The organism is Ancylobacter mangrovi, from assembly GCF_024752335.1.
Classification (GTDB): domain Bacteria; phylum Pseudomonadota; class Alphaproteobacteria; order Rhizobiales; family Xanthobacteraceae; genus Ancylobacter; species Ancylobacter mangrovi.
Window position 1 is genome coordinate 335,140 of the sequence record NZ_JANTHY010000006.1, and the last position, 50,369, is coordinate 385,508.

A 50,369-nucleotide genomic window follows, 5' to 3' on the forward strand; every position below is an offset into this window, starting at 1 on the left:
CCGGGCCGGCCCGTCAGCGACATTCCTGCGCGGCGCGGTCGATCGCCGCGGTGACGCCGCTCAGCGAGTAGCGGTCGGTGGTCACGTTGCCGCGCGACGAGGTGCTCTTGAAGGTGAGGTCGCTGCCGCGCTTCATGGCATCGACGAGCTTGGCCTCCTCCGCGACGTTGCGCACCCAGGCGCCGGAGCCGCGGGTGTAGAGATCGAAGGCGGTGCCGCCGATGTCGATATTGGCGTCCGTGCCTTCCCTCAGCGGGAAGCCGACCACCACGCTGACCTCGTTCTTCACGTTCTCCGCGGTGCGGGTGCTGATGAAGAAGTAGGCCGGGTCGCGGTTCAGACCGGCCGGGAGCCGGGCCTTGGGCTGCGAAAGCGCATAGCAGATCTTGCCCTTGCCGCTGGTGTCCACATAGACACCCCAGTCGCCGAACTGGCCGACGAGTTTCGGCGCACCTTGAGCGCTGGCGCCGGTTGCGCCTACGAGTGCCAGAACCAAGCCGGCGAGTGCCGCGCGCACGATGCGTCGTGCCATGGTCTCTTCTCCCAAGTTGAGTTTTCGCCCCATGCGGGCGCAATCGATTCCCCAGACAAGCCGCTACAGGGATATCCGCCCGGTCGGCGGCTGTGAACCCTTCGAGCCGCAAACGAAGCGCTTTGCCGATCAAATGGCGGCGTGTTGGCGGCAAATCAACGATATGGTGAACGCCCTGTTAACGCTGGGGAATCGACGCTGAGCCCTTAGCGGGCGCGGATCCGGTCGAGCGCGGCGCGTGCCGCTTCCCGGTGGGCGGGGGTGACGTGGCCCGCCAGCATGTTCAGCGTCGCCGCGATCACGGCCGCGTCATCGGTGAATCCGAGGACGGGAAACAGGTCCGGAACGGCGTCGGTGGGCAGCAGGAAATAGGCGAGCGCGCCGAACAGAAGCACCCGCACACGGGTCGGCGTGGCGCTGTCGAGCGCGCAGTAATAAGCGGCCGTCGCCTCCTCGGCGAAGGGCAGGCGCGAGGCGCCGGAACCGAGCTTCTTCCAGAAGCCGGCGCGCACCTTGCGCTCATTGTCCTCGGCATCGCCGGTGGCGGCGTCGAAGTCGAAGGTCTCGTCGAAGGGCGTGGCCATCATCGTCTCCTCGGGGAAGAGATGGTCACATGCGCGCGCGTGTTCAATAGCGCGTCACATCAGCGGGTAGGCGGCCTCGACCCGGTAGGGGCCGCCACCGACGGAATCGCGCGAGGAGAACAGCACGAAGCGTGAGACCGGGAAGGCGGGGCTGCGGAAATAGCCGCGCAGGGCGAGATATTCCGCCACCTGCCGGGGCGCCACGTCGCGCAGCCGCGCCAGCGTGACGTGGGGGCGGAAGTTGCGCCCTTCCGGCGGCAGGCCGATGCGCTTCATCGCCCGCTCGTGCTCGGCCTGCAGGTCGGTCAACGCCTGGTTCGCCTTCACCCCGGCGAAGATGGCGCGCGGCTTGTGGTTGCCGAACTGGTCGACGCCGGCCAGCGTCACCTCGAAGCTGAAATGGTCGATCTCGTCCAGCGCCGCCGCCGCGTCGCGGGCGACGGCGTGGTCGACGTCGCCGATGAAGCGCAGGGTGACGTGGTAGAATTCCGGGCTTATCCAGCGCGCGCCGGGCAGGCCGCCGCGCAGCATCGACAGGCCTTCGGCGATGTCCGACGGAATTTCGAGGGCGGTGAAGAGCCGCGGCATGACCCCCTCCTTGCCATTTCCTGAGCGGAAATATGTGTGAATTGATACGGATTCGCCCGGCAAGGAAAAGGGGAAAATGCGGCGGCGCAGCAACCGGGCGCTACGCTCGCGTCTGCGCCATCCTGCGCCGCTGACGGGCGATGGCCGAATCTATATGGTGAACGCGATGAACGATTCGACCCCGGAGACCGAGAATCCCACCCCCGCCGAGACGCCGGCGGGTCCGGTCGCGTTCGCGACCATCGCCTCGCTCTACCGCTACCCGGTGAAGGGGCTGACGCCCGAGCGGCTGGAGGTGGTGGAGCTGGAGGCGGGGAGCTACTTTCCCGGCGACCGGCTCTACGCGATCGAGAACGGGCCATCCGGCTTCGTGCCGGAGGCGCCCGCGTTCCAGCCCAAGATCAAGTTCCTGATGCTGATGCGGAACGAGCGTCTCGCCGCGCTCGAGGCGCGCTTCGAGGACGCCACGCACGAGCTCTTCATCCGCCACGAGGGCGCGGAGGTGGTGCGCGGCAAGCTCGATACCGAGGCCGGGCGCGCGGCGATCGAGGCGTTCTTCCAGCGCTATTCGCGCTACGAGCTGCGCGGCGCGCCGAAGGTGCTGCCGGCGCCGGACAATTTCCGCTTCGTCGACACGACGGAGGGCTATGTCTCGCTGATCAACCTGGCGAGCTGCCGGGCTCTGGGCGAGATCGTCGGGGCGCCGGTCGATCCGCTGCGCTTCCGCGGCAATCTCTATCTCGATGGCCTCGAGCCGTGGGAGGAGTTCGACCTCGTCGGCCACACGATCGAGGTCGGCAACCATGTGCGGCTGAAGGTGACGCAGCGCATCTTCCGCTGCGCCGCCACCAATGTGGACCCGGCCACGGCCCGGCGCGACATGGATCTGCCGGGCACGCTGATGCGCAGCTTCGGGCACACCGACTGCGGCATCTTCGCCGAGATCGAGCAGGGCGGCCTGCTCGCCCAGGGCGACGAGGTACGGCTGCGGCTGTAAGGCGCGGCCCGGGGGCGGCGCGACGCTCCCGACATGAGGAAGTCCGGCCGAGCTGGACGTATCTCTCCGAGAGCAAAAGAGCCGGCTGGACCCGGCCTTGGCTCCCTGAAAACAGAAGGCCGGCCGAGACCGCCCAAGCCCTACCCGAATGCAAAAAGACCCGGCTGAGCCGGGCCCATATCTCCCAAAACAAAAGGCCCGGCCGAGCCGGGCCTTTGTCGTTTCACGGTATGGAGGCGGGAGGCGCGGACGGCGTGCGTGCCGCGCCTGTGACCCACTCACTCGCCGGCTTCTGCCGGCTCGTTGGCGTTCGTGGCCTCGCCCGTCTCGCCATCGGCGCGGCGGTAGCGGCGGCGACGGGTGCGCGGGGCGCGGGCCGCTTCCTCGCCTTCCTCGGCCGGGGCTTCCGGCGCGGGAGCGGCGGCGGCCGCGGTCTTGCGGGTCCGGCGGGGCGCGGGTGCCGGGGCTACCTCGGCGGCGGGTTCGGCGCGGGCCTCGGCCTTGGCCGGCTCGGGAGCCTCGCTGCGGGGCGCCGCCTCGGTCCGGGCGGCCGGCTGGCTGTCGTCCGACCCGTGCGGGCCGGCGCCGTTCGCGGCACCCGTGCTCTGGGTGATGAAGGCGGGAAGCCCGATCTCGGATTCGACCTCCGGGCCGAGCCGCGGCTGCGGCTGCTGGCCGGGGTCGCGATAGGGCTCGCTATTGTTCTCGCGCGGCTCGCGATAGGGGCGGTTGTCGCGGTTCCAGCGGCCTCCGCGCTGCTCGCCCGCCGCACGCTCCTCGCGGCCACCTTCGTCGCGGCCACGATCGTCACGGCCACGCTCGTCACGACCGCGATCCTCGCGCCCGTCCCGGCGGTCCTGATTGCGCTCGTGGCCGCCGCGCTCGCGATTGTCGCGCCGGTCGCGGAAGAAGTCGCGCTGGTTCTCGCGCTGATTGCCCTCGCGCTGGTGCTGCGGCTCGCGGGACTGGAAGGCGGGCTGGACGTCGCCGCCGCCGGCTTCCTCGTTCTCGTCGAACTCGTCATCCTCGTCCGAGCGCTGGAAGGACTGCGCCGTAACGCCGAACTGCGCCTGGACCGCCGCGATGATGCGATAATAGTGCTCGGCGTGCTGCAGGTAGTTCTCAGCCGCCACCGGGTCTCCGGAAGCCTGAGCGTCGCGCGCGAGCTGCTGGTACTTCTCGACGATGGTCTGGGCGGTACCGCGCACCTTCACATCGGGGCCGTTCGACTCATAGACGCGCGTAAGCGGATTCTGGCTGCGCCGGTTGTTGTTGCGGCCCCGCATACGCTTCTGCTGATTGTTATTTCGCATCGAGCTAGTCTCTGGTGCCGGTACGGCGCCTGCCGGATCATTCCGGGTCGGCGCAGGTACGGGCGTGTCAATCGCCGTAAAAGCCGTCGTCCTCGTCTCCTCCGGAAAAAGCCCGGAACGGGCTACCATCGAAGATGCCGGAACGGCGGAATCGTCGTCCATATGTCGTCGCAGACCGGGTCAGGCCGGGCCGGTGGCCGCGGCAAGTCCCGCTGGTCGCGACGACCATCGGACCTCGTGCCATGGGAACGCATCCTTGAGGATGCTCCGCCACCGCCTTGCGATGACGTTCGATTCCGGTCGACGATCATCCGACCGAGAATTCGGCCGACGCTTCCTGCGCGCCGGGCCGACCCCATGCTTCATCGTGCAACCAAGGCCGCACCGACAAACCTGTGAAGCATTCACCCGTAAAGACACCAACCGCGCTGCCCCAGCGCTGCTGTCAGACGTGACCTGGATCACTCAAGAGAGCGACCGCCGATCGAACATATCTGCCAGGTGATGTCTCGGGTCGATTCCTGTCGAGGACACTAATCGGTTCGATACGGCCTTCCAAGCCCTTTTTTGCCGCACCGCCCATAAACTCAGCGGGCCAGGGTCACGAGTGCGCGTGCGATCCCGGCGAGATCGCGTCGGGCGGGGCCGTCGGCAGGCAGACCCCGCGCAGCAAGGAGTTCGGCCACCGCCGCCTCCTGTCCGATCCCGAGTTCGAGTATCGCGCGCCCGCCGGGCACGAGCAGGCCGGGCAGGGCATCGGCGATGGCGCGGTAGGCATCTAGCCCCTCCGGTCCGCCATCAAGAGCGAGATGGGGATCGTGCGCGCGGACCGCAATATCGAGCCCGCCGATTTCCGCACCTGCGATATAGGGCGGGTTGGAGACGACGAGGTCGAACCGGGCGCCGAGCGCCCCGGCCCAGCGCCCGACCAGCACCGCCGCGCGCGAGGCGAAGCCGAGCCGGGCGAGGTTCTCCCGCGCCTGCCGTGCCGCACCCTCCGACAGGTCGACGCCGACGCCTGTGGCGTTTGGGTATTCGGCGAGCAGCGCGGCGAGGATCGCCCCCGAGCCGGTGCCGAGATCGAGCAGGCGCAGCGGCGCGGCCCGGTCCGGGAAGACTTCGAGCGCCGCCTCGATGAGGGTCTCGGTCTCCGGCCGCGGCACCAGCGTCTGAGGCGAGAGGGCGAAGTCGAGGCTCCAGAACTCGCGCGTGCCTGTCAGCCGCGCCAGCGGCTCGCCCGCCGCCCGGCGGTTGGTCCATGTGCGCAGCTTCTCGGCGTCGGCAGCAGTGACGGGGGCGTCGGCGCGGGCGATGAGGTCGAGATCGGAGAGGCCGAGGGCGGCGCGCATCAGGTGGCGGGCCTCGCGCCCGGGATTTTCGATGCCCGCCGCCTCGAGACGGCGCACCGTGTCGCCGAGCAGGTCGGCGCGGGAGTTCACCGCCGCGTCCTCACCGTTCGCCCCAGCCGGCCGATTCGGCCTCCGCCAGCAGCGCGGCCTGGTATTCGGTGGTCAGCGCGTCGACCAGTTCGCCCAGCCCGTCGCCGGCGAGGATGTCCGGCAGCTTGTGCAGGGTGAGGCCGATGCGGTGATCGGTCACGCGGCCCTGCGGGAAGTTGTAGGTGCGGATGCGCTCGGAGCGGTCGCCCGAGCCGACCTGCACCTTGCGCTCGCTGGCGCGGGCGCTATCGCGCTTCTCGCGCTCGGCCTCGTAGAGCTTGGCGCGCAGCAGCGCCATGGCCCGGGCCTTGTTCTTGTGCTGGGAGCGCTCGTCCTGCACCGCGACCACCACGCCGGTGGGAAGGTGGGTGATGCGCACCGCGCTCTCGGTCTTGTTCACGTGCTGGCCGCCGGCGCCGGACGCGCGGAACACGTCGATGCGCAGATCCGCCTCGTTGATGTCGACGTCGACCTCCTCCACCTCCGGCAGCACCGCGACGGTGGCGGCGGAGGTGTGGATGCGCCCGGAAGCCTCGGTCTCGGGCACGCGCTGCACGCGGTGGACACCGGATTCGAACTTCAGCTTCGCATAGGCGCCGCGTCCATGGAGGGCGGCGACAATCTCCTTGAAGCCGCCGGCCGCGCCCTCGGTGAGCGAGAGCACCTCAACCGACCAGCCGTTGAGCGCGGCGAAGCGCTCATACATGCGGAACAGGTCGCCGGCGAACAGCGCCGCCTCGTCGCCGCCGGTGCCGGCGCGAACCTCGAGGATGACGCCGCGCTCGTCCATCGCGTCCTTGGGCAGCAGGGCGAGCCGCACCTCGTAGGCCAGCGCCTCGACCTTCTCCTCGAGCTCGGCGGCCTCCTCCTCGGCGAGGTCGGCCATCTCGCGGTCGGTCAAAGCGTCCTCGGCGAGGGCGCGCGCGTCGCGAAGCTCGCGCTGGGCGGCGCGCAGCGCCTTGACGCTGGCGACGAGCGGGGCGAGGTCGGCGAATTCGCGCGACAGCCGCACGAAGCTGTCCGCGTCCGGCGTGCCGGAGAGGGCATGCTCGATCTCGGCATGGCGCGCGAGAAGCTGGTCGAGCCGGGCGTCGGGCAGTTCAGTCACGGCAATCACCGATGGTCACAGCGGCAGGCCGTTCTTCTCGGCGAACGACTTGAGCAGGGGCCGCAGAGTGGCGGGCTCCGCCGCGCTGTCGAGCAGCGGCGCGACGAGCGCCGAGACGGCGGCCAGATCGAGCTGCAGCAGCATCGCCTTCACCGGGCCGTAGGCGGCCGGCGAGAGCGAGAGCTTGCGATAGCCGATGGCCACCAGCGCCAGCGCCTCCAGCGGGCGCGAGGCGAGCTCGCCGCACAGCGTCACCTGCTTGCCGAAGGTGTTCGCCTTGTCGGCGATCAGCTTCAGCGCGCGCATGGAGGGCGGGGCCAGCGGGTCGAAGCGGTCCGCGACGCGGGCATTGCCGCGATCGGCCGCGTAGAGGAACTGCACGAGGTCGTTGGAGCCGACCGAGGCGAAGTCCACCCGCGCGAAAAGCTGGTCGAGCTGGAACAGCAGCGCCGGCACTTCCAGCATCACGCCGATCAGCACCCGCTCGGGCAGGCCGTGGCCGTGGCGGCGCAGATGGGTGAGCTCGCGCTCGACGATGTGGCGCGCCTTGTCGAATTCCTCGACCGCCGAGACCATGGGGAAGATGAGCCGCAGCTCGCGCCCGGTGGCGGCGCGCAGCAGCGCGCGGATCTGGCTGCGCAGCAGGCCGGGCCGGTCGAGGCCGAGGCGGATGGCGCGCCAGCCGAGGGCCGGGTTCTCCTCCTCGATGGCGCGCATATAGGGCAGCACCTTGTCGCCGCCGATGTCGAGCGTGCGGAACACGACCGGCCGGTCCTCCGCCGCGTCGAGCACCGCGCGGTAGAGCTTGAGCTGCTCGTTGGTGCGCGGGAAGGCGGAGGCGATCATGAACTGGAGCTCGGTGCGGAACAGGCCGATGCCCGCCGCGCCGGTTTCCTCGATATGCGGCAGGTCGACCAGCAGGCCGGCGTTCAGGTGCAGCTCGATCGGCACCCCGTCGCGGGTGACGCAGGGCACGTCGCGCAGCGCGGCATACTGTTCCAGCCGCTTGGCGCGGAAGCGCACCTTCTCGACATAGGCCTCCTCGACATCGGAGGGCGGGCGCACATGCGCCTCGCCGGAGACGCCGTCGACGATGATCGCGTCGCCCGCGTCGACCAGCCCGACGATGTTCTCCACATGGCCGACCGCGGCGATGCCGAGCGCGCGGGCGACGATGGTGAGGTGGCTCGTCGCCGCGCCTTCCTCCAGCACCATGCCGCGGATGCGGGTGCGGTCGTAGTCGAGCAGCGCCGCCGGGCTCATGTTGCGGGCGACGATGATGGCGTTCTCGGGCAGCGACATATGCTCCGGCCCGGAGCTGCGCCCGGCGAGCTGGCGCAGCAGGCGGTTCGCCAGGTCGTCGAGGTCGTGCATGCGCTCGCGCAGATACGGGTCGGTCATGCGCAGCATGCGCGCGCGGGTGTCCGACTGCACGCGCTCGACCGCGCCCTCGGCGGTGAGGCCGGTCATCACCGCCTCGCGCATGCGCGCGATCCAGCCCCGGTCGTGGGCGAACATGCGGTAGGCCTCGAGGATCTCGCGATGCTCGCCCACCCGCGCTACGCCCTCGTCCTCCAGCATGTTGTCGATGGAGGAGCGCAGCGTCTCGATCGCGTCGTCGAGGCGGTTCAATTCGCCCGGCAGGTCGTCGGCGATGACCTTGGTCACCTCGATTCGCGGCTCGTGCAGCACCACGTGGCCGAGGCCGATGCCTTCCGACAGCGCGAGGCCCGACAGGTGCAGCGGGCGGCGGGCGGCGGGCTCGGCGCCCGGCGGGGCCAGCGCGGTGAGCTCGCCCGAGGCGATGATCTCGGCGAGCACCATCGCCGTGGTCTGCAGCGCCTCGATCTCCTCCTCGGTATAGGTGCGGCGGGCGCGGTTCTGCACCACCAGCACGCCGAGCGTGTTGCCAGCGCGCAGGATCGGCACGCCGAGGAAGGAGTGGTAGATCTCCTCGCCTGTTTCCGGACGGTAGGAATAGGCGGGGTGGGCCTGCGCGTTCGACAGGCTGATCGGCTCCGCCTCGCGCGCCACGGTGCCGACGAGGCCCTCGTCGATGCGCATGACGGTGAGATGGACCGCGGTGCGGTTCAGGCCTTCGGTGGCGTAGAGCTCGAGCGTGCCGTCGACGCGCAGCACGTAGACCGAGCACACCTCGGCCACCATGTTCGCCGCGATCAGAACCACGATCTTGTCGAGGCGGTCCTGCGCGCTGACCGGCTCCGCCATGACCTCGCGGAGACGCCTCAATAGCACGCGCGGGCCGCCGAGCGCGCCACGCATGGGCCGTCCTCGGTTTCCGGGAGCCGCTCCCCGGATCGGTGTCGTCAAGGCGCGGGATCGAGCAGGCTCGCTGCCGCGCCGGCTTGCCCGAGCCTCCCGCCCGGGCCTTTCGCCCGAGCCTCCTGCTCAGGCCTCGCGCCTGAAGCTCAGGCGTCGAGCCCGTATACCGAATGGAGCGTTCGAACGGCAAGCTCGGTATAGGCCGCGTCGATCAGGACCGAGATCTTGATCTCCGAGGTCGAGATGGCGCGGATGTTGATCCCGCGCTCCGACAGGGCCTTGAAGGCCCGCGCCGCGACGCCCGCATGGCTGCGCATGCCGATGCCGATGATCGAGATCTTCACCACGTCGGTCGCACCCTCGACGCTGCCGTAGCCAATCTCCTCGCGCACGCCGGCCAGCGCGGCCTTGGCGCGCTCGAAATCGGTCGAGGGCACGGTGAAGGTGATGTCGGTGAAGCCCTCGGCCGAGATGTTCTGCACGATCATGTCGACGTTGATGTTGGCGTCGGCGAGCGGCACGAACACGTTCGCGGCGATGCCGGGCTTGTCGGGCACGTGCCGGATGCTGACCTGTGCCTCGTCCCGCGCGAAGGCGATGCCGGTGACGACTTCACTCTCCACGATTTCCTCCTCGTCGCAGATCAGGGTGCCGGGCGGATCGCCGGCGGTCTTCAGTTCCGGCGCGTCCGGATCGGTGAAGCTGGAGCGCACGAAGGTGCGCACCTTGTGGACCATGGCCATCTCGACCGAGCGCACCTGCAGCACCTTGGCGCCGAGGGAGGCCATCTCCAGCATCTCCTCGAAGGCGATCTTGTCCAGCCGCCGGGCCTTCGGGACGATGCGCGGGTCGGTGGTGTAGACGCCGTCGACGTCGGTGTAGATGTCGCAGCGGTCGGCCTTGATGCCGGCGGCGACCGCCACCGCGCTGGTATCCGAGCCGCCGCGCCCGAGCGTGGCGATGCGCCCGGTGGCCTCGTGGATGCCCTGGAAGCCGGCGATGACGGCGACCTCGCCGCGGGCGAAGCCCTTGACGATCTCGTCGCCATTGACCGACAGGATTCGCGCCGAGCCATGGGCCTCATCGGTGGCGATGGGAAGCTGCCAGCCCTGCCAGGAACGGGCCGGCACGCCCATCTCCTGCAGCGCGATCGCCAGCAGGCCGGACGTCACCTGCTCGCCGGAGGCGACGATGGCGTCGTATTCGCGCGAATCGTACAGGCTCGAGGTCTCGCGGCACCAGGCGACGAGCTCGTTGGTCTTGCCGGCCATGGCGGAGACGACCACCGCCACCTGATTGCCGGCCTCGATCTCCCGTTTGACGTGCCGCGCGACGTTGCGAATGCGCTCGATGTTGGCGACCGAGGTGCCGCCGAACTTCATCACCAGACGTGCCATTGCGGGAAACCGTAACCGTATTCTATGGACGGCCGGGCAAGACAGGTGGGCTCCCGGCCAAAAAGGCGCGTATACATATCGACGTCGCGTCCGGCCCGCAACGGTGCCGCGCGCGCTTGGAACGCTTATCGAAAGAGGACCGGCGGACGGCCCGCTCGAAGGCCCGGGACCGGGAACAGGACCATGCAGAACAGCGCCGCCCACACATCGACCGTCGATCCGGCCGAGGTCGAACGCTTCGCCGCGCTGGCGGAGGAGTGGTGGAATCCGCGCGGCAAGATGCGGGTGCTGCACAAGTTCAACCCGGTGCGGCTGGCCTATCTGCGCGAGATGCTGGTGGCCCATTTCGGCCGCGACCCGAAGGCGATCCGGCCGCTGGACGGGCTGCGGCTGATCGACATCGGCTGCGGGGGCGGCCTTTTGAGCGAGCCGCTGGCCCGCATGGGGGCCGATGTGGTCGGCATCGACCCGGCCGAGCGCAATACCCGCATCGCCGCCCTGCACGCGCAGGAGAGCGGCGTGCCGGTGGACTACCGCGCCACCACCGCCGAGGAGATGGCGGAAGCGGGCGAGCGCTTCGACGTCGTGCTGTGCATGGAGGTGGTGGAGCACGTGGCCGATGTTGGCCTGTTCATCGCCAGCGCCGCCTCGATGGTGAAGCCGGGCGGGCTGATGGTGGCGGCGACGCTCAACCGCACCAAGCGCTCCTTCGCGCTGGCCATCGTCGGCGCGGAATACGTGCTCGGCTGGCTGCCGCGCGGCACGCATGACTGGAACAGGTTCGTGACCCCCGAGGAACTCAAGGCGGCGCTGAAGGCGGGCGGGCTGAGCGTGACGGACCGCACCGGCGTCGTGTTCAACCCGCTGGCCGATAGCTGGCGCCTGTCGGGCGATCTGTCGGTGAACTACATGATGGCGGGCGCGCGGGCGGCCGACTGAGGTCCCGCCCGCAGCCGATCCGGCGCCGTCCCGGGGGCGGGATGCATGGGGGCGAAAAATCCTGCGCTTGACCTGCCTCAACGCCCCTTCCGTTGCCGATGGGCAACACTACATGAGCAGGGACGGATCGCCGCAACGGGGTCCGTTACGGCGGCCGGGATACGGGCGCCGTCGTCCCGAATGACCGTCCGCGCCTCCCCGAGGGCGGATGTGGGGCCAGGAGGCACAGAACATGAATTTCGACACCTACACCGAGCGCTCGCGTGGATTCGTGCAGTCGGCGCAGTCGCTTGCGCTGCGTGAAGGCCACCAGCAGTTCACCCCCGAGCACCTGCTCAAGGTGCTGCTCGACGACCCGGAGGGCCTGTGCGCCGGGCTGATCAGCCGCTCGGGCGGCGATCCGCGCATGGTGCTGGCCGATACCGAGGCCGCCCTCGCCAAGCTGCCCAAGGTGGGCGGTTCGGGGGCCGGGCAGGTCTACCTCGCGCCCGCGCTGGCGCGCGTGTTCGACGCCGCCGAGCAGGCGGCGAAGAAGGCGGGCGACGGCTATGTCACCGTCGAGCGGCTGCTGCTCGCGCTGGCGCTGGAGAAGGACAGCGAGGCGGGCAAGATCCTCGCCAAGGCCGGTGCCACCCCGCAGAAGATCAACACCGCCATCGAGGCGTTGCGCAAGGGCCGCACGGCCGACAGCGCGACCGCCGAGAACGCCTATGACGCGCTGAAGAAATATGCCCGCGACCTCACCGAGGCGGCCCGCGAGGGCAAGCTCGACCCGGTGATCGGCCGCGACGAGGAGATTCGCCGCACCATCCAGGTGCTCTCGCGCCGGACCAAGAACAACCCTGTGCTGATCGGCGAGCCGGGCGTCGGAAAGACCGCGATCGTCGAGGGTCTGGCGCTGCGCATCGTTGATGGCGACGTGCCCGAGAGCCTGCGAGACAAGAGCCTGCTGGCGCTCGATATGGGTGCGCTGATCGCGGGCGCGAAGTATCGCGGCGAGTTCGAGGAGCGGCTGAAGAGCGTGCTTTCCGAGGTGCAGGCGGCCGAAGGCGGCATCATCCTGTTCATCGACGAGATGCACACGCTGGTCGGCGCCGGCAAGACCGACGGCGCGATGGACGCCTCGAACCTGCTCAAGCCCGCTCTGGCGCGCGGCGAACTGCACTGCGTCGGCGCGACCACGCTCGACGAGTACCGCAAGCATGTGGAGAAGGACGCCGCGCTGGCGCGCCGCTTCCAGCCCGTCTTCGTCAACGAGCCGTCGGTGGAGGACACCGTCTCCATCCTGCGCGGCATCAAGGAGAAGTACGAGCTGCACCACGGCGTGCGCATCACCGACTCGGCGCTGGTGGCGGCAGCGACGCTGTCGAACCGCTACATCACCGACCGCTTCCTGCCCGACAAGGCGATCGACCTCGTGGACGAGGCGGCCTCGCGCCTGCGCATGCAGGTCGATTCCAAGCCCGAGGAGCTGGATTCGATCGACCGCGAGATCGTGCGCCTGCGCATCGAGCAGGAGGCGCTGAAGAAGGAGCACGACGCGGGCTCGAAGGACCGGCTGAGGAAGCTCGAGAAGGAGCTCGCCGATCTCGAGGAGCAGTCGGCCGCGCTCACCTCGCGCTGGAAGGCGGAGAAGGAGAAGCTCGGCGACGCGCAGAAGATCAAGAGCGACCTCGAGAAGGCGCGCGCCGACCTCGCCATCGCCCAGCGCAGCGGCGAGTACCAGAAGGCGGGCGAGCTCGCTTATGGCACCATCCCCGCGCTGGAGAAGAAGCTCGCCGCGCTGGAGACGCAGGAACTCGCCGCCGAGGTGAAGGCCGGCTCGATGGTCGAGGAGGCGGTGACGCCCGACCACATCGCCGGCGTCGTCTCGCGCTGGACCGGCGTGCCGGTCGACAAGATGCTGGAGGGCGAGAAGGAGAAGCTGCTGCGCATGGAGGAGGTGCTCGCCACGCGCGTCATCGGCCAGAAGGAGGCCGTGGAGGCCGTCTCGACCGCGGTACGCCGCGCGCGGGCGGGCCTGCAGGACCCCAACCGGCCGATCGGCTCGTTCATCTTCCTCGGCCCCACCGGCGTCGGCAAGACCGAGCTGACCAAGGCGCTCGCGGCCTTCCTGTTCGACGACGACACCGCGATGGTGCGGCTCGACATGTCGGAATACATGGAGAAGCACTCCGTGGCCCGGCTGATCGGCGCGCCTCCCGGCTATGTCGGCTATGAGGAGGGCGGAGCGCTCACCGAGGCGGTGCGGCGCCGGCCCTATCAGGTGGTGCTGTTCGACGAGATCGAGAAGGCGCATCCGGACGTGTTCAACGTGCTCCTTCAGGTGCTCGACGACGGGCGCCTGACTGACGGGCAGGGCCGCACGGTCGACTTCCGCAACACGCTGATCATCATGACCTCGAACCTCGGGGCCGAGTTCCTGGTGAACCAGCCGGAAGGCCAGGACACCGACGCGGTGCGCGAGGAGGTCATGACGGTGGTGCGCTCGCACTTCCGGCCGGAGTTCCTCAACCGCGTGGACGAGATCGTGCTGTTCCACCGGCTCCGCCGCGAGCAGATGGGCGCGATCGTCGACATCCAGGTCAAGCGGCTCGACAAGCTGCTGGAGGAGCGCAAGATCACGCTCGACATCACCCCGGAGGCGCGGGACTTCCTGGCCGAGAAGGGCTACGACCCGGCCTATGGCGCGCGCCCGCTGAAGAGGGTGATGCAGAAGCTGCTGCAGGACCCGCTGGCCGGCCGCATCCTCGCCGGCACGGTGAAGGACGGGGACGTGGTGGTGGTCGAGCGCGGCAAGGACGAACTGCTGTTCGACACCCGTCCCGGCGTGGTCGAGGAAGCGGCCTGACCGGCTGCGCGGAAACCGTGCGAGAAAATGAAAGGGCGCCCTGCGGGGCGCCCTTTTTCGTTCGGCATGACCTTCGGCGTCGCCGCTTGGCCCGACCCGCGCGCTCCACGATGGTGCATGGCGAGGGGCGGGCGCGGCGGGGCTCAGTTCTGTGCCAGCAGCGCGTCGAGCTCGGGGCGGAAGGAGCCGGAGATTTCCGGATTGTCCAGCGCATAGGCGACGTTGGCCATCAGGAAGCCGAGCTTCGAGCCGCAGTCATAGATCGAGCCGTCGAAGGTGACGCTGTAGAAATCCTGCTTCTGGGCCAGCTTGAGCATGGAATCGGTGAGCTGGATCTCGTTGCCGGCGCCGCGCTCCTGGCTGGCCAGCAGGTCGAAGATCTCCGGCTGCAGGATGTAGCGGCCGGAGATGGCGAGGTTGGACGGCGCGACGTCCTTCTTCGGCTTCTCGACCATGCCGGCGACCTTGTGCACGCCTTCGGCCATCTCGTTGCCGAGGGCGACGATGCCGTACTGCTCGGTCTGCTCGGGCGGGACCTCGTAGACGGCGATGTGGTTGCCGCCGCCGGTCTTGGCATAGGCATCGACCATCTGCGCGAGGCAGCCGGTGCCGTTGCGCGGCTTGTGCAGCATGTCGGGCAGCAGCAGGGCGAAGGGCTCGTTGCCGATCAGGTCGCGCGCGCACCACACGGCGTGGCCGAGGCCGAGCGGAAGCTGCTGGCGGGTGAAGCTGGTCGCCCCCGGCCCCATGGTCTCGCGCTTCAGCATGTCGAGCATCTGCGTCTTGCCGCGGTCCTTCAGCGTCTCCTCCAGCTCGTACTGGCGGTCGAAATGGTCTTCGATGACGCCCTTGTTACGGCCGGTGACGAAGACGATGTGCTCGATGCCGGCGGCGCGGGCCTCGTCGACGACATGCTGGACGACCGGGCGATCGACCACCGTCAGCATTTCTTTCGGGACCGCCTTCGTTGCGGGCAGGAACCGGGTGCCGAGGCCGGCTACCGGCAGGATCGCTTTGCGGATTTGACTGGCCATATGAACGTGTTGCCGCTTTCGATTGCACAATGGATAGGTGAGTGGCGCCGAAGGTCTAGCGCCCCAAGCTTAGCGTCTTCCTTACGGAGAGAACACAGTCACTAACGCGTTTGCGGCGATTAGGTGCCGCAGTGCGGCGTGGCCCGCCCGCGCCACTTCAGGCGCGGACCGGCGCGTGCGGAACGCATATTCCCCATGGGAAATTTGATCGCGTTAAGCCGACTGAAACCATGATGCCTCCCTAATCCGGCCTCGGCCTCGCGTTAGGGTATGCGTTATGAGTTTTAGCCCGCTTCATGGCCGGCGCCCGGCCGGCGGTTCTGCTGCCGGTACGATGCTGGCCGGTTCAATGCTCCTCTGTCTGGGTCTCGCCGGCTGTGCGTCGCCCGACGACATTACCGGTTCGCTGACGGATTCCTCGCCGATGGCGGTGCGCACCGCGGCCGCCTCGCCGGCGCCGCGCGCGGCGCCGCCGCCGGCCTCGCACGCGTCGTCCTCCCAGGCTTCCGCGCCCGCCGCGACGCATCCGGCGATGACGCCGGCCGCGCTCGCGCGCGACGAGCGCAATTTCAGCGCCTGCATCGCCGCCCTGGAACCCCGGGCGCGGGCGAAGGGCGTGTCGGCGGCGGGCTTCCGCCGCTACACGGCCGGGCTGAAGCCCGACATGGACATCATGAAGAAGCTGGAGACCCAGCCGGAATTCTCCCGCACCGCCGGCGACTATGTCGACATGCTGGTGTCCGAGACCCGCATCCGCAAGGGCCGCGAGGCGATGGCCGCGCACGCCCAGGTGTTCGACGCGGTGGGCCGCACCTATGGCGTCGACCCCTATGTGGTGGCGGCGATCTGGGGCATCGAGACCAATTACGGCGGCGCGCGCGGTTCCTATCCGGTGATCGAGGCGACGGGCACGCTCGCCTGCGTCGGCCGCCGCAAGGCCTATTTCCGGGATGAGTTCATCGCCGCGCTGCGCATCGTCGACCGCGGCGACATTCCCGAGAGCCATCTGAAGGGTTCGTGGGCCGGCGCCTTCGGCCTGACCCAGTTCATGCCGACCGCGTTCCAGCGCGACGCGGTGGACTTCGACGGCGACGGGCACCGCAACGTGGTCGATTCCGTCGCCGACGCCATGGGCTCCACCGCGCACAAGCTGAAGCGCGGCGGCTGGCGCCCGGGCATGAGCTGGGGCTACGAGGTCGTGCTGCCGCGCAGCTTCGACTACATGCTGGCCGACAAGCACCGGCGCAAGACCATGCGCGAATGGTGGGCGCTCGGCGTGCGGCGGCCCGAGGGGCGGCCGATGCCGAATGCGAGCGAGACCGCCTATCTGCTGCTGCCGGCGGGCGCCAAGGGGCCGGCCTTCCTGATGACCGACAATTTCAAGGCCATCCTCAGCTACAACCCTTCCGACTCCTACGCGCTGGCGATCGGCCATCTGGCGGACCGGATCCGCGGCGGCGACGGCTTCGTGCAGCCCTGGCCGGACGACATGCGCGCGCTCTCGCGCACCGAGCGCACGGAGCTTCAGCAGCGCCTCGCCTCGCGCGGCTATGATGTCGGCCCGGCCGACGGCGTGCTCGGCTCGAGCACGCGCAGCGCGGTGCGCGAGTATCAGGTGCGGGTCGGCATGCTGCCCGACGGCATGGCCACCGGCGAGGTGCTCGACAGCCTGCGCTCGGGCGGCACCTGAGCGCGGCCCGCGGCCGGCACTCCGGCCGAGAGGACTTGAAACGGCCGCGATAATGGTCCACCGCTTCAGCCCGGAACGGGCATCGGAAGGCGCACCATGGCGAGACGGCCGGACAGGCGAGGGGTGAGGCTGGGCGTGTGGGCGCTGGCTCTGGCCGGTGCGCTGCTGGCCGGCCCTGCCTTCGACGGCCCGGTGCCCGCCCGCGCGCAGAGCGACTGGTTCCGCCCGCCGGGCAATGTCGGGAACCAGCCGGCGCGCCAGCAGCAGCGCCAGCCCGCGCGCCAGCGCCAGCAGCTTCCCCCGCCGCCGCGCCAGAAGAAGGTCTGGTCGCCGTTCCAGCCGCTGATCGACCTGTTCAGCCCCTCGACCCCGCGCACCGCCGCGCCGAGCCAGCCGCGCTACGTGCCCTCGGCCCCGGCGCAGCAGCGCGCCGCCCCGGCGATCGAGCAGCCCTCCGAGCCGCGCGGCCAGGTCTACGCCTCCGCCGACGAGGCGCGGAAGGATTCCGACACGTTTTCGCAGTTCGTGCTGGTGATGGGCGACGAATACGCCGACCCGCTGGCGCAGGGCCTCGCCGACGCCTTCGCCTCCGATCGCGAGACGGTGGCGGTGGTCGGCAAGACCGAGAAGGGCTCCGGCCTCGGGCCGCAGAGCGGCTTCGACTGGGCCGGCTCGGCGCGCCAGATCGCCACCGCCTCGCAGGCCAATATCGTGGTCGTGTTCGCCGGCATGAACGACCTCAAGCCGATCGACGATCCCGCCGGGCGGGCCGAGGTGCTCGACGAGCGCTGGCAGAACATCTATGGCCGCCGGCTCGACGAGTTCCTGCTCGGCCTCAAGCTCTATGGCCGGCCGGTGGTGATGGTCGGGCTGCCGCCGGTCGAGGACGGGCCGCTCAACGAGCGCGTGACCAAGCTCAACGCCCTCATCAAGGAGCATGTCGAGCGCGCCGGCCTGATCTATGCCGACGTGACGGACGGCTTCGTCGACGAGGATGGCAAGTTCATGATGTCGGGCCCCGATGTCGACGGCCAGCGCCGGCGCCTGCGCGATTCCGACGGCGTGGGCTTCACCCGCGCGGGCGGGCGCAAGCTCGCCTTCTTCGTCGACAAGGAGCTCGACCACCTGCTGGTCGATCCCGCCGATCCGGCCGCTGCCGCGCTCAGCGCCGCCGCGGCGCGGCCCTCCATCATCCTGCTCACCGGCGGCACCTCGGCGGGCGCGCGTGTGCTGGCCGGCGCGCCGGGTACGACGCCGGCCGCGACCCCCGCCGCGGACGAGGGCGAGCCGGAGCCGGCACGGGTGCTGGTCAGCGGTGCGGCGCTGCCCTCGGTGACCGGGCGCACCGACGATTTCCGCTGGCCGGCCGGTTCGCCGACGCAGCCGGCGGCCGCCGTACCCTCGGCGGCCGGGACGAGCACGGCGGCGCCTTCCAGCGGGGCTCCCGCGAGCGCGGCTCCCGCCCCGGCGCCGGCCGCGACGCCCTGAGCGGCCTTCCGCGCATCGGAAAGCGTCAGGCGGCCAACCAGTCGCGCTCGGTTTCGACCACGCGGGCCCAGACCGCCTCGGGCTCGGGCACCTCGATCTGGAACACCTCGCGCAGCAGCCGGGCGAATTCGCGCGCATCGGTGATCGGGCGTTCCTCCACGCCGGCATCGGTCACGATGCGCCGCGTGTGATTGAAGATGGCCTCGGTGCGGCCGGGCGCGTGACGCTGTACCACCAGATTGCGCACGAAGGGCGAGCCGGCGTCGCGCGTCAGCACAGCATGGGCCGCGGCGAGCGCCGCCTCGTCGCGATGGCCGGGCCGGAAGTCGAAGCTCGGCGCCGCGCCGTGCCGGTGGTTGTGGAAGCGCAGCCAGCCGCCGTCGGCCTCGGCGATGGCGAAGGCGCGGCCGTATTGTTCGATGGCGCCTGGCCGCATCGGGACCGGCGCGAGGATGGCGTCGCCGAGGCCAACCTCGGCGAGCCAGGGCTGGTCGAGGTCGACGCGCAGGGTGAGGTGATTGCCGACCGCCATGTCGCCCATCTCGGCGCGGCGCACCCCCGCGCACAGGCGCGTCACCTTGTAGCCGAGCGCGGCGAGCGCGGCGCCGAACAGGCCGTTCATCTCGTAGCACCAGCCCCCGCGCCGGCCGTCCACCATCTTGGCGAAGGTCGCGCGCGGGTGGGGATCGACCGGCCAGCCCATGAAGGCGTCGATCGCCTCCCAGGTGAAGCTGGTGACATGGGCGTGGTGCAGCGCGACGAGCGTGGGAAGGTCGGCCGCGCGGGGCCGGCCGAGGCCGATGCGGGCCAGATAGGCGTCGAGCTCGCGCGGGGTGAGACGGAACGGCTCGGCCGGGATGTCGCGCGGGACAAGGCTGTGATTGCCGGGCGCGAGGGTCTGCACGGGGCTGAAGGTGTCCATGGTGGCTCTCGAAAAGCGCGTCGCCATCCGCCCGCCCGGGTGAGGGCGGAGAGGGCTACGTCGTGTTGCGGATGGCGCGGGGATAGGGCGGGCGAGGGGCTGGCGCTTCCTAAATTCATGCTAATGGCCCGGGCACCTTTCCTAAGAGTGTCCTAATCTGGCGTGGCCGCGCGGGGAGCGGATCGCAGGGCGGAGGCGGGGGCATGATCGACGAGCAGATCGCCGGCTTCATCGAGGGCGCCGTGATGACGATCCTCGCCTCGCGCGATGCGCGGATGCGGGCGGCGATCGGGCGCGCGGTCGGCACCCGGCGGGCCGGGCCGTCGCTGTTCGAGACGCTGGTCTCGCGGGTGCAATGGCCGGAGCTGACCGGCAATCTGGTGCCGGGCGCGCCGCTCGCTCTCACCTTCGCGGGGCTGGAGGATTACCGCTGCTACCAGGTCAAGTCCGTGGTGCTGGAGGTGGGGGCCGCCGACGAGGACGACCGGCGCCGCGCCGCGAGCTACGTGGCGGAGATGACGCGGCGCCTCGCCGGGGTGGGCGTCGCCGCGCGGCCCGCCGGGGCGTGGCTGTGCGAGATTGATCTCCAGCGCGTGCGCTACCGCCCGCTGGCGGTCTATGACCAGACGCCGGGCATCCATGCCGGCCGCCGGCTCGGCGAGCCCGTGCCATGACGGTGCGGCTCGCCGATCTTCGTGCCTGCTTCGAGGGCGTCATTCCCTCCATCGTCGCCACGGTGGACGGCGAGGGGATGCCCAACGTCTCCTATCTCTCGCAGGTCCATTTCGTCGATGACGCGCATGTGGCGCTGACGAACCAGTTCTTCTCCAAGACGGCGGCCAATATCGCGCTGCGCTGCGCGGCGACGCTGATGGTGGTCGACGGGCGCAGCGGCGACCAGTTCCTCATCGACATCGCGCCGGTGCGGCGGGAGAGCGCCGGCCCGCTGTTCGAGCGCATGTCGATCCAGCTCGCCGCGACCAGCGGGCATGGCGGCTGGGGCGAGGTGATGAAGCTGCGCTCGGCGGACATCTACCGCGTCGAGGCGATCCGCGCCGTACCCTCTCCGGGCGTGGCGGCGGCGCCGGCCGATCCGGCGGGGCGGGTGAATCTGGAGGCAGTCGCGCGGCTGGCCGCCGCCATCGGCGCCGAGCCCGACGCCGGGGCGATGCTGGACCGGGCGCTGGAGGGGCTCGCCACCGATCTCGGCATCCGCCATTCCATGGTGCTAGTGCCGGCCGGGGAGGGGCGCCGGCTCGTCACCCTCGCCAGCCGGGGCTATCCGGCGCGCGGGGTCGGCTCGGAGGTGACGCTCGGCGAGGGGGTGATCGGCCTCGTCGACGAGCGGCGGGTGCCGGTGCGTATCAGCGACATGAGCCGCGGCCGGCGCTACGCCGCCGCTGCCGGGGCGGGGCCGGCGGGTTCGGAGCGGGAGATCGCGCTGCCGGGCCTCGCGGCTCCGCAGAGCCAGATCGCGGTGCCGCTGGTGGCCCAGGGGCGGCTGACGGGGGTGCTGTTCGCCGAATCGCCGGAGCGCTTCGCCTTCTGCCACGAGCATGAGGCGGCGCTGAGCCTGATCGCAATGCCGCTGGCGGCGGGGCTGCGGATGAACGCGCTGGGGGCCGGGGAGGCCACGGGTGCTGCGACGCCCGAGGCGGCGACGGAGCACGCGCCGCTGCCGGCGGGGGCGACGCTCACCGGGGGCGTGCCGTTCCTTGTTCGCCACCACCGCTTCGACGACGCGGTGTTCATCGGCGGCGACTATCTCATCCGCGGCGTCGCCGGACGCCTCGTCATGCTGATGCTGCGCGACTATCTCGCCACCGGCCGGACCGAGTTCGCCAACCAGCAGATCCGCCGCGCGCCCGAGCTGCGCCTGCCGGACCTCAAGGACAATCTGGAGACGCGGCTGCTGCTGCTCCGGCGCCGGCTGGAGGAGAAGGACGCGCCGCTGCGCATCCACCCCGCCGGGCGCGGGCGGGTGCGGCTGGAGCTCGAGGGGACGCCGCTGGTCGAGAGCGTGCCGTGACGGCCCCGCCCCCGGCGTTGCGGACTCTTCAGCAGGGCAGGGCCCTCAGCGCGGCAGAACCGACGTGCCCATGAGGTAGGTGTCGATCGACTGCGCCGCTTGGCGCCCCTCGCGGATCGCCCACACCACCAGCGACTGGCCGCGGCGCATGTCGCCGGCGGCGAACAGCTTCGGCACGGTGGTGGCGTAGTCGCCGTCGCCGGCCTGCACGTTGCCGCGCCGGTCGAGCGAGAGGCCGGCATGCGAGAGCATGCCCTCGTGCAGCGGGTGCACGAAGCCGAGCGCGATGAAGACGAGGTCGGCGCGGATGCTGAACTCGGTGCCCTCGATCGGCAGGCGCTTCAGGTCGACGCGCGCGCACTTCACGCCGGTGACGCGGCCCTTCTTGCCCTCGATGCCGAGCGTGGCGGCGGCGAATTCGCGCTCGGCGCCCTCGGCCTGCGAGGAGGAGGTGCGGAACTTGGTCGGCCAGTAGGGCCACACCGCCAGCTTGTCCTCCTTCAGCGGCGGGACCGGGCGGATGTCGAGCTGGTGCACGGACAGCGCGCCCTGGCGGAAGGCGGTGCCGACGCAGTCCGAGGCGGTGTCGCCGCCGCCGATGACCACCACATGCTTGCCGGCGGCGAGGATCGGCTGCTCGTTGCTGACGTCCTCGCGGCCGAGGCGGCGGTTCTGCTGCACGAGGTAGGGCATGGCGTAGTGCACGCCTTCCAGCTCCTGGCCGGGAAGCTCGGGATTGCGCGGGGCTTCCGAGCCGCCGCACATCAGCACCGCGTCGTGGTTCTCGAGCATCTCGTCGAGCGGCACGGTCACGCCGACATTGGCGCCGTAGTGGAAGGTCACGCCCTCCGCTTCCATCTGCGCCACGCGCCGGTCGATGTAGTGCTTCTCCATCTTGAAGTCGGGAATGCCGTAGCGCAGCAGGCCGCCGGCCTTGGGCTCGCGCTCATAGACATGCACGTCGTGCCCGACGCGGGCGAGCTGCTGGGCGGCGGCAAGGCCCGCCGGGCCGGAGCCGACCACGGCGACCTTCTTGCCCGTCCGGTGGGCGGAGACCTCGGGCTTGATCCAGCCGGCCTTCCACGCCTTGTCGGCGATGGCCTGCTCGACGGTCTTGATGGTGACCGGTACGTCCTCGAGATTCAGCGTGCACGCCTCCTCGCAGGGCGCGGGGCAGATGCGGCCGGTGAATTCGGGGAAATTGTTGGTGGAGTGGAGGTTGCGCGTCGCCTCCTCCCAGTTCCCGTTATAGACGAGGTCGTTCCAGTCCGGGATCTGGTTGTGGATCGGGCAGCCGTTCGGCCCGTGGCAGAACGGAATGCCGCAATCCATGCAGCGCGAGGCCTGGTTGGCGACCTCGGCGTCCGGCAACGGCAGGGTGAACTCACGAAAGTGGCGAATGCGGTCTGACGCCGGCTGATACTTAGCCTCGCGGCGATCGATCTCGAGGAAACCCGTAACCTTACCCATTGCGCCCTCTTTCGCGGAGCACCACCACCTTGGAGGCATTCCACCTCCGGTGCCAGATACATCAATCATGCCAGTTGGGAAATGACGGCGCGGCACACAGCCGCGCCAAAATACAGCGTTTCCGCCATCCGCGTTCCGGAGCCGGAGGCGATCCCGCCAGCGGGACGCCTCCGTGCCCTTCCCGATGCCGTCCCGAAGGCCGGCCTGCCGGTGAACCCGGCGATGCGGCGGAAACCGGGCCGCAGGACGGGCCTATTCGGCCGCCTGCAGGCCCCGCATTTTCTCCATCTCGCGCAGCGCGCGCTGATACTCGACCGGCATCACCTTCACGAACATGCCGCGATATTCGGCCCAGTTGTCGAGGATCGTCTGGGCGCGCTTCGAGCCGGTGTAGTGCAGGTGCTTGGCGATGAGCTGGTGGAGACGCTCCTCGTCGTGATGGCCCATGTCGGCCATGACGTCGATGCGACCCTTGAACTCCAGATCGCCGCCATGGTGGTGGAGGCGCTCCAGCAGGTCCTCCTCCTCCTCGACCGGCTCCAGGTCGACCATGGAGAGGTTGCAGCGGTTCTTGAAGCTGTGGTCCTCGTCCAGAACATAGGCGACGCCGCCCGACATGCCGGCCGCGAAGTTGCGCCCGGTCTGGCCGATGACGACCACCACGCCGCCGGTCATGTACTCGCAGCCATGGTCGCCCGTGCCCTCGACCACCGCGATGGCGCCCGAGTTGCGCACGGCGAAGCGCTCGCCGGCGACGCCGTGGAAGTAGCACTCGCCCGAGGTGGCACCGTAGAGCACCGTGTTGCCGACGATGATCGAGTTCTCCGGCACGATGCCGGCATTGTCCGCCGGGCGCACCACGATGCGACCGCCCGACAGGCCCTTGCCGACATAGTCGTTGGCCTCGCCCACCAGCGTCATGGAGACGCCCGCCGCGAGGAACGCACCGAAGGCCTGGCCGGCGGTGCCGGACAGGTGGATGTCGATCGTGTCGTCCGGCAGCCCGGCCTCGCCGTGGCGCTTGGCGACCTCGCCGGAGAGCATCGCGCCGACCGAGCGGTTGATGCTCTTGATGCCGGTCTCGATCTTCACCGGGTCGCCATGCTCGAGCGCGGGCATCGCCTTCTCGATCAGCGTGCGGTCGAGCACGTGGTGGATCGGGTGGTTCTGCCGCTCGGTGTGATAGATCGCGACTTCCGGCCCGACCTCGGGCTTCGCGAAGATGCGGGTGAAGTCGAGCCCCTTGGCCTTCCAGTGCTCGATCGCCTCGCGCTGGTCGAGCCATTCGGAATGGCCGATCATCTCGTTGAAGCTGCGCACTCCCAGCGCCGCCATGAACTCGCGCACTTCCTCGGCGACGAAGAAGAAGTAGTTGATGACGTGCTCGGGCGTGCCCTTGAAGCGCTTGCGCAGCACCGGGTCCTGGGTGGCGACGCCGACCGGGCAGGTGTTGAGGTGGCACTTGCGCATCATGATGCAGCCAGCCGCGATCAGCGGCGCGGTGGAGAAGGCGAAGTCGTCCGCCCCCAGCATCGCCCCGATCACCACGTCGCGCCCGGTGCGCAGGCCGCCGTCCACCTGCAGGGCGATGCGCCCGCGCAGGTTGTTCATGGTCAGCGTCTGGTGCGCCTCGGCGAGGCCGATCTCCCAGGGGCTGCCCGCGTGCTTGATGGCGGTGAGCGGGGAAGCGCCGGTGCCGCCCTCGAAGCCGGAGACGGTGATGTGGTCGGCGCGCGCCTTGGCGACGCCGGCCGCGACCGTGCCCACGCCCACTTCCGACACCAGCTTCACCGAGATGTCGGCTTCGGGGTTGACGTTCTTCAGGTCGTAGATGAGCTGCGCCAGGTCCTCGATCGAGTAGATGTCGTGGTGCGGGGGCGGGGAGATGAGGCCCACGCCCGGGGTCGAATGGCGCACCTTGGCGATCACCGCGTCGACCTTGTGGCCGGGGAGCTGGCCGCCTTCGCCGGGCTTGGCACCCTGCGCCATCTTGATCTGGATCATGTCGGCGTTGACGAGGTACTCCGCCGTGACGCCGAAGCGTCCGGAGGCCACCTGCTTGATCGCCGAGCGCATGCTGTCGCCGTTGGGCAGCGGCCTGAAGCGGGTCGATTCCTCGCCGCCCTCGCCGGTGTTGGACTTGCCGCCGATGCGGTTCATCGCGATGGCGAGGGTGGTGTGCGCCTCGCGCGAGATGGAGCCGAACGACATGGCGCCGGTGACGAAGCGCTTGACGATCTCCGCCGCCGACTCGACCTCCTCCAGCGGCACCGGCGCGTGGCCGATCTCCTCCGCGTTGCGGATGCGGAACAGCGAGCGGATGTTGAGCGTCTTGGCGCCGGCCTCGTTCACCAGCTTGGCGAAGTGGCGGTACTTGTCCTGCGCGTTGCCGCGCACCGCGTGCTGCAGCACGGCGACCGTCTCCGGGTCCCAGGCATGCTCCTCGCCGCGCAGGCGGAAGGCGTAGTCGCCGCCGACGTCGAGCGAGCTGCGGTAGATCGGCGCGTCGCCGAAGGCCACGCGGTGGCGCATCGCGGTCTCTTCCGCGATCTCGGCGAAGCCGACGCCGCCGATGGAGGACGCCGTGCCCGAGAAGTACTTCTCGACCAGCTCGTCCGACAGGCCGACCGCGTCGAAGATCTGCGCGCCGCAATAGGACTGGTAGGTCGAGATGCCCATCTTGGACATGACCTTGAGCAGGCCCTTGTCGATCGACTTGATGTAGCGCTTGACGATCTCGTACTCGTCCACCTCCTCGGGAATGTCGACGCGCATGTCGATCATGGTCTCGAAGGCGAGGTAGGGGTTGATCGCCTCGGCGCCGTAGCCGGCGAGGCACGCGAAATGGTGCACCTCGCGCGCCTCGCCCGTCTCCACGACGAGGCCGACCGAGGTGCGCAGGCCCTTGCGGATCAGGTGATGGTGCACGGCCGCGGTGGCCAGCAGCGAGGGAATCGGGATGCGGTCCGGCCCAACCAGGCGGTCGGACAGGATGATGATGTTGTAGCCGCCATGGACCGCCGCCTCGGCGCGCTCGCACAGCCGCTCGACCGCGTCCTCCATGCCCGCCGCGCCCTTGTCGACGGTGTAGGTGATGTCGAGCGTGCGGGTGTCGAACCGCTCCTCCATGAAGCCGATCGAGCGGATCTTCTCGAGGTCGGCATTGGTGAGGATCGGCTGGCGCACCTCGAGCCGCTTGCGGCGCGAATTGCCCTCGAGGTCGAAGATGTTCGGGCGCGGGCCGATGAACGAGACGAGGCTCATCACCAGCTCCTCGCGGATCGGGTCGATCGGCGGGTTGGTGACCTGCGCGAAGTTCTGCTTGAAATAGGTGAAGAGCGACTTCGACTTCTTCGACAGCGGCGAGATCGGCGTGTCGGAGCCCATGGAGCCGACCGCCTCCTGCCCGGTGGTCGCCATCGGCGCCATCAGCAGCTTGAGGTCCTCCTGAGTGTAGCCGAAGGCCTGCTGGCGATCGAGCAGGGTCACGTCGGTGCGCACCTCGCGCGCCTCGACGGTGCGCAGGTCCTCCAGCACGAGCTGGGTGCGCTTCAGCCACTCCTTGTAGGGATGCGCGCGCGCGAGGCCGGTCTTCACCTCCTCGTCCGGCACGAGACGGCCCTCGACCATGTCGACGAGCAGCATGCGGCCGGGCTGCAGGCGCCACTTGGTGACGATCTGGTCCTCGGGGAAGGTGAGCACGCCCATCTCGGAGGCGAGCACGATCCGGTCGTCCGTGGTCACGAGGTAGCGCGCGGGACGCAGGCCGTTGCGGTCGAGCGTGGCGACGATCTGGCGCCCGTCGGTGGCGACGATCGCGGCCGGCCCGTCCCACGGCTCCATCATGGCGGCGTGGTACTCGTAGAAGGCGCGGCGCTCCTCGTCCATCAGCGGGTTGCCGGCCCACGCCTCGGGTACGAGCATCATCGCCGCATGCGGCAGCTCGTAGCCGCCCTGCATCAGGAATTCGAGCGCGTTGTCGAAGCAGGCGGTGTCGGACTGGCCCTCATAGGAGATCGGCCAGAGCTTGGAGATGTCGTTGCCGAACAGCTCGGAATCGACGGAGGCCTGGCGGGCCGCCATCCAGTTCACATTGCCCCGCAGCGTGTTGATCTCGCCGTTATGGGCGACCATCCGGTAGGGATGGGCGAGCGACCAGGCCGGGAAGGTGTTGGTCGAGAAGCGCTGGTGGACGAGCGCCACGGCGCTTTCGAAATCCGGGTCGTGCAGGTCCGAGTAGTAGGCGCCGAGCTGGTCGGCGTTGAACATGCCCTTGTAGACGATGGTCCGGCAGGACAGCGAGACGACGTAGTAGCCGGCGGTCAGCGGGTCGTGCGCGGCGTAGATCGCGTTCGAGACCACCTTGCGCAGGATGAACAGACGGCGCTCGAAGTCGTCCTCATTGGTGGTCGCCTCGCCGCGGCCGATGAAGATCTGCAGGTGCCGGGGCTCAGTCGGCAGCACGGTGTGGCCGAGCGAGGTGTTGTCGGTCGGCACGTCGCGCCAGCCGAGCAGGACCTGGCCTTCTTCGGCCACCACGCGCTCCATTGTGGAGCGGATGATCTCCTGCCCCTCGGCATCGTGCGGCATGAACAGGTGGCCGACCGCGTAATGGCCGGGCTCGGGCAGCTCGAAGCCGAGCTTCGCCGCTTCCTTGGCGAAGAAGCGGTGCGGGATCTGCACCAGCATGCCCGCGCCGTCGCCCGCGCGCGGGTCCGCGCCCACGGCGCCGCGGTGCTCGAGATTCAAGAGGATCTGCAGCCCGTCCTGCACGATCTGGTGCGACTTGCGGCCCTTGATGTCGGCGATGAAGCCGACGCCGCACGAATCCTTCTCGTTGCGCGGATCGTACAGACCGCGCGCGGCCGGCAGGCCCGGATCGATGTGCGGAATGGCTTTGGCGTCGGCGCGATCCGTCGCGGCCGGACGAACCGTGGCCTCGCCGTTCATGCGCGCGGCAGCGCCGCCCATTTCCTCACTCATCCCCGTACTCCCTTAGGGTCGCTTGCCGGCGTGCCGGACCCTCGTCCGCCTTCGCGCGGCCTTGACCCGCGAAGCATGCACGCCGTCGTCGAACTTGGCTAGCATCGACCGAGCCGTGCCTTGCACAGCGTCAGCCTATCGAAATTATAGGACAGCATGACTGCCCTATCAATCGCGAAGATGCCAGAATTGGCGCTCGCGCACAAGCGTCGCGCGCCTGTCGCCGATTGCGAATCTGCATTCTTCTTGCGGCGCCGGCGTCCGGCGCGCAACGAAAGGTAAGGCGCCTGCAACATTGGCGCAACGGAGTTGCCCGATGCTGGGGACGCGTCGGGCGCGGCGGAGCGGGCGCGCGCGAGGTGACGCATGGTCGTGAGCGTGCCGCATTCGCGCGTTCCAATACGCCGCTCTTAAGCTATTTCCGGAGGCTTCCATGGCGAAGCGGTCCGCCTCGCGATCCGTCATTCCCGTCCTCGTCGCGCCGCTTATCGCCGGCGCGGCCGTGGCCGCTGTGGCGACGCCGGCCGAGGCGCAGGTCTATTTCCGTCCCTATGCGCGCGTGTGGTCCGGGCCGATCTACGGTCCCCCGCCGGGCTATTACTATGGCCCGCCCCCGGCCTACGGCCCGCCGCCGCCCGCCTATGACAACCCGGAGACGATGCCGCCGGCCGATGTCGAGCCGATGCTGCGCTCGATGGGCATGCGCGCCGTCGGGCGGGTTCGCGTGGACGGCAACACCTATGTGGTCGACGCCACCGATCCCGGCGGCTCGCGCGTGCGCCTGACCATCAATGCCTTCACGGCCGGCATCATCCAGGTGCGGCCCATCGGCCGGCCGGTCGGCCGGTCAAGCGGCGGTCCGGCGGTGGCGGCGACGCCCCCGGTGGCGCGCCCGGTCCTGCCGCAGGTCGGTCCCGTGCCGCCGGAGAAGCCGCCGGAATTCGCCGCGCTGACGCCGCCGGCGGCGGGTCCGGCCGGCACCGCGCCCGCGGGCGCCGCGCCTGTCGAGGCCGCCCCCGTCGGGGCTTCGCCGGCCGACGTGCCGAAGGATGACGGTTCCGCCGCTGCCAAACCGGAAGATGCCAAGCCCGCGGAAGCCGCGCCGGCTGGCGATGCCGCCAATGCGCCCGGGAAGGCTGATTCGCCGCGGCCCGCCGATGCCAAGCCTGCGGCGCCGGCATCTTCGCAGACCGCGGTGCGGGTCATTCCCGGCATTGCTGTTCCGCCCGGCACCGAGCCGACGCCGGCCGCCTCGGCGACCGCGCCGAAGACCGGCAGCGGCACCGGCACCAGCGCGGCGGGCGCCAATACGGCGGCCGGCACCGCCTCGGTCATCGCCCGCGACACGGTGGAGCCGACCCCGGCCGCCGCGCCTTAGCCGCCGGGCCCGCGCGGTCGGATGTGACCGCGCCCCCGCGGCCGAACAAAAAGCGCCCCGGTTTCCCGGGGCGCCTCGTTTTCGTTCCGCGCGGGTGCCGTCAGGCCGCGGCAATCGTCACGCCGCGACCTTGCCCTCGCTCGGCTTGGCCTCGAGGACGCGCGTGGCGCCGCCGCTCACCGCGATCGGAATGCTGCGGGGCTTCATCGCCTCCGGGATCTCGCGTACGAGATCGACATGCAGCAGGCCGTTCTGCAGCGTGGCCCCACGAACTTCGACATGGTCGGCGAGCTGGAAGCGGCGCTCGAAGGCGCGCGCGGCGATGCCCTGATAGAGCACCTCGCCGGACTTGCCGGCGCCGTCGACCTTGCGGTCGCCGCGGATGGAGAGGGTGCTCTCCTTGACCTCGATGTCGAGGTCCTGATCGGTGAAACCCGCCACCGCTACGGTGATGCGATAGGCATTTTCACCGGTCCGCTCGATATTGTAGGGCGGATAGGTGGTGCCGCTTTCGACATTGCCGACCTGGTCGAGCATCGAAAAAAGACGGTCGAAGCCGACGGTCGAACGGTGGAGGGGGGTAAAATCAAACGTACGCATGGCATATCCTCACTTCAAGCGACATGCAGTTTGGAGGTCCTCTCAACTGAGCCGGACCCGGTTTGCGTACCGCCTTCTGGCCGGTACGAATGGGAGATAGGAAGCGCCCGGCGCCGCGCAAGAGGCGCGCATGCGGCGACGGACGGCGGAAGATGAACGGGCGATGAACGCCCGGCTCGGCGCGCGTTCAGTGCCGTGGGGCTAGGAAAAGGCTGCGGGAAAAGGCGGTAGCTGGCTCCCCCAGGCGGGGGAGGGGAGGTCGTGGAGGTGTCGACGCATCGTATTGCGTCCTTATTGGGATATTGGCGCAGGGTATGGCCAGGTTTCGGGGCCATGGCCGGCGCCGCGCTGTGCCTGCTCGTGGTTGCCGGAAGCGGGACCGCGTTCGCCCAGCGGATGAGCCCGCCTCCCGGCCCCTTCGCGCCCTATGACGCCCCGCCCGCGCGCGGCAGCGGGCCCGGCGTCGACGGCGAGGGGGCGGCGCGCATGCTGCGGGCACGCGGCTTCACCAATGTCTCGGTGATCCGGCGGCGCGGCCCGACCATCCTGCTCGAGGCCAACGGCCCGCGCGGCGAGCGCGTTCAGGTGGTGGTCGACAGCACCTCCGGCGCCATCAGCGGCATGAAGGTGATCGGCTACGGCGACAAGCGCTATTGAGCCGCCGGGCGGCCTGCCGGGCCGGCGGCGCCTTGTGGCGCCCACGCACTGCGGTATAAGCCGCCTCCACCGTTCCCGCTTATAACGAGAAGCCCGCAACCCGCCATGTTCCTCTATGCCACCATGGACAATCCCGTGCCCGAGGGTGCGGTGTGCGGCGGCGTGACGACGCAGGACGGCGTGCAGCTCCGCTTCGCGCGCTGGCGGCCGGCGAGCGTGAAGCACGGCACTGTGTGCCTGTTTCCCGGCCGCACCGAGAAGATCGAGAAGTATTTCGAGACGGTGCGCGACCTGACGCGGCGGGGCTTCGCCGTCGCGGCGATGGACTGGCGCGGGCAGGGCGGCTCGCAGCGCCTGCTGCGCAACCCGATGAAGGGCCATGTCGGCTCGTTCGACGAGTACCAGAACGATCTGCAGGCCTTCATGCGCCAGATCGTGCTGCCCGACTGCCCGCCGCCCTATTTCGCGCTCGCCCATTCCATGGGCTCGGCGATCCTGCTCGACGCGGCCCGGCACGGGCGGCGCTGGTTCGACCGGATGATGCTGGTCGCACCTATGCTCGACCTGTCGCTGCTGAAGCACGACGTGGCGGCGCGGCGCATGGCGCGGCTCTGCGCGGGCGTGGGCATGTCGAGCTTCTACGTGCCGCGCGGGCGCAAGGTGCGGCTCGACGAGGTGCATTTCGAGGGCAACCGCCTCACCTCGGACCCGATGCGCTTCGCCCGCAACCTCACCATCACCATGGAACAGCCCGGCCTCGATGTCGGCCCGCCGACCATCGGCTGGGTGCGGGCGGCGTTCCAGCTCATGGACACGCTGACCGACCCGGCGACCGCGCGGAAGATCCGCCAGCCGCTGCTGATGGTGGCGGCGGGGGCGGACAGCATCGTCTCGACGCCGGCCATCGAGCATCTGGGCACGCGGCTGATCGCCGGCGCTCATCTGGTGATTCCCGGCGCGCGGCACGAACTGCTGCAGGAGCGCGACGTCTATCGCGAGCCGCTCTTCGCCGCCTTCGATGCCTTCATTCCCGGCAGTGGTGGCTGATCCGGGCGGCTGATCCGGGCGACCTGTTCAGGCGTCTCGTTCAGGCGTTCTGCAGCACCTTGAGCGCGGCCTCGTGCACGCGCCTGTCGCCGGCGACGACGACGCGGCCGGAAGAGAGGTCGCTCTCGCCTTCCCAGCTCGTGACGACACCGCCCGCGCCTTCGATGATCGGCACAAGAGGCAGGATGTCGTAGGGCTTGAGGTTTGTCTCGACCACGAGGTCGACATGGCCGGCGGCGACCATGCAATAGGCGTAGCAGTCGCCGCCATAGCGCGGAAGGCGCACGCGGCGCTCCACCTCGACATAGCGGGCGCGGTCGGCCTCGTTCATCAGCAGCGGGCTGGTGGTGAGCATGATCGCTTCCTCGAGCCCCGCGCAGGCACGCACGGCGAGGCGCCGCTCGCCCGCCGGCCCGCGATAGCGCGCGCTCGCGCCGTCGCCGTAGAAGCGCTCGCGGATGAAGGGCTGGTGCATCATGCCGTAGCAGGGCCGGCCCTCGCGGCACAGGCCGATTAGCGTGCCCCAGGCCGGCAGGCCGGCGATGAAGGACTTGGTGCCGTCGATCGGGTCGAGGATCCAGACGAAGTCGGCGTCCGGGCTGTCGTCCGGGAATTCCTCGCCGCGCACGCCGTGCGAGGGGAAGGTGCGGCGGATCAGCGTGCGCATTGCCTGCTCGGCGGCGCGGTCGGCGGCGGTGACAGGATCGAAAGCCGTGCCGCGGCTCTTGTCCTCCACCCCGAGCGCGGTGCGGAAAAACGGCAGGATGGCCTGCCCCGAGACATTGGCCAGCTCGTGCACGAAGCTCTCGAAGTCCACCGCACTCATGTCAACGCTCCGGTCGATTTCACATCGCGGCCCCGTCCCGGCGACGCGGAGCTGGGCCGGCCAAGCCATATCGGGCGGCGCCGGGCTCGGCAACGACGGCGTGGAGATAAGGGGAGGGGAAGGCGACGCGGGACGTGGCGAAGGGCGCATAATGAGGGACGCTCCTCAATTTCGCCGTATCGGCCACCCATCTCTCCCTGCGTCGCGTCCCGCGTGGCGCGCATGGCTGCTATTCCAGCAAGACCAAGGATTAGGCACTGACTCCCATTGCTATCGGGAAGTGAAGCTGCCATATTATTGCAGCGCGGCAGGGCGATTGGCGTTGCCCTCCCGCTGCCCTCCTTGGGCGTTTCCTCCCTAGACTTGGGCCGCTCCGGCAACGTGAGCGGCCCCTTTCTTTTTTGGCACCCCGCTGGAAAGTCAGGGTTTTTCGCCTGCGCTCTTTCGGACGCGCGGAACGGGGCGGCGTAGGCATGCCGGCGAAGTGCCCCAAGGTCAGCTCAAGGCCGATTCATTTCTGCTGTGCTCGGCTCCGGATGCGCGCACCGGGCGCGAATTGATTTATTCGCGCCTCTCATTCCGCCGTCTGGTTTCGCTTCTTTCGTTTCTCAGCTTGCCTTTTGTGCGTTGCACAGCTATACATATCGCACTGCGGAAGCTTGATTGGCGTCTCGCTTCCGTATGCCCTCCTTGGGCGTTTCCTCCCTAGACTTGGGCCGCTCCCGCTTTGCGCGAGCGGCCTCTTTCTTTTCGGGCCATGGCGTCCGTGCAGTGGGGAGGCGCCGCCGCCGGCGACGCGTCGAGCAATCTCCAGAAACGTGGCCTGATACCGTCTGCTCGCGCAGTCTCGCCTGGGCGCGTCCCGGCCGATCCGTGGCGAGTCGGCGCTGCCAGCTCATTTAGGGTGGTACATTCGCTCGATGAGGCATGCGCGAGGAGAATGGGTGACCTACGCGTGACGGGAGACGCTTCGCTCAAGGGGCGAGCGGCTCAACCACCGCCCGCCATCGGCCAACTGCGCCGGCTTCGATCGCCGATCCGCCAAGGCACGCCTCAGCTCAGGGCTATTGCGCTCGGCAGAACCCGGGCGCAGTGGCGTCCGCTCCCGCGAGATCCCGCGCAAACGGCTTAAAAGCAAGCGGTTCCGGCCGCAAGCCGCGGCGCAGATACGAATCGATGAAGGGAAGGGGGCGGATAAGGGGAACGCACCTGGCGCCATGTCCTCGACCCCATGGCGCCGGGGTGCCTGCCATCCTCCAGGACGAAGGACGGCAGCCTTTTCGCGGTCAGAAACGCGACATTAAAGTCACACTGCGTCGCTAGGTGTATTTGGTATGCCAGAAAATGACGCGCGTGCCTTGATTATTCCGCAATGCACATACATCTTCCTGTTCGTACGCAGCGATTGGCGTCGCTTCGTACAGCCCTCCTTGGGCGTTTCCTCCCTAGACTTGGGCCGCTCCCGCTTTGCGCGAGCGGCCTCTTTCTTTTGTGCCGGACCTCAGGATGACCGCGGGCGGTTCATGTCCGCCTTTTCCCGGTTCCCGTTTCGTGGTCCCGACACCCAAGAAGGGCGACTCAGGGTCAGAGGCGCTCGCCCGCTCCGCGTCTTCGCGGTTATGACCTCCAGAGAGGTGGGGAAGCGTCCGCCCGATCCGAGCGTGCAGAATTCGTATAGCCCTCATGCTCAAAATGCAAGGCTGTTATGCCTCATTTTGCATCAGGCAATAAGATTTTTGAAATGATGTCGGCAAAGCGTTGTGCAGCAACGCTATTCGGCAGCGTGGCGGGCCGGCGCGAGCTCGATCTGCGCGATGCGCGAAAGCGCCTGCGCCACATCCAGAAGGTCCTGGCGCAGCGCGTCGAAGCGTTCGGACGCCTGGTAAGTGGGCTCGTCCATGTAGAGCGCGCGGTTGATCTCGATCTGGAGCGCGTGCATGCCCGAGGCGGGGTTGCCGTAATGCTCGGTGATGAAACCGCCGGCATAGGGCTTGTTGCGAACCACCGAATAGCCGCGCCGGCGCAGCTCGGTCTCCATGATGTCGGGCAGCACCGGCGCGCAACTCGTGCCGTAGCGGTCGCCGATGACCATGTCGACGCGCGAGCGCTCGTCCCGATGGCAGCCGGAGGGCATGGAGTGGCAGTCGACCAGCACGGCGACGCCGAATGCGCGCTGCATCTGCACCATGCGCTGGCGCAGTGCCCGGTGATAGGGCTTGTAGAGCGTCTCGATGCGCACGATCGCGTCGTCGATCGGAATGCGCCGCGCATAGATCTCCTGCGCCTCGCCGACGATGCGCGCGATGGTGCCGAGGCCGCCCGAGACCCGCATCGAGCGCGTATTGGCGAAGGCGGGCAGGCGGCCCTCGAACATGCGCGGGTCGAGCTCATAGGGCTCGCGGTTGAGGTCGAGATAGCAGCGCGGGAAATGCGCGCGCATGAACGCCATGCCGGACTGGGTGACATCGCGGAACAGCGCGTCGACCAGCGTGTCCTCCGAGCGCCGCAGCGTCTGCAGCGGCAGGCGCGACTGCTCGACGAAGGCGCGGGGGTAGATCACGCCGCTATGGGGCGAATTGAACAGGAATGGGGCAGAGAGCCTTGCCGGCTCCACGATCTCGAAGGTCGGATCGACCATATCTGCGATGACGGCCATCATTCTGTCAGACCAGCACGAACCCACTCTTGATCCGGCACGTGGGCACGCGCCACGCTCATCCCGCCGTCAATCCCGCCTGTCTAGCATGGCCGCCCCGGTCACGGAACGCCTCAATGCACGGCCGGGCAGGCGAGGTGAACACGTCGCCGAGAGGCGGGCGAGTTGAAGCGGCGCGGTTAAGAATGCCATGATCCCGCCCCGATTCACGATGTGCTAAGAGCACCGGGAGTACCGAAGGGGGAAAGGCGGTGGCCCAGCCCCGCGGATAGCCGAATCAGACCAAGGTGCAAGGGATGCTGAAGATCCTGCTCGCCGAAGACGACAACGACATGCGGCGTTTCCTCGTGAGCGCGCTGCAGAAGGCGGGCTATGAAGTCGTCTCGTTCGACAATGGCCGCTCGGCCTATGACCGGCTCCGCGAGGAGCCGTTCGAACTGCTGCTCACCGACATCGTCATGCCGGAGATGGACGGCATCGAGCTGGCGCGCCGCGCCACCGAGCTCGACCCGGACATCAAGGTGATGTTCATCACCGGCTTCGCCGCCGTGGCGCTGAACGCTGATAGCCAGGCCCCGAAAGACGCCAAGGTGCTTTCGAAGCCCTTCCACCTGCGCGATCTCGTCAACGAGGTCGGCAAGATGCTGGCGGCCTGAGGCCCGAGGCGGGGACAAAGGCTGGGGGCAGCCGCACGCGACCTTCCGGGGTCACTTGCGCGGCATCGGGCTTCTCGATATAGGGGAGCCCCGCCCGACGAGGCCGGCGCCGAAAGGACGGCACTCGCGGGAAACGGAATGGGCGCGTAGCTCAGCGGGAGAGCACTACGTTGACATCGTAGGGGTCACAGGTTCAATCCCTGTCGCGCCCACCATTCCAAATAAACAATACCAGCGCCTTACGGCATCGAAATACTTTTTTCCCGCGGTTCACCTGACCCAGTCGATGCCGCATTCGAGTGACGTCGACGCCTTGTGCAGGCAGCCCGGCGAGAATCGCGCATACGCCTTTCGGGTGATCGCGACGTTCGAATGTCCGAGGAATTGCGCGATTTCTTCCATCGGAACGCCATCCTCGGCCATGTGCACCGCGGCGGCATCGCGCAACATAAGCGGCGGCGACACTTCCCGACGCCTGCCTTCGGCTGATTTCGCCAGAGATCGCTTTACAGATTCGCCGGGAGGCGAGGGCCGACCACCCCTACGAGCGGCGGCCTTTTTCGTGATAGCGTGCCCACATGACAGAACAGGCACTCGCCTACCGGATCATGACCGTGCGCCATAGGGGCGCACCGGGAATGACCGGAGGCAAACATGAACTTCAAGCGCAAGCGTCCCAAGTCGGGCCGCGCCGGGTGTCTGCTGTGTAAACCCTGGAAGCGCCAGGGCACCTGTCTGCACCAGCGCGACAAGTTCTCGGATTGGAAGCGCAAGCAGGCAGCGGATCGCCAGATCAGCGAGTTCCGCTGCCAGTGAAGTGACGCCAAGACGCTAGAGATGGTCGGGGAAATCGCCGTCTTGGCCATGGCGGGCACGGCGGCGGTTTCTACCCACATCCCTTGGTCGATCATGACGGGGATCACGCGCCCCTGATCTACCCTCAGGGCTTCGCGACCTCGAAGATCAGGGCCCAGTTGTCGAGGCGGCGCGTTGTTCCCGCGGCGTCCGTGTAGCGGTCGTCATCGCCCTCGCTGTCGCGCAGATTGCCCCGCGGGCCATATTCGCGGCCGCCCCGTGCGGGGTCACCCGGGCGGCCGAACGCATAGGTCAGCTGACTTCCGCTCGGCACGGGCCGCGCAAAGGAGATGCGCACCTCGTCGGGTGCCACGATGGTCACGCCGGCGATGGCGTCGGGAATGAGCTGCTCGTCCGCCGTCCACAGGTCGAAACCCATATTCGGGGCGGCGGCGACCCATTGCGTGTCGAACGCCAGCGGGCCATGCGGCACCGCAAAACGCAGGCGAACGCCGTCGGCGCTCCAGCTTGCGTTCGCGAGGTCCAGCGCAAGAGGCGGCACGGGCGCGTGCGCCATCCGGGCATGGACCAGCTTCGCCAGGGCGCGGCCGTAATATTTGCCGATCTCCTGATAGGTGAGGTTGGTCGCGTGGATGTCGTCGCGAAAATCACCGATGTAGAGCGGAAGAACGCAGAAGATGTCGGGATTTGAATGCGCGGCGCTCCTTATCGCCAGGGCGATTTCCGGGCGGAACGGCGTTTCGGGTTTCCCCCGGGCGAGATAGGCGAGCTGGCTGGCCGGCTGGTAGGCGAGCAAGGGCGGCGACCATTCCTGCCCGGAGATGCGGCGGGCATCCGCCGTAATCGCTTCGGTGAGCAGGGCCAGCTTGGAGGCGTAGGCGGCGCCCGAGGTGCCGCGCAGCTGGTCGGTCTCCCCATGCGACCAGAGGGTGGCGAGGTAGAGATAGGGGCGCCCCTGCGCGGCAGACAGCGCTTTTCCCGCGCGGATCATCTGCAGCAGCCGGCGGTAGTTGCCCGTGTCCGGCAACAGGCCGACGAGGCGGGCGCCGGCGCGCCCCGCGCTCGAGCCGAGCAGGGTGGCGTCCAGCTGGCCCGGCTCCACCCCCTTCAACCGCGAAAAGGTCCGCACGAACATATCGGCCGCGGCGGCAATGCCAGTCTCCCCGCGGCTGTGATCGTCCGCCTCGACCAGCGGCACCAGCGCATCGAGCTGGACGTGGCCGTCGACCGGCGGTCGGATGCCCTGCGCGAACATGAGGCTGCCGAAGCTCGGCCGGGTCGTCACCGCCGGGGTGCCCAGCACGCCGATCGACAGGCTCTGGCCATAGCCGGATATCTGCCAGATCGGCCGGGAGTCGGCCGCGGCCACACCGATCTGGCAGATCATCAACGCCCAATAAAAGGAGAGCCCCCTCCCGATCAGGGAGAGGGCCCGACGATGGAAGGCCACACTACATGCCTCGGATCATTCGGCCGCGACGGCGGTCGCCTTTTCAGCACGCGCCGCCGCCCTGCGGGCGGAGACGGCGGCGATTCTCTGGGCCACACGCTCCTGGATGCGCGCCTGCTTGCGCTGAAGGCGGCGCTCCTCGCGCTTGGCTTCGGGGCTGGCCTCCACCTCGACCTCGGTCTTCTCCTTCATGGCGACGGCGGCGTGGCCGAGCGTGCCGATCAGCTTGTCGAGCCGTTGCGCCTTGTCCAGCGCGGCTTGCAGATCCGCCTTGGGCAAGGCCGGATCGCAATAATAATGCTCGAATATCTTCATGTTGAAGTTGAGGATGTGCCGATAGACGTGCCGCCTGTCCTCGGTCCACTGGTTGTTGAAGGCGTACATGACGATGTCGTAGCTCGGGAAATAGAACAGCCGATCGTCCGCCGGGGCGGTCTCGAGCATGAATTCGTCGACGGCCGAGCGGATCGTCGCCTTGGAGACGGCATTGGCGGACAGGCACGCGACCGGGCGGAACGTCGCCGTGAGGGGGATCGGCGACACCGTGAAGATGATCGTCGCTTCGGGCCGGAAGTAACGAATGAGCTCGTGGATGGCCTTGATGTTGGCCAGCGTCTCCGCGTGCGTCGCCACCCGAAACTTGTGGCGCTCAGGGTCGTAACGGTCCTTGGGAATGGCGCGCCAAAACACCTCGCCCGTCGGCTCGTCGTACCAGATCTCGCTCAAGCCGAGCGTGATGACGAAGACCTCGGCCGTATCGAACAGCTCCTTCGTATCGGCGCGGGCCGCTTCGCTGTAGCCGAACTCCTCAGCGCTGTAGCCGTGCCAGAGATCGAGCGACGGCGTCTTGTTCAGCCAGGCCCATTCGAACTGCTGGCGAATGGCGTAGGTGTGCACCATGCCATCGCCCATCTGGGTCACATAGGCCTTGCTGGCCTTCTTCGTAAGAATATTGAAGCCGCGATCGTGAAGATAATTGCTGATGTTGGCCGCGAAGCATGAACCGAAAGCAACTATGGGCGTGCTCTTGGTGACAAATCCGCTTTTCGGCATAAAGCCGTGAGTCATATATTGATCGATCGCATAATTCTTCTTCAACGACTGATCGTTCGGGTAGAAATTCGTTGTGGAGCCTCTGAAAAACGAGCCGCTTGTCCTGCGCTTTACGCCATCCTGCTCGACGACAATTCTGCTCATAATATTTTCCTCCGGAAGGAAGGTGGAAAGGCTCATCAGTCGTTGGGATGAAGTTAACTGTCAGAAAACTGGGCAGTCAAGCGACCGTAATATGACACGGCATTATGATGCCATCTCACCTCGCGTAATCTCAATGCAAAGAAAATCGGTCCATTATACGATGGAAATCAGTCCATTCTCATGTAACGAACGCTCAATCGATGCCGCGGGGCCGGTTATATGGTGGGGTTTTGCCTTGGATATGAGCGCATGCCGGATTCGTGGGCAATCAGAGACGCAGCAGCCGAGGCCCGAGATCGGCGGACGTGGTCTGGTCATAGATGGGCTATGGAGCGGGTCAGGCTGCTCTTCGCGAGCGCGCCGAGGCTCTACGACGTCGTTGCAGCGCGGGGCGTCGGCGAGCGGCGGACCGGCCGCACGAAGATCCTGCGGATGGAAGGCTCTCTTTCGCGAAGCCGGGCGCTCAGATCCCACACGGCCGCCTCTATGTCGTCGCTGGTCATATCGTCCCGGAAATCGATCGAGATGCCGAGCAGTATGTCCGATGGGCCGAGATGCATGCTCAGCACCTCCTCGACCTTCAGGATCCGGGGATCGCGATCGAGCACGGAACTGACTTCCTCGAGGACCTCGGAGGAGGCACTTTCGCCGGTCATCAGGCTCAGCGTTTCGCGGGCGAGGAAAACGGCCGTAAGCACGAGAACCAGCCCGATGGCTATCGAGGCGGCGGCGTCGAAACGCGGCTCGTCGAGAGCGTAGTCCAGCGCGAGCCCGACGGCGGCAAGGCCGAGGCCGAGCAGTGCGGCGGCATCCTCGCAGAAGATCGAGAAAATGCTCGGGTCCTTGCTGCCTCGCAAGGCGTCCATGATGGGCTTTGCCGGCTGGCTCTGCCGCAACTCGCGCCAGGCGACGCGAAGGGTGGCCGCTTCTATGGCAAAGCTGATGCCGAGCACGGCGAAGTTTATCCACGGATCGCGTATCGGCTCGGGTGCCGTCAGGCGAATGACGCCCTCATAGATCGACACGGCGCCGCCCAGGGCGAAGATCATGAGCGCGACCACCAACGCCCAGAAGTAGATCTCCATGCCGTGTCCGAACGGATGCTTGCGGGTCGCGGGGCGGGCGGAACGGTGGAGACCGAACAGCAGCAGGCCCTGATTGCTGGTATCGACGAGCGAGTGAAGCGCCTCGCTGAACATCGCGCTCGACCCCGTCCACCACGAGGCGACGAACTTGGTGGCGGCGATGGCGAGATTGCCTGCCAGGGCGGCGTAGATCACCACCGTCGAGCTGCCGGACTTCACGGGTGGTTCCTTCCTGAGCTTCCACGCAGGTAACGTTTCCCGACGCTAGAATATCTCTGCCGGGTATACGCCCCAGAGGCGAATTTCGGGGACGAAGCCTTCCAGCCCATGCCCTACGACCTGGACATGGCACCAGCCCTGGCGGCAGCTGGTCGGACGCACAAGGACATTTGCTTCCAACCGGGCAAGCAGTTGCGCCTTCGAGCTGGCGGCTTCTCGCAGATCGACCAGCTTTCCACCCCGCACCCGAATGGCGGCAAAGCGGCGATCCGAAAGCATGACCGCGTGGATCCAGCCCACGGCGCCCGTATTATCGCGAATGCGCCGCCAGTTCCCATAGCGATAGACCACCTCGACAGGCCATCGGGCGCGCTTGAACACCCATTTGACCGGGTAGGAGAAGCCGGGTCCGACACGGACGTTGGTGATGCTGCTCTTGAGGGACACAAAATACGGCAGTTCGGCCGGCGCCCCGAAAGCCGGCGCGGGCATGGCGCTCATGACCGCCATCAGGGCGGTAGCAACCACGATCAGCCATGCGCGATATGGGGCTGCGGACAACCCGCCCGCCCTCAAGCTCGCCAGGCTTCCAACCGCACCACGGGGCCGAGACCGGGGGCGACCCGGGCGCAGACGGTCCATTGGGGTGAGGTGCAGATCGCGATCCATATAGCGTCTTCGATCCGAAGGGGATCATCGAGCGTCGGCAGGTGGCGGTTAAGCGACCATTAAACCATGGGACCGGCGACGCTAACCCCCGGTGCACGCGCGTGGCGGTTCGTGGCGGCAGCCGGCGAGGTCCGCGGGCGGCGAACGGAACACCCCACGGCTCCGCCCGGATCGCCGGCGATGGCGGAACCTGTCGCTTGTGCTGCAGCGCACCATGAGCTAGCAAGCCCGTCCCCTTCCAAGCCCGCACCCTGCAAGGAGGTCCCATGACCGCCTGTGGCCTCGATTTCGGCACTTCCAACACGACGCTCGGCGCCATGGGAAGGGACGGACCGCGACTGGTGGCGCTGGAGGACGGAGCGGATACGCTGCCGAGTGCCATCTTCTTTCCGCGGACGGGCACGCCGATGGTCGGGCGAGCGGCGATGGCGGCCTATGTCGGCGGCGAGCACGGGCGCCTGATGCGCGCCCTCAAATCGGTGCTCGGCACCTCGCTGGTGGACGAGACGACCGCCGTCGGCCGTGTCCGGCTCAGCTTCCGCGGCGTGATCGCCGCCTATCTCGCGGAGGTGAAGGCGCGGGGCGAGCGCTCCGTAGGAGAGGAGCTGACACGCGTCGTGCTCGGTCGCCCGGTGCATTTCGTCGACGATGACGCGGCGGGGGATGCCCGCGCGCAGGACGTGCTCGGTGCCATTGCCCGCGACATCGGCTTCCGGGACATCTCGTTTCAGTTCGAGCCCATTGCCGCCAGTCTCGACTATGAGCGGCAGGTCGAGGGAGAGGAACTGGCGCTGATTGCCGATATCGGCGGCGGCACGTCCGACTTTTCCATCGTCCGCATTTGCCGGGCACGGTCGGGCGAGGCGGATCGCGCGTCCGACATCCTGGCGAATGAGGGCGTGCGCATCGGCGGGACGGATTTCGATCGCCGCCTTTCCCTCTCGATGGTCATGCCCCTGCTCGGCCACGGCAGCGCGTTGAAGCGCGAGGGCCTTTCGATGCCGGCCGGCATCTATCAGGACCTTGCCACCTGGTCCGCGATCAACCGGCTCTATGATGGGCGCACCGCACGCACCGTCCGCGAGCTCGAACGCGATGCCGCCCGTCCGGAGATGGTCCGCCGCCTGGCAAGGGCGATCGAGGACGAGCGCGGGCACGGCCTGGCGCTCGATGTCGAGGCCGCGAAGATCCGCGTGGCGGAAGCGGGTCGGACCAGCCTCGATCTCGCCATGCTGGAGGCGGGGCTGTCGGTCGGCATCGCCCATGAGGACCTCGTGGAACACACCGGATCGCTTGCCGAGCGCATCGCGCGGCAGATTTCCACGTGCCTGGCCGCGGCGGGCCTCGCACCCGACGACATAGACGCCCTGTTCCTCACCGGCGGGTCGACCCGCCTGTCGCATGTGCGGGAGGCGATCTGCGCGTGCGTGCCGCAAGCGCGCGTGGTCAAGGGCGACACGTTCGGCTCCGTCGGTACCGGGCTCGCGATCGAGGCCGGCCGGCGCTATGGGCAGATTGAGGCCGCGCGGCCTCTTTCCTGCGGCTGAACGACTGGCGAACCTCTCCGCCAGCCGGAGGGAAGGGCGGCGCGGCGTGTGCAACGCGCCGATGCCTCAATTCGCCAGCGAGACGTTCTCGGAATTGCGCTGGCTGTCGCTGAGATAGGCGGGGACCGCCTCCGCCGGCATGGGGCGCCCGAACAGGTAGCCCTGCCCGAGATAGCAGCCCATCGAGCGCAGCATCTGGTACTGCTCGTCGGTCTCCACGCCCTCGGCCAGCATCGATATCTCCAGCACGCGGCCAAGCTCGAGCAGGGAGCGGACGATCTTGGCCTGCTTGTCGTTCTCCATGAAATTGGCGGTGAACTGACGGTCGATCTTGATCTTGTCTAAGGGAAGCTGGGCGAGCTGGGCGAGGCTCGAATAGCCGGTGCCGAAATCGTCGAGCGCGATGCGCACGCCGACGGCGCGCAACTGGTCGAGAATGCGGACGGTCTCGCCGATGTCGCGGATGATCGCAGATTCGGTGATCTCGATCGAGATCCGGTGCGGCGGGAAGTCGACCTCCTTCAGGATCCGCAGCAGCCGGTTGCCGAGGAACTGGTCGCTGAGCTGGCGCGGCGAGATGTTGAAGGCGAGGATCAGGTTGGCGGGCCAGTTGCGCGCCGCCAGGCAGGCCTTGCGCAGCAGCTTGTCCGACAGGTCGGTGATGAGGCCGGCATTCTCGGCGGTGCGGATGAAAACGTCCGGCGGCACGAAGCTGCCATCCTGCCGCTGCCAGCGCGCCAGCGTCTCGAAGCCGTAGACCGTGCGGTTGTTGAGCCGGACCAGCGGCTGGAAATAGGGTATCAGCGTATCGTTCGCGATGGCTTCGCGCAGCTCGGTTTCGATGCGCAGCCGCTCGGCCAGCTTCTCGGCCATCTGCGGGTCATAGGCGCAGGGCGCGGAAGATTTCCTGCGCTTGGCCTCCTGCATCGCCATTTCCGCCTGCAGCATCGCGGTGGCGAAATCCCCCGCGGCGGATAGGGACGCGAAACCGATGGCGGCCGATGTCTCAAGGCAGATGCCGTCGATGTTCTGCGGCTTGTGGGTGACGGTGGCGATGCGGCCTCCGAGATCGCCCACGTTCTCCCACGCCACGTCGGAGACGACGACGAACTCGTCGCCACCGTGCCGCGCGATCAGGGCGCCGGGCGCCGTCTCGCGCAGGCGCTGCGCGAAACCGGCGAGGAACTGGTCCCCACCATGATGGCCGACAAGGTCGTTGACCTGCTTGAAATCGTTGATGTCGAGCAGGAAGACGGCGGTGAAGCGGCCTTCGCGGGCGACGACATCCGCCAGCTTCATCTCCACGAAGCGGCGATTGGGCAGGTCGGTGACGAGGTCGTGGAACGCCGCGTATTCGGCCCGCTCCTCGGCTTCGCGGCGGCGGCGAATCTCCTCGTTGAGGTCGACCAGCCGCAGCACCGCATAGCCCATTGCCGCCAGGCCGACGACGATCAGCGCCACGAGAATCTCATCGGCCTGCCAGTTCTCGTTTGCGACGAGAAAGTCATGCACCAAGTCGTAAAAATTGGTCGCGAGCGCCAGCAGATAGGCGCAGACGGCGACAACGGCGACGATCAGGGCGTCACGAATAGCCTTCGACATGGCGCACTCAACTTCCAGTCCTGCCGGCGCGTCAAACCTTTCCCTACGTCACAGATCAGCGACGGTGTTTGATCGACATCAATATCCTGGGCATGACGGCACGAGCGTGGCACGTCCACGAGCCCATTCTGAAGATGCCGGACCGCCTTTCGTCCGCTGAGACCATGACAGTATCGCAAATAGGTCGACGGTACGAGAAGGGAAGATAATCCGCCCTTCGTCGTGGTGGAGGTGCCTGCGTGTTCGTCGCCGACCAAGTTTATGGCCGCTCCGGCACGAGCCCTGTCCACGGGGAACCGTATTGCAGTGATGCGCAGCCGGCACGAAACAAATTCGAGGTCTATTCGTTGTCAGGGCAACGTGACTTCTACGGGAGGCAGACATGATCTCGAAGACGATTTCCATCGCAGTTCTTGCCGCGACCTTCGCGCTGCCGGTCACCGTTTCCGTGCCGGCCTACGCGACGTCCACTTCGACCAAGCCGCTGCCGAAGATCGGCAGCTATGAGCAGCGCGACGTGCTGGAGCGCGAGCGTGTGCGCCGCAAGCAGGTCCAGGACAACCGTCACAACGGCCTGTTCGAGCCGCTCACGGCCCCTCTCTACCAGGGGCGCAACTCGCCGGTGCAGCGGGTGGAGCGGGCGTTCGACTGACGCAGGTTCGCCTGCCGGTTCGATTAGCCAACAAGAATGACGGGCTGCGCGTGGCTGTGAAAGCCGGGCGCGGCCCGTTTTCTGTGCGGCTTCAGCGGTTGCGATTGCAGGGGAAGCGGCGCCGGGTGGCCGCGTGAGGGCGCGAGCCGGCGCCGGAAACGGGAGCCGTGGGCGGAACACGGATGCGTATGGCGGATTGATAGGGCGCCCGCCCGCACGATATCAGTGACTTCAAGCCGCCTTTTCCCGCCGGAGTGACCATGCCCTTCCGCTTTGCCGTCCCCGCCCTCCATTCGCCCGACGCCGCTGCCGTGAGCCTCGGCAACCTGCCGCAATGGGATCTGTCCGATCTCTATCCGGGCATGGAATCCCCGGAGCTGAAGGCCGACCTCGACATCTGTGGCGCCGAATGCACCGAATTCGAGGAGGCCTACAAGGGCAAGCTCGCGGGCGTGCTCGACGGCGCCGATGCCGGCGAGCAGATGGCGCTGATCGTCGAGCGCTACGAGAAGATAGAGGACCGGCTCGGGCGCCTGTACTCCTATGCCGGGCTCGTCTATTCCGGCGACACCACCGACCCGGTGCGCACCAAGTTCTACGGCGACGTGCAGGAGAAGCTGACCGACGCCTCGACGCATCTGCTGTTCTTCACGCTGGAGCTGAACCGGCTCGACGACGCCAAGATGGAGGCGGCGCTCTCAAGCCCGGCCTTCGCCCGCTACCGGCCGTGGATCGAGGACGTGCGGGCCGAGAAGCCCTACCAGCTCGAGGACCGCATCGAGCAGCTCTTCCATGAGAAGGGCGTCACCAGCCGCGGCTCGTGGAACCGTCTGTTCGACGAGACCATCGCCGGCCTGCGCTTCGAAGTGGACGGCCAGAGCCTGCCGCTCGAGCAGACGCTGAACTATCTCGCCGAGCCGGACGAGGAGAAGCGGCGCCTTGCCGCCGAGGCGCTGGCGAAGGTGTTCAACCAGAATCTGCGCCTGTTCACCCTCATCACCAACACGCTGGCCAAGGACAAGGAAATCTCCGACCGCTGGCGCGGCTTCGAGGACATCGCCGATTCCCGCCATCTGGCGAACCGCGTCGAGCGCGAGGTGGTGGACGCGCTGGTGTCCTCCGTCCACGACGCCTATCCGCGCCTCGCGCACCGCTACTACAAGCTGAAGGCCAAGTGGTTCGGCAAGGACCGGCTCGACTTCTGGGACCGCAACGCCCCGCTGCCCAAGGTCGAGACCCGGCCGATCGGCTGGGAGGAGGCGCGCGACACGGTGCTGGGCGCCTATTCCAGCTTCTCCCCGCGCATGGCGGACATCGCCCGCACCTTCTTCGACAGTAGCTGGATCGACGCCGGCGTGCGCCCTGGCAAGGCGACCGGCGCCTTCGCCCATCCCACCGTGCCCTCCGCCCACCCCTATGTGCTGCTCAACTACATGGGCAAGCCGCGTGACGTGATGACGCTCGCCCACGAGCTCGGCCACGGCGTGCACCAGGTGCTGGCGGCGCCGAACGGGGCGCTGATGGCGCCGACCCCGCTGACGCTGGCCGAAACCGCCTCGGTGTTCGGCGAGATGCTGACCTTCCAGCGCCTGCTGGCCGCCGCGCCGGACCCGAAGGCGCGCAAGGCGATGCTGGCCTCGAAGGTCGAGGACATGATCAACACGGTGGTGCGCCAGATCGCCTTCTACACCTTCGAGCGGCGCATCCACACCGAGCGCAAGTCCGGCGAGCTGACCGCCGAGCATATCTGCCGGATCTGGATGGAAGTGCAGGGAGAGAGCCTGGGCGACGGCATCCTGCTGGGGCCGGGATATGAGAGCTACTGGGTCTATATCGGCCACTTCATCCATTCGCCCTTCTACGTCTATGCCTATGCCTTCGGCGACTGCCTGGTGAACTCGCTCTACGCGGTCTACGAGAACGCGGCGGAAGGCTTTGCCGAGCGCTATCTCGCCATGCTGGCGGCGGGCGGCACCAAGCATCATTCCGAGCTGCTGAAGCCGTTCGGGCTCGACGCGCGCGACCCGGCGTTCTGGCAGACCGGGCTCAACCTCATCGAGCGCATGATCGCCGAGCTCGAGGCGCTGGAGGAGTGAGCCGCGCCGAGGCGGGCGACGCCGTTCCCGACGCGCCCGCCCCGATGCAGGGCGACCCTGAGCAGGCCGGCCCGGAGCCGGCCGTGCCGGAGGCTCCTGCCTTCGTCCACACGCCCTATGACGGCTCCCGCCAGGCATTCGCCATCGCCCTCGCGCCGCTCGATCTGGACGAATGGATCGAGCCGGATCCGCATCTCGCCCGGCATCTCGCCGAGCGCGAGGCGCTGTTGGACCAGCGCCGCGAAGTCGTGTTCCGCGAGGAGGCGTCGAGCCGGGACGCGCAGCGCGAGGCGCTCTGGCTCATCGTCGACCATGTGGTGGTGCGCTGGCCGGCGATCTACCGGCTGGAAGGGCGGCGCCTCACCGTCGTGCCGACGGATCGCAGCTTCGATCTGGACGATGAGGGCGAGGCGCCGCTGGCGATCGCCGGCCGGATCGTCCCCGACGACCTTCTGATCCTGACGCGCGGCGAGGCCGGCTACCGGCTGACCGCCGCGGTGCTGTGCTTTCCCTCCGCCTGGTCGCTCGCCGAGCGCTTCGGCCAGACGCTGGACGGCCTGCATGAGGCGGTGCCGGGCTATCAGGCGAAGCTGTCGCGGGTGATGAACCGCATCTTCGAGAATCTGAAGGTCGACCAGCCGGTGTGGCGGGTGAACTGGTCGATCTATCCCGACGACGCGCTTCACCACCCCGAATCCAAGGAACGCCCGCGCGACTGGTTCGCCGACCCGGACGATCCGGCGCCCGAGGCCTTCGTGCGGGTCGAGCGGCAGACCCTGCGCCGCATGCCGGCGAGCGGCGACATGCTGTTCACCGTGCGCATCCATGTCGACCCGTTCAGCGCCTTCCGGCGCCACCCGCAGGGCAGGGAGCTCGCCGCCTCCCTGCGCGAGCAGATCCTAGCGCTCGACCCGGACCAGCTTGCCTACAAGGCGCTGACCGAGCACCGCGACGCGGTCGCGGACGCGCTGGAGCGCATCGCCCGCGGCGGGTAGGTCAGCGGCATCGGACCGGCACGCGCGGCAGTCCCTTTCGGCGCGAAAACGCACTACATTGGCGGCAGCCAAGGGGGAGGTGGGGATGGTCTTCTGGGTTCCGCTGCTGGCGTGGGGCGCCGCGCTGTTCGTCGCCATCTACATGGTGCTGAAAGGCCCGCGCCCGATCACGATCGGGCGGGTGATCGACCAGCTGCTGCGCTACATCCTCGTGTTCCCGGTCGGGCTGATGGGACTGTGGGCGTTCATGGGCCACGTCTTCTTCGCCGAGCAGGCGGCGGCCGCGATCGGCTGGGCGACCAGCCCGTTCCAGTTCGAGGTCGGCATGGCCAATCTCGGCATCGGCCTCGCCGGCATCATCGGCGCCTTCGTGCGCTCGGCCGGGTTCCGCGCCGCGGTGGGCGTGGTGATGGTCGGCTTCCTCGGCGGCGCCGGTGTCGGCCACGTCGTCCAGATCGCGCAGACCGGGAACATGGCCGCCGGCAATGCCGGGCCGATCCTCTACACCGACTTCCTCACCCCGATCGCCGTGCTCGGCCTCCTGCTGCTGCAGAAGCTGTTCTTCCGTTCCCCCGCGGCGTGAGGCCCGCTCCGCTTGCGCGGCGCCGCGCCCGGCCTATCTAGAGCGCGTAGCTGCGAGATCATCGTGACCGACGGACCCGACCGCGAAGCCAACCGCCTTTCCGCCCGCGCGGCCCGCTATGCCCGGGTGGGCACCCAGGTGGGCGGGGTGGCCGCCCGCATCGCCGGCACGCGCTTTCTCGGCCTCGAAGGCCGGCGCGGGGGCAATGCGGCGGCGCTGGCGAGCGCGCTCGGCGGGCTGAAGGGGCCGATCATGAAGGTCGCCCAGCTCATGGCGACCATTCCCGACGCTCTGCCGCCCGAATATGCCGCCGAGCTCGCCACGCTGCAGAGCCAGGCGCCGCCCATGGGCTGGGCCTTCGTCAAGCGGCGCATGATGGCGGAGCTGGGGCCCGACTGGATGGCGCGCTTCGCCTCCTTCGACAAGGAGCCGGCCGCCGCCGCCTCGCTCGGCCAGGTGCACCGCGCCCGCGCCCTCGACGGCACCGAGCTCGCCTGCAAGTTGCAATATCCCGACATGCAGTCCGCCGTGGAGGCGGATCTGCGCCAGCTCGAATTCGTCTTCGCCATCCATCGGCGCATGGACCCGGCGATCGACACCAGCGAGATCGCGCAGGAGATCGGCGAGCGGGTGCGCGAGGAGCTGGACTATCGCCGCGAGGCGGCCCATGCCGCGCTCTACGCCCACATGCTGGCGGACGAACCTGCGGTGCGCGTGCCCCGCACCCATCCCGACCTTTCCACCGGGCGCCTGCTCACCCTCGACTGGCTCGAGGGGCGGCGCATGCTCGACTTCACCGAGGCGCCTCTGGAGAGCCGCAACCGGCTGGCGCGCGCCATGTTCGCCGCCTGGTGGGTGCCGTTCAGCCGCTTCGGCGTGATCCATGGCGACCCGCATCTGGGCAACTACACCGTGTTCGAGGAGGCGGGGGAGCCCTCGGGCATCAACCTGCTCGACTATGGCTGCATCCGCATCTTCCCGCCCCGCTTCGTCGGCGGCGTGGTCGACCTCTATCGCGGCCTGCAGGCGGGCGACGAGGCGCGGGTGGTGCACGCCTACGAGACCTGGGGGTTCCGCGGCCTCAAGCGCGAGCTGATCGACGTGCTCAACATCTGGGCGCGCTTCATCTACGGCCCGCTGCTCGACGACCGCGTGCGCACCATCGCCGACGGCGTGGCGCCGGGCGAGTACGGCCGGCGCGAGGCCTTCACCGTGCACCGCGCGCTGAAGGAGAAGGGGCCGGTGCGGGTGCCGCGCGAGTTCGTCTTCATGGACCGCGCCGCCATCGGGCTCGGCGGGGTGTTCCTGCATCTGAAGGCAGAGCTCAACTTCCACGCGCTGTTCGAGCAGGCCATCGCCGACTTCTCGATCGAGGGGGTGACGGCGCGTCAAGGCGCCGCGCTCGCGGGCGCGGGTCTGGCCTGAGCCGGGGCCGAGGTGACGTTGCCGGAAGGGGCGTCTTCCGTTAAAGCGGATGCTCGCGTTGATTATTCCTTTGGAGGGGTCGAGATGGCCGATCACGGAGCGCCTGAATACGCCACGGCTGACGGCAACGACTATGCCGAGCACACCGGTACCTATCACCTCTTCACCAAGATGACGCTCGTCGGCACGCTGGGCGTGGCCTGCTTCATGCTCTCGCTGGCCCTCGGCGGAGCGAACGGCCATTGGGGCCTGTTCACCATCGGCACCCTGGCATCCGTCGCCGTGACCGCCATCGGGCTCGCCTCCGAGGACGGCAAACCGAAATTCCTGTTCGGCCTGCTCGCCATCCTCGCCTTCCTCCTCATCCTTACTTCCTGAGTTCGATCATGCGTATAGCTGTTGTCAAAGAGAGCTCTGGTTCGGAGCCACGGGTTGCCGCGTCCCCGGACACGGTGAAGCGCTATGTGGGCCTTGGGGCCGACGTTGTTGTTTCGTCGGGTGCGGGTTCGGCGTCGGGCGTGGGCGACGGGGAGTATGAGGGCGCGGGGGCGTCGGTGGTGGCGGAC

Annotated in this window: 40 protein-coding genes, 1 tRNA gene and 1 pseudogene; 21 read left to right on the top strand and 21 right to left on the bottom strand. The window is 68.4% G+C overall.

All coding sequences use genetic code 11. The features are described from left to right. Positions 1 to 13: 13 nt before the first annotated feature. The 3 genes from NVS83_RS16980 to thpR all read right to left on the bottom strand — a co-directional run bounded on the left by NVS83_RS16980 (position 14) and on the right by thpR (position 1,704). Positions 14 to 532: an invasion associated locus B family protein gene (locus tag NVS83_RS16980; RefSeq protein ID WP_258740358.1), complete on the bottom strand. Its 519-nt coding sequence runs from the start codon at positions 530 to 532 to the stop codon at positions 14 to 16. Between the two features lie 206 nt (positions 533 to 738). After that, entirely contained in the window at positions 739 to 1,116 is a 378-nt protein-coding gene (locus NVS83_RS16985) for a YkvA family protein (protein ID WP_258734503.1), read from the bottom strand. Between the two features lie 54 nt (positions 1,117 to 1,170). Further along, complete coding sequence (thpR, locus tag NVS83_RS16990) at positions 1,171 to 1,704, bottom strand: RNA 2',3'-cyclic phosphodiesterase (protein ID WP_258740359.1); 534 nt, start codon at positions 1,702 to 1,704, stop codon at positions 1,171 to 1,173. Between the two features lie 166 nt (positions 1,705 to 1,870). Here thpR and NVS83_RS16995 point away from each other — a divergent pair, with 166 nt between their 5' ends. Then, the gene (locus NVS83_RS16995) at positions 1,871 to 2,701 is read left to right on the top strand and encodes an MOSC domain-containing protein (protein WP_258740360.1); all 831 of its coding nucleotides are present in this window, start codon (positions 1,871 to 1,873) and stop codon (positions 2,699 to 2,701) included. Between the two features lie 278 nt (positions 2,702 to 2,979). Here the strand turns inward: NVS83_RS16995 and NVS83_RS17000 are convergent, their stop codons facing one another. The 5 genes from NVS83_RS17000 to NVS83_RS17020 form a co-directional block, all read right to left on the bottom strand. Further along, entirely contained in the window at positions 2,980 to 4,014 is a 1,035-nt protein-coding gene (locus NVS83_RS17000) for a DUF4167 domain-containing protein (RefSeq protein ID WP_258740361.1), read from the bottom strand. Positions 4,015 to 4,601: 587 nt separating this feature from the next. Next, positions 4,602 to 5,453 (bottom strand): peptide chain release factor N(5)-glutamine methyltransferase, encoded by an 852-nt coding sequence (gene prmC, locus NVS83_RS17005; protein WP_258740362.1) that lies wholly within the window; start codon positions 5,451 to 5,453, stop codon positions 4,602 to 4,604. A gap of 10 nt (positions 5,454 to 5,463) precedes the next feature. Continuing rightward, positions 5,464 to 6,561 carry a peptide chain release factor 1 gene (gene prfA / locus NVS83_RS17010; protein ID WP_258740363.1) on the bottom strand — a complete coding sequence of 366 codons (1,098 nt, stop codon included), beginning with the start codon at positions 6,559 to 6,561 and terminating at the stop codon, positions 5,464 to 5,466. Between the two features lie 15 nt (positions 6,562 to 6,576). After that, positions 6,577 to 8,844, bottom strand: coding sequence for a phosphoenolpyruvate--protein phosphotransferase (ptsP, locus tag NVS83_RS17015; protein ID WP_258740364.1), 2,268 nt, complete (start codon positions 8,842 to 8,844; stop codon positions 6,577 to 6,579). A 146-nt stretch (positions 8,845 to 8,990) separates the two neighbouring features. Beyond that, the gene (locus tag NVS83_RS17020; RefSeq protein ID WP_258734496.1) at positions 8,991 to 10,241 is read right to left on the bottom strand and encodes an aspartate kinase; all 1,251 of its coding nucleotides are present in this window, start codon (positions 10,239 to 10,241) and stop codon (positions 8,991 to 8,993) included. A gap of 183 nt (positions 10,242 to 10,424) precedes the next feature. Between NVS83_RS17020 and ubiG the strand changes: the two genes are divergently transcribed. Both ubiG and clpB read left to right on the top strand, forming a co-directional pair. Continuing rightward, entirely contained in the window at positions 10,425 to 11,180 is a 756-nt protein-coding gene (ubiG, locus tag NVS83_RS17025) for a bifunctional 2-polyprenyl-6-hydroxyphenol methylase/3-demethylubiquinol 3-O-methyltransferase UbiG (protein WP_258740365.1), read from the top strand. A gap of 232 nt (positions 11,181 to 11,412) precedes the next feature. Further along, the gene (gene clpB / locus NVS83_RS17030) at positions 11,413 to 14,031 is read left to right on the top strand and encodes an ATP-dependent chaperone ClpB (RefSeq protein ID WP_258740366.1); all 2,619 of its coding nucleotides are present in this window, start codon (positions 11,413 to 11,415) and stop codon (positions 14,029 to 14,031) included. Between the two features lie 143 nt (positions 14,032 to 14,174). Here clpB and galU read toward each other — a convergent pair whose 3' ends face one another. Beyond that, positions 14,175 to 15,065: a UTP--glucose-1-phosphate uridylyltransferase GalU gene (galU, locus tag NVS83_RS17035; protein WP_258734493.1), complete on the bottom strand. Its 891-nt coding sequence runs from the start codon at positions 15,063 to 15,065 to the stop codon at positions 14,175 to 14,177. Positions 15,066 to 15,414: 349 nt separating this feature from the next. Here galU and NVS83_RS17040 point away from each other — a divergent pair, with 349 nt between their 5' ends. Both NVS83_RS17040 and NVS83_RS17045 read left to right on the top strand, forming a co-directional pair. After that, positions 15,415 to 16,755: a lytic murein transglycosylase gene (locus NVS83_RS17040; RefSeq protein WP_258740367.1), complete on the top strand. Its 1,341-nt coding sequence runs from the start codon at positions 15,415 to 15,417 to the stop codon at positions 16,753 to 16,755. Between the two features lie 96 nt (positions 16,756 to 16,851). Beyond that, positions 16,852 to 18,243 carry an SGNH/GDSL hydrolase family protein gene (locus tag NVS83_RS17045; RefSeq protein ID WP_258740368.1) on the top strand — a complete coding sequence of 464 codons (1,392 nt, stop codon included), beginning with the start codon at positions 16,852 to 16,854 and terminating at the stop codon, positions 18,241 to 18,243. 25 nt (positions 18,244 to 18,268) lie between these two features. On the opposite strand, the gene NVS83_RS17050 is transcribed toward NVS83_RS17045, so the two are convergent. Continuing rightward, the gene (locus NVS83_RS17050; protein ID WP_258740369.1) at positions 18,269 to 19,165 is read right to left on the bottom strand and encodes an arylamine N-acetyltransferase family protein; all 897 of its coding nucleotides are present in this window, start codon (positions 19,163 to 19,165) and stop codon (positions 18,269 to 18,271) included. 203 nt (positions 19,166 to 19,368) lie between these two features. On the opposite strand from NVS83_RS17050, the gene NVS83_RS17055 reads away from it, so the two are divergent. Both NVS83_RS17055 and NVS83_RS17060 read left to right on the top strand, forming a co-directional pair. Continuing rightward, positions 19,369 to 19,839, top strand: a complete 471-nt coding sequence (locus NVS83_RS17055) for a hypothetical protein (protein WP_258740370.1) — start codon at positions 19,369 to 19,371, stop codon at positions 19,837 to 19,839. Further along, positions 19,836 to 21,194, top strand: a complete 1,359-nt coding sequence (locus NVS83_RS17060) for a GAF domain-containing protein (RefSeq protein WP_258740371.1) — start codon at positions 19,836 to 19,838, stop codon at positions 21,192 to 21,194. The genes NVS83_RS17055 and NVS83_RS17060 overlap by 4 nt, the downstream gene beginning before the upstream one ends. Positions 21,195 to 21,239: 45 nt before the next feature. Here the strand turns inward: NVS83_RS17060 and NVS83_RS17065 are convergent, their stop codons facing one another. Together NVS83_RS17065 and gltB are read right to left on the bottom strand one after the other, a co-directional pair. Beyond that, the gene (locus NVS83_RS17065) at positions 21,240 to 22,664 is read right to left on the bottom strand and encodes a glutamate synthase subunit beta (protein ID WP_258740372.1); all 1,425 of its coding nucleotides are present in this window, start codon (positions 22,662 to 22,664) and stop codon (positions 21,240 to 21,242) included. Positions 22,665 to 22,916: 252 nt separating this feature from the next. After that, the gene (gene gltB, locus NVS83_RS17070; RefSeq protein WP_258740373.1) at positions 22,917 to 27,647 is read right to left on the bottom strand and encodes a glutamate synthase large subunit; all 4,731 of its coding nucleotides are present in this window, start codon (positions 27,645 to 27,647) and stop codon (positions 22,917 to 22,919) included. A 433-nt stretch (positions 27,648 to 28,080) separates the two neighbouring features. Between gltB and NVS83_RS17075 the strand changes: the two genes are divergently transcribed. Beyond that, complete coding sequence (locus NVS83_RS17075) at positions 28,081 to 29,025, top strand: hypothetical protein (RefSeq protein ID WP_258740374.1); 945 nt, start codon at positions 28,081 to 28,083, stop codon at positions 29,023 to 29,025. 117 nt (positions 29,026 to 29,142) lie between these two features. On the opposite strand, the gene NVS83_RS17080 is transcribed toward NVS83_RS17075, so the two are convergent. Then, positions 29,143 to 29,625: an Hsp20 family protein gene (locus NVS83_RS17080; RefSeq protein WP_258734484.1), complete on the bottom strand. Its 483-nt coding sequence runs from the start codon at positions 29,623 to 29,625 to the stop codon at positions 29,143 to 29,145. 333 nt (positions 29,626 to 29,958) lie between these two features. On the opposite strand from NVS83_RS17080, the gene NVS83_RS17085 reads away from it, so the two are divergent. Together NVS83_RS17085 and NVS83_RS17090 are read left to right on the top strand one after the other, a co-directional pair. Beyond that, entirely contained in the window at positions 29,959 to 30,282 is a 324-nt protein-coding gene (locus tag NVS83_RS17085) for a hypothetical protein (RefSeq protein WP_258740375.1), read from the top strand. Between the two features lie 105 nt (positions 30,283 to 30,387). After that, complete coding sequence (locus NVS83_RS17090) at positions 30,388 to 31,329, top strand: alpha/beta fold hydrolase (RefSeq protein ID WP_258734482.1); 942 nt, start codon at positions 30,388 to 30,390, stop codon at positions 31,327 to 31,329. A gap of 40 nt (positions 31,330 to 31,369) precedes the next feature. Here the strand turns inward: NVS83_RS17090 and hisN are convergent, their stop codons facing one another. Continuing rightward, complete coding sequence (gene hisN / locus NVS83_RS17095; protein WP_258740376.1) at positions 31,370 to 32,155, bottom strand: histidinol-phosphatase; 786 nt, start codon at positions 32,153 to 32,155, stop codon at positions 31,370 to 31,372. 1,771 nt (positions 32,156 to 33,926) lie between these two features. Next, positions 33,927 to 34,814, bottom strand: coding sequence for an N-formylglutamate amidohydrolase (locus NVS83_RS17100; protein ID WP_258740377.1), 888 nt, complete (start codon positions 34,812 to 34,814; stop codon positions 33,927 to 33,929). Positions 34,815 to 35,107: 293 nt separating this feature from the next. Between NVS83_RS17100 and cpdR the strand changes: the two genes are divergently transcribed. Both cpdR and NVS83_RS17110 read left to right on the top strand, forming a co-directional pair. Continuing rightward, the gene (cpdR, locus tag NVS83_RS17105) at positions 35,108 to 35,467 is read left to right on the top strand and encodes a cell cycle two-component system response regulator CpdR (protein ID WP_258734479.1); all 360 of its coding nucleotides are present in this window, start codon (positions 35,108 to 35,110) and stop codon (positions 35,465 to 35,467) included. A 140-nt stretch (positions 35,468 to 35,607) separates the two neighbouring features. Next, positions 35,608 to 35,682, top strand: a tRNA-Val gene (locus NVS83_RS17110). 55 nt (positions 35,683 to 35,737) lie between these two features. Here the strand turns inward: NVS83_RS17110 and NVS83_RS23475 are convergent. Next, a complete protein-coding gene (locus tag NVS83_RS23475) occupies positions 35,738 to 36,061 on the bottom strand; it encodes a tyrosine-type recombinase/integrase (RefSeq protein ID WP_309486212.1) in 324 nt (107 codons plus the stop codon). Between the two features lie 60 nt (positions 36,062 to 36,121). On the opposite strand from NVS83_RS23475, the gene NVS83_RS17120 reads away from it, so the two are divergent. Continuing rightward, a complete protein-coding gene (locus NVS83_RS17120; RefSeq protein ID WP_258740379.1) occupies positions 36,122 to 36,283 on the top strand; it encodes a hypothetical protein in 162 nt (53 codons plus the stop codon). Positions 36,284 to 36,407: 124 nt separating this feature from the next. Here NVS83_RS17120 and NVS83_RS17125 read toward each other — a convergent pair whose 3' ends face one another. The 4 genes from NVS83_RS17125 to NVS83_RS17140 form a co-directional block, all read right to left on the bottom strand. Beyond that, a complete protein-coding gene (locus NVS83_RS17125; RefSeq protein ID WP_258740380.1) occupies positions 36,408 to 37,733 on the bottom strand; it encodes a hypothetical protein in 1,326 nt (441 codons plus the stop codon). A 15-nt stretch (positions 37,734 to 37,748) separates the two neighbouring features. After that, positions 37,749 to 38,930, bottom strand: coding sequence for a GSCFA domain-containing protein (locus NVS83_RS17130; RefSeq protein ID WP_258740381.1), 1,182 nt, complete (start codon positions 38,928 to 38,930; stop codon positions 37,749 to 37,751). Between the two features lie 368 nt (positions 38,931 to 39,298). Then, entirely contained in the window at positions 39,299 to 40,234 is a 936-nt protein-coding gene (locus NVS83_RS17135) for a cation diffusion facilitator family transporter (protein ID WP_258740382.1), read from the bottom strand. A gap of 45 nt (positions 40,235 to 40,279) precedes the next feature. Then, entirely contained in the window at positions 40,280 to 40,735 is a 456-nt protein-coding gene (locus tag NVS83_RS17140) for an SH3 domain-containing protein (RefSeq protein WP_258740383.1), read from the bottom strand. 434 nt (positions 40,736 to 41,169) lie between these two features. Between NVS83_RS17140 and NVS83_RS17145 the strand changes: the two genes are divergently transcribed. Next, complete coding sequence (locus NVS83_RS17145) at positions 41,170 to 42,450, top strand: Hsp70 family protein (protein WP_258740385.1); 1,281 nt, start codon at positions 41,170 to 41,172, stop codon at positions 42,448 to 42,450. Positions 42,451 to 42,516: 66 nt separating this feature from the next. Here the strand turns inward: NVS83_RS17145 and NVS83_RS17150 are convergent, their stop codons facing one another. Then, positions 42,517 to 44,052, bottom strand: a complete 1,536-nt coding sequence (locus NVS83_RS17150) for a putative bifunctional diguanylate cyclase/phosphodiesterase (protein ID WP_258740386.1) — start codon at positions 44,050 to 44,052, stop codon at positions 42,517 to 42,519. A 382-nt stretch (positions 44,053 to 44,434) separates the two neighbouring features. On the opposite strand from NVS83_RS17150, the gene NVS83_RS17155 reads away from it, so the two are divergent. The 7 genes and pseudogenes from NVS83_RS17155 to NVS83_RS17185 all read left to right on the top strand — a co-directional run. Beyond that, positions 44,435 to 44,704, top strand: coding sequence for a hypothetical protein (locus NVS83_RS17155; protein WP_258734471.1), 270 nt, complete (start codon positions 44,435 to 44,437; stop codon positions 44,702 to 44,704). Positions 44,705 to 44,964: 260 nt separating this feature from the next. Then, entirely contained in the window at positions 44,965 to 46,800 is a 1,836-nt protein-coding gene (locus NVS83_RS17160) for a M3 family oligoendopeptidase (RefSeq protein ID WP_258740387.1), read from the top strand. Further along, a complete protein-coding gene (locus NVS83_RS17165; RefSeq protein ID WP_258740388.1) occupies positions 46,797 to 47,795 on the top strand; it encodes a heme-dependent oxidative N-demethylase family protein in 999 nt (332 codons plus the stop codon). Before NVS83_RS17160 ends, NVS83_RS17165 begins: the two co-directional genes overlap by 4 nt. A gap of 85 nt (positions 47,796 to 47,880) precedes the next feature. Beyond that, positions 47,881 to 48,378, top strand: coding sequence for a DUF6790 family protein (locus tag NVS83_RS17170; protein WP_258740389.1), 498 nt, complete (start codon positions 47,881 to 47,883; stop codon positions 48,376 to 48,378). A gap of 63 nt (positions 48,379 to 48,441) precedes the next feature. Further along, positions 48,442 to 49,803 (top strand): ABC1 kinase family protein, encoded by a 1,362-nt coding sequence (locus tag NVS83_RS17175; RefSeq protein WP_374115080.1) that lies wholly within the window; start codon positions 48,442 to 48,444, stop codon positions 49,801 to 49,803. Positions 49,804 to 49,887: 84 nt separating this feature from the next. After that, positions 49,888 to 50,181 carry an aa3-type cytochrome c oxidase subunit IV gene (locus NVS83_RS17180; RefSeq protein WP_258734467.1) on the top strand — a complete coding sequence of 98 codons (294 nt, stop codon included), beginning with the start codon at positions 49,888 to 49,890 and terminating at the stop codon, positions 50,179 to 50,181. Positions 50,182 to 50,189: 8 nt separating this feature from the next. Beyond that, positions 50,190 to 50,369: pseudogene (locus tag NVS83_RS17185) on the top strand (NAD(P)(+) transhydrogenase (Re/Si-specific) subunit alpha); the annotation flags it as partial.

Coding starts and splice junctions, on each gene's coding strand:
- NVS83_RS16980 (WP_258740358.1), bottom strand. CDS start 532: ATGGCACGACGCATCGTGCGCGCGGCACTCGCCGGCTTGGTTCTGGCA.
- ptsP (WP_258740364.1), bottom strand. CDS start 8,844: ATGCGTGGCGCGCTCGGCGGCCCGCGCGTGCTATTGAGGCGTCTCCGC.
- ubiG (WP_258740365.1), top strand. CDS start 10,425: ATGCAGAACAGCGCCGCCCACACATCGACCGTCGATCCGGCCGAGGTC.
- NVS83_RS17085 (WP_258740375.1), top strand. CDS start 29,959: ATGGCCGGCGCCGCGCTGTGCCTGCTCGTGGTTGCCGGAAGCGGGACC.
- NVS83_RS17170 (WP_258740389.1), top strand. CDS start 47,881: ATGGTCTTCTGGGTTCCGCTGCTGGCGTGGGGCGCCGCGCTGTTCGTC.
- NVS83_RS17050 (WP_258740369.1), bottom strand. CDS start 19,165: ATGGACACCTTCAGCCCCGTGCAGACCCTCGCGCCCGGCAATCACAGC.
- NVS83_RS17100 (WP_258740377.1), bottom strand. CDS start 34,814: ATGATGGCCGTCATCGCAGATATGGTCGATCCGACCTTCGAGATCGTG.
- NVS83_RS17075 (WP_258740374.1), top strand. CDS start 28,081: ATGGCGAAGCGGTCCGCCTCGCGATCCGTCATTCCCGTCCTCGTCGCG.
- gltB (WP_258740373.1), bottom strand. CDS start 27,647: ATGAGTGAGGAAATGGGCGGCGCTGCCGCGCGCATGAACGGCGAGGCC.
- NVS83_RS17130 (WP_258740381.1), bottom strand. CDS start 38,930: ATGAGCAGAATTGTCGTCGAGCAGGATGGCGTAAAGCGCAGGACAAGC.
- galU (WP_258734493.1), bottom strand. CDS start 15,065: ATGGCCAGTCAAATCCGCAAAGCGATCCTGCCGGTAGCCGGCCTCGGC.
- NVS83_RS16995 (WP_258740360.1), top strand. CDS start 1,871: ATGAACGATTCGACCCCGGAGACCGAGAATCCCACCCCCGCCGAGACG.
- NVS83_RS17140 (WP_258740383.1), bottom strand. CDS start 40,735: ATGAGCGCCATGCCCGCGCCGGCTTTCGGGGCGCCGGCCGAACTGCCG.
- NVS83_RS17090 (WP_258734482.1), top strand. CDS start 30,388: ATGTTCCTCTATGCCACCATGGACAATCCCGTGCCCGAGGGTGCGGTG.
- NVS83_RS17055 (WP_258740370.1), top strand. CDS start 19,369: ATGATCGACGAGCAGATCGCCGGCTTCATCGAGGGCGCCGTGATGACG.
- NVS83_RS16985 (WP_258734503.1), bottom strand. CDS start 1,116: ATGGCCACGCCCTTCGACGAGACCTTCGACTTCGACGCCGCCACCGGC.
- NVS83_RS17145 (WP_258740385.1), top strand. CDS start 41,170: ATGACCGCCTGTGGCCTCGATTTCGGCACTTCCAACACGACGCTCGGC.
- NVS83_RS17045 (WP_258740368.1), top strand. CDS start 16,852: ATGGCGAGACGGCCGGACAGGCGAGGGGTGAGGCTGGGCGTGTGGGCG.
- cpdR (WP_258734479.1), top strand. CDS start 35,108: ATGCTGAAGATCCTGCTCGCCGAAGACGACAACGACATGCGGCGTTTC.
- thpR (WP_258740359.1), bottom strand. CDS start 1,704: ATGCCGCGGCTCTTCACCGCCCTCGAAATTCCGTCGGACATCGCCGAA.
- NVS83_RS17180 (WP_258734467.1), top strand. CDS start 49,888: ATGGCCGATCACGGAGCGCCTGAATACGCCACGGCTGACGGCAACGAC.
- NVS83_RS17000 (WP_258740361.1), bottom strand. CDS start 4,014: ATGCGAAATAACAATCAGCAGAAGCGTATGCGGGGCCGCAACAACAAC.
- NVS83_RS17120 (WP_258740379.1), top strand. CDS start 36,122: ATGAACTTCAAGCGCAAGCGTCCCAAGTCGGGCCGCGCCGGGTGTCTG.
- hisN (WP_258740376.1), bottom strand. CDS start 32,155: ATGAGTGCGGTGGACTTCGAGAGCTTCGTGCACGAGCTGGCCAATGTC.
- NVS83_RS17080 (WP_258734484.1), bottom strand. CDS start 29,625: ATGCGTACGTTTGATTTTACCCCCCTCCACCGTTCGACCGTCGGCTTC.
- NVS83_RS17155 (WP_258734471.1), top strand. CDS start 44,435: ATGATCTCGAAGACGATTTCCATCGCAGTTCTTGCCGCGACCTTCGCG.
- NVS83_RS17065 (WP_258740372.1), bottom strand. CDS start 22,664: ATGGGTAAGGTTACGGGTTTCCTCGAGATCGATCGCCGCGAGGCTAAG.
- NVS83_RS17060 (WP_258740371.1), top strand. CDS start 19,836: ATGACGGTGCGGCTCGCCGATCTTCGTGCCTGCTTCGAGGGCGTCATT.
- clpB (WP_258740366.1), top strand. CDS start 11,413: ATGAATTTCGACACCTACACCGAGCGCTCGCGTGGATTCGTGCAGTCG.
- NVS83_RS17160 (WP_258740387.1), top strand. CDS start 44,965: ATGCCCTTCCGCTTTGCCGTCCCCGCCCTCCATTCGCCCGACGCCGCT.
- NVS83_RS17040 (WP_258740367.1), top strand. CDS start 15,415: ATGCTCCTCTGTCTGGGTCTCGCCGGCTGTGCGTCGCCCGACGACATT.
- NVS83_RS17020 (WP_258734496.1), bottom strand. CDS start 10,241: ATGGCACGTCTGGTGATGAAGTTCGGCGGCACCTCGGTCGCCAACATC.
- NVS83_RS17150 (WP_258740386.1), bottom strand. CDS start 44,052: ATGTCGAAGGCTATTCGTGACGCCCTGATCGTCGCCGTTGTCGCCGTC.